40 protein-coding genes (1 of these 40 running past the window's edge) are annotated in these 43,890 nt (G+C 41.3%); 16 read left to right on the forward strand and 24 right to left on the reverse strand.

Annotated features, from left to right (window positions below):
• Together PSF27_RS12685 and PSF27_RS12690 are read left to right on the forward strand one after the other, a co-directional pair.
• On the forward strand, positions 1 to 1,063 hold the 3' end of the coding sequence (locus PSF27_RS12685) for a DNA repair ATPase (RefSeq protein ID WP_272681587.1). Its footprint begins 3,878 nt before the window's first position; only the last 1,063 of its 4,941 coding nucleotides appear in the window; its start codon lies beyond the left edge, outside the window; its stop codon occupies positions 1,061 to 1,063.
• Positions 1,060 to 1,608: a rhomboid family intramembrane serine protease gene (locus tag PSF27_RS12690; protein WP_272681588.1), complete on the forward strand. Its 549-nt coding sequence runs from the start codon at positions 1,060 to 1,062 to the stop codon at positions 1,606 to 1,608. The genes PSF27_RS12685 and PSF27_RS12690 overlap by 4 nt, the downstream gene beginning before the upstream one ends.
• Here the strand turns inward: PSF27_RS12690 and PSF27_RS12695 are convergent.
• The gene (locus PSF27_RS12695) at positions 1,605 to 2,264 is read right to left on the reverse strand and encodes a helix-turn-helix transcriptional regulator (RefSeq protein ID WP_206085565.1); all 660 of its coding nucleotides are present in this window, start codon (positions 2,262 to 2,264) and stop codon (positions 1,605 to 1,607) included. The genes PSF27_RS12690 and PSF27_RS12695 overlap by 4 nt on opposite strands.
• Positions 2,265 to 2,338: 74 nt before the next feature.
• On the opposite strand from PSF27_RS12695, the gene PSF27_RS12700 reads away from it, so the two are divergent.
• Positions 2,339 to 3,748, forward strand: a complete 1,410-nt coding sequence (locus PSF27_RS12700) for an MFS transporter (RefSeq protein ID WP_272574334.1) — start codon at positions 2,339 to 2,341, stop codon at positions 3,746 to 3,748.
• A gap of 34 nt (positions 3,749 to 3,782) precedes the next feature.
• On the opposite strand, the gene PSF27_RS12705 is transcribed toward PSF27_RS12700, so the two are convergent.
• Positions 3,783 to 5,282, reverse strand: a complete 1,500-nt coding sequence (locus tag PSF27_RS12705) for an MFS transporter (RefSeq protein WP_272681589.1) — start codon at positions 5,280 to 5,282, stop codon at positions 3,783 to 3,785.
• A 94-nt stretch (positions 5,283 to 5,376) separates the two neighbouring features.
• On the opposite strand from PSF27_RS12705, the gene PSF27_RS12710 reads away from it, so the two are divergent.
• From PSF27_RS12710 to PSF27_RS12735, 6 genes are all read left to right on the forward strand, one after another.
• Positions 5,377 to 5,916 (forward strand): TetR/AcrR family transcriptional regulator, encoded by a 540-nt coding sequence (locus PSF27_RS12710; protein ID WP_272539767.1) that lies wholly within the window; start codon positions 5,377 to 5,379, stop codon positions 5,914 to 5,916.
• Between the two features lie 81 nt (positions 5,917 to 5,997).
• The gene (locus tag PSF27_RS12715) at positions 5,998 to 6,552 is read left to right on the forward strand and encodes a hypothetical protein (RefSeq protein ID WP_272574335.1); all 555 of its coding nucleotides are present in this window, start codon (positions 5,998 to 6,000) and stop codon (positions 6,550 to 6,552) included.
• Between the two features lie 84 nt (positions 6,553 to 6,636).
• The gene (locus PSF27_RS12720; protein WP_272681590.1) at positions 6,637 to 7,479 is read left to right on the forward strand and encodes a helix-turn-helix domain-containing protein; all 843 of its coding nucleotides are present in this window, start codon (positions 6,637 to 6,639) and stop codon (positions 7,477 to 7,479) included.
• Between the two features lie 135 nt (positions 7,480 to 7,614).
• Positions 7,615 to 9,759 (forward strand): TonB-dependent siderophore receptor, encoded by a 2,145-nt coding sequence (locus PSF27_RS12725; RefSeq protein ID WP_272681591.1) that lies wholly within the window; start codon positions 7,615 to 7,617, stop codon positions 9,757 to 9,759.
• Positions 9,760 to 9,764: 5 nt separating this feature from the next.
• Positions 9,765 to 10,631, forward strand: coding sequence for a PepSY-associated TM helix domain-containing protein (locus PSF27_RS12730; protein ID WP_272681592.1), 867 nt, complete (start codon positions 9,765 to 9,767; stop codon positions 10,629 to 10,631).
• The gene (locus PSF27_RS12735; protein ID WP_272681593.1) at positions 10,631 to 11,734 is read left to right on the forward strand and encodes an ABC transporter substrate-binding protein; all 1,104 of its coding nucleotides are present in this window, start codon (positions 10,631 to 10,633) and stop codon (positions 11,732 to 11,734) included. The genes PSF27_RS12730 and PSF27_RS12735 overlap by 1 nt, the downstream gene beginning before the upstream one ends.
• A 73-nt stretch (positions 11,735 to 11,807) precedes the next feature.
• Here the strand turns inward: PSF27_RS12735 and PSF27_RS12740 are convergent, their stop codons facing one another.
• From PSF27_RS12740 to asnC, 17 genes are all read right to left on the reverse strand, one after another.
• The gene (locus tag PSF27_RS12740; RefSeq protein WP_272681594.1) at positions 11,808 to 12,974 is read right to left on the reverse strand and encodes a hypothetical protein; all 1,167 of its coding nucleotides are present in this window, start codon (positions 12,972 to 12,974) and stop codon (positions 11,808 to 11,810) included.
• Between the two features lie 163 nt (positions 12,975 to 13,137).
• Positions 13,138 to 14,436, reverse strand: coding sequence for an SLC13 family permease (locus tag PSF27_RS12745; protein WP_272539774.1), 1,299 nt, complete (start codon positions 14,434 to 14,436; stop codon positions 13,138 to 13,140).
• A gap of 275 nt (positions 14,437 to 14,711) precedes the next feature.
• Complete coding sequence (gene glmS / locus PSF27_RS12750; protein WP_206085543.1) at positions 14,712 to 16,544, reverse strand: glutamine--fructose-6-phosphate transaminase (isomerizing); 1,833 nt, start codon at positions 16,542 to 16,544, stop codon at positions 14,712 to 14,714.
• Positions 16,545 to 16,739: 195 nt separating this feature from the next.
• Positions 16,740 to 18,110, reverse strand: coding sequence for a bifunctional UDP-N-acetylglucosamine diphosphorylase/glucosamine-1-phosphate N-acetyltransferase GlmU (gene glmU / locus PSF27_RS12755; RefSeq protein ID WP_206085541.1), 1,371 nt, complete (start codon positions 18,108 to 18,110; stop codon positions 16,740 to 16,742).
• Between the two features lie 126 nt (positions 18,111 to 18,236).
• Positions 18,237 to 18,662, reverse strand: coding sequence for a F0F1 ATP synthase subunit epsilon (locus tag PSF27_RS12760; RefSeq protein ID WP_042846797.1), 426 nt, complete (start codon positions 18,660 to 18,662; stop codon positions 18,237 to 18,239).
• 21 nt (positions 18,663 to 18,683) lie between these two features.
• Positions 18,684 to 20,066: a F0F1 ATP synthase subunit beta gene (gene atpD / locus PSF27_RS12765; protein ID WP_206085533.1), complete on the reverse strand. Its 1,383-nt coding sequence runs from the start codon at positions 20,064 to 20,066 to the stop codon at positions 18,684 to 18,686.
• A 34-nt stretch (positions 20,067 to 20,100) separates the two neighbouring features.
• Positions 20,101 to 20,964: a F0F1 ATP synthase subunit gamma gene (gene atpG / locus PSF27_RS12770; protein ID WP_272681595.1), complete on the reverse strand. Its 864-nt coding sequence runs from the start codon at positions 20,962 to 20,964 to the stop codon at positions 20,101 to 20,103.
• Positions 20,965 to 21,016: 52 nt separating this feature from the next.
• A complete protein-coding gene (atpA, locus tag PSF27_RS12775) occupies positions 21,017 to 22,558 on the reverse strand; it encodes a F0F1 ATP synthase subunit alpha (RefSeq protein WP_206085531.1) in 1,542 nt (513 codons plus the stop codon).
• A gap of 14 nt (positions 22,559 to 22,572) precedes the next feature.
• Positions 22,573 to 23,106 (reverse strand): F0F1 ATP synthase subunit delta, encoded by a 534-nt coding sequence (gene atpH, locus PSF27_RS12780; protein WP_206085529.1) that lies wholly within the window; start codon positions 23,104 to 23,106, stop codon positions 22,573 to 22,575.
• Positions 23,107 to 23,118: 12 nt separating this feature from the next.
• Complete coding sequence (atpF, locus tag PSF27_RS12785; RefSeq protein ID WP_004906301.1) at positions 23,119 to 23,589, reverse strand: F0F1 ATP synthase subunit B; 471 nt, start codon at positions 23,587 to 23,589, stop codon at positions 23,119 to 23,121.
• 44 nt (positions 23,590 to 23,633) lie between these two features.
• On the reverse strand, positions 23,634 to 23,873 hold the full coding sequence (gene atpE, locus PSF27_RS12790; protein ID WP_004093904.1) for a F0F1 ATP synthase subunit C: 240 nt from the start codon (positions 23,871 to 23,873) through the stop codon (positions 23,634 to 23,636).
• 47 nt (positions 23,874 to 23,920) lie between these two features.
• Positions 23,921 to 24,739 carry a F0F1 ATP synthase subunit A gene (gene atpB / locus PSF27_RS12795; protein ID WP_042846803.1) on the reverse strand — a complete coding sequence of 273 codons (819 nt, stop codon included), beginning with the start codon at positions 24,737 to 24,739 and terminating at the stop codon, positions 23,921 to 23,923.
• Between the two features lie 33 nt (positions 24,740 to 24,772).
• Positions 24,773 to 25,150 (reverse strand): F0F1 ATP synthase subunit I, encoded by a 378-nt coding sequence (gene atpI, locus PSF27_RS12800; RefSeq protein WP_206085521.1) that lies wholly within the window; start codon positions 25,148 to 25,150, stop codon positions 24,773 to 24,775.
• A 601-nt stretch (positions 25,151 to 25,751) separates the two neighbouring features.
• Entirely contained in the window at positions 25,752 to 26,372 is a 621-nt protein-coding gene (rsmG, locus tag PSF27_RS12805; protein ID WP_206085519.1) for a 16S rRNA (guanine(527)-N(7))-methyltransferase RsmG, read from the reverse strand.
• A 1-nt stretch (position 26,373) separates the two neighbouring features.
• A complete protein-coding gene (gene mnmG / locus PSF27_RS12810) occupies positions 26,374 to 28,263 on the reverse strand; it encodes a tRNA uridine-5-carboxymethylaminomethyl(34) synthesis enzyme MnmG (RefSeq protein WP_206085517.1) in 1,890 nt (629 codons plus the stop codon).
• Positions 28,264 to 28,639: 376 nt separating this feature from the next.
• Positions 28,640 to 29,080 (reverse strand): FMN-binding protein MioC, encoded by a 441-nt coding sequence (gene mioC / locus PSF27_RS12815; protein ID WP_206085515.1) that lies wholly within the window; start codon positions 29,078 to 29,080, stop codon positions 28,640 to 28,642.
• Positions 29,081 to 29,172: 92 nt separating this feature from the next.
• The gene (asnC, locus tag PSF27_RS12820) at positions 29,173 to 29,634 is read right to left on the reverse strand and encodes a transcriptional regulator AsnC (protein WP_206085513.1); all 462 of its coding nucleotides are present in this window, start codon (positions 29,632 to 29,634) and stop codon (positions 29,173 to 29,175) included.
• Positions 29,635 to 29,796: 162 nt separating this feature from the next.
• Between asnC and asnA the strand changes: the two genes are divergently transcribed.
• Positions 29,797 to 30,789 (forward strand): aspartate--ammonia ligase, encoded by a 993-nt coding sequence (asnA, locus tag PSF27_RS12825; protein WP_272681596.1) that lies wholly within the window; start codon positions 29,797 to 29,799, stop codon positions 30,787 to 30,789.
• 13 nt (positions 30,790 to 30,802) lie between these two features.
• Here the strand turns inward: asnA and viaA are convergent, their stop codons facing one another.
• From viaA to PSF27_RS12840, 3 genes are all read right to left on the reverse strand, one after another.
• Positions 30,803 to 32,260: an ATPase RavA stimulator ViaA gene (gene viaA / locus PSF27_RS12830; protein WP_272681597.1), complete on the reverse strand. Its 1,458-nt coding sequence runs from the start codon at positions 32,258 to 32,260 to the stop codon at positions 30,803 to 30,805.
• 2 nt (positions 32,261 to 32,262) lie between these two features.
• Positions 32,263 to 33,780, reverse strand: a complete 1,518-nt coding sequence (gene ravA / locus PSF27_RS12835; protein ID WP_272681598.1) for an ATPase RavA — start codon at positions 33,778 to 33,780, stop codon at positions 32,263 to 32,265.
• A gap of 240 nt (positions 33,781 to 34,020) precedes the next feature.
• A complete protein-coding gene (locus PSF27_RS12840; protein WP_272681599.1) occupies positions 34,021 to 35,415 on the reverse strand; it encodes an NAD-dependent succinate-semialdehyde dehydrogenase in 1,395 nt (464 codons plus the stop codon).
• Between the two features lie 352 nt (positions 35,416 to 35,767).
• Here PSF27_RS12840 and rbsD point away from each other — a divergent pair, with 352 nt between their 5' ends.
• The 6 genes from rbsD to rbsR all read left to right on the forward strand — a co-directional run bounded on the left by rbsD (position 35,768) and on the right by rbsR (position 41,601).
• Positions 35,768 to 36,187 carry a D-ribose pyranase gene (gene rbsD, locus PSF27_RS12845; protein WP_206085496.1) on the forward strand — a complete coding sequence of 140 codons (420 nt, stop codon included), beginning with the start codon at positions 35,768 to 35,770 and terminating at the stop codon, positions 36,185 to 36,187.
• Between the two features lie 7 nt (positions 36,188 to 36,194).
• Positions 36,195 to 37,709, forward strand: a complete 1,515-nt coding sequence (rbsA, locus tag PSF27_RS12850) for a ribose ABC transporter ATP-binding protein RbsA (protein WP_272681600.1) — start codon at positions 36,195 to 36,197, stop codon at positions 37,707 to 37,709.
• A complete protein-coding gene (rbsC, locus tag PSF27_RS12855) occupies positions 37,706 to 38,668 on the forward strand; it encodes a ribose ABC transporter permease (protein WP_047756542.1) in 963 nt (320 codons plus the stop codon). The genes rbsA and rbsC overlap by 4 nt, the downstream gene beginning before the upstream one ends.
• Positions 38,669 to 38,686: 18 nt before the next feature.
• Positions 38,687 to 39,577 (forward strand): ribose ABC transporter substrate-binding protein RbsB, encoded by an 891-nt coding sequence (gene rbsB / locus PSF27_RS12860; protein WP_272681601.1) that lies wholly within the window; start codon positions 38,687 to 38,689, stop codon positions 39,575 to 39,577.
• A gap of 83 nt (positions 39,578 to 39,660) precedes the next feature.
• Positions 39,661 to 40,584 carry a ribokinase gene (rbsK, locus tag PSF27_RS12865; protein WP_206085484.1) on the forward strand — a complete coding sequence of 308 codons (924 nt, stop codon included), beginning with the start codon at positions 39,661 to 39,663 and terminating at the stop codon, positions 40,582 to 40,584.
• A 9-nt stretch (positions 40,585 to 40,593) separates the two neighbouring features.
• A complete protein-coding gene (gene rbsR, locus PSF27_RS12870; RefSeq protein WP_371007462.1) occupies positions 40,594 to 41,601 on the forward strand; it encodes a ribose operon transcriptional repressor RbsR in 1,008 nt (335 codons plus the stop codon).
• Here rbsR and mdtD read toward each other — a convergent pair.
• A complete protein-coding gene (mdtD, locus tag PSF27_RS12875; protein ID WP_272681602.1) occupies positions 41,582 to 42,994 on the reverse strand; it encodes a multidrug transporter subunit MdtD in 1,413 nt (470 codons plus the stop codon). The two genes, rbsR and mdtD, sit on opposite strands and share 20 nt — an antisense overlap.
• 52 nt (positions 42,995 to 43,046) lie before the next feature.
• A complete protein-coding gene (locus tag PSF27_RS12880; RefSeq protein ID WP_206085482.1) occupies positions 43,047 to 43,739 on the reverse strand; it encodes a FadR/GntR family transcriptional regulator in 693 nt (230 codons plus the stop codon).
• Positions 43,740 to 43,890: the final 151 nt, after the last annotated feature.

Raw genomic sequence — 43,890 nt, forward strand, 5'->3', positions numbered from 1 at the left:
GATCTCCCCGCCTGGTTACGGTAAAACTACTTTAATGGAATACGCCGCTGATCGCTTGGGGCTGATTTTCATGAAAGTCAATGGCCCTGCACTTGGTCATGATGTGCTTTCACTTGACCCTGCACAAGCACCGAATGCTACCGCGAGGCAAGAGCTAGAAAAACTCAATTTAGCCCTTGAAATGGGAAATAACGTCATGCTGTATGTGGATGACATCCAGCATACACACCCTGAATTCTTACAGAAATTCATTTCCCTGTGTGATGGAACACGGCGTATTGAAGGGGTTTGGAAAAACAAAACCAAAACCTATGATATGCGCGGCAAAAAATTCTGTGTGGTGATGGCAGGGAACCCCTATACCGAATCTGGCGAAGTATTCCGTATCCCAGATATGTTAGCTAACCGTGCCGATATCTATAACCTCGGGGAAGTATTAGGTGGGATGGATGAGGCTTTCGCATTAAGCTATATCGAAAATAGCTTAACCTCGAACCCCGTTTTAGCCCCTCTGGCACTCAGAGATCTCAATGACTTATATCTCCTTGTAGATAAAGCCATGGGGAAATCGGTTTCAACCAATACACTGAGTTACCCTTACTCTGACGCCGAAATAAACGAAATAGTTTTAGTCATCAAACAATTAGTTAAACTTCGCGACATTGTGTTGAAGGTCAATCAGCAATATATTGCCAGCGCAGCTCAATCGGACAAATACCGCACTGAACCTGCATTTCGTTTGCAAGGCAGTTACCGAAATATGAATAAACTCAGTGAAAAAGTCTCTTCTGTTATGAATGAGGAAGAGCTGGAGCGGTTATTAGATGACCACTACCTCGGTGAAGCGCAATTGCTCACAACGGGTGCAGAGGAAAATTTATTAAAACTCGCAGAGTTACGAGGAACACTAACCGAAAAAGAAGCCGCACGCTGGCAACAAATCAAGAAAGACTTTATGCGTAATAAAGCCCTTGGTGGTGATAATACTGATATTGGTGACCGAGTGGTTGTCCAACTCGCCTCTTTAGTCGAAAGTGTTCAAGCATTAGGTAAAGCCGAATGAAATACCCCCGCGTGACACTATTAGTCGCTTTAGTTGCCATATTAATTGGCATTCAGTTGATTAATAGCCTAACAGCGGGTGAGCTTATTCATTTTGGTATTGTCCCTCGTACTCTCAGTGGGTTGATAGGGATTTTGCTTGCCCCTTTTATTCACGGAAGTTGGGATCACTTATTCAGTAATCTTCCACCGCTGATTATACTCAGTGCCCTATTACTCCATCGCACCATCAAGTTTTATCTCGTTGCTTCACTATTTATTATTGTTGTTGGCGGGCTGATGGTATGGCTAGTAGGCCGTAATGCCGTACATGTTGGCGCGAGCGGTTGGATTTTTGGGTTGTGGGGGTTGTTGATTGCCCAAGGTTTTTTGCGCCGAAAATTCGCGGATATCGCCATCGCATTGTTAGTGTTATTTTATTTTGGTGCAATGGCGAGCGGCTTATTACCCGTTCATCAATATATTTCGACAGAATCCCATATTGCTGGCGCGTTATCGGGTATTTTATTTGCTTGGTTGATCAACAAAAGCGAGAAAAAACGTTAGCGCGCTGAAATACGGTAAACACAGCGCCCAGCGCCCTCTAACAAATACTGTTCACGTTCAATACTTGCCTCGTTGCCTATCACTTCTTGAAAAAGCGCTAACTCTGAGCGGCAAAAATTTTGGCAAGCCGTTGCGGCGGCGCAAATAGGGCAATGGTTCTCAATAAAGAGCCAATCTTCCCCCTCTTGCTCAACTTTTGCCATATAGCCTTCTTCGCTGCGTACTTCAGCTAATGCTGCAAGGCGCTCTGCTAACGGTAAGTTTTGGCAGCGGGCGATATATTTTTCACGGCTTTCAATCTCTCTTTGGTGAATAAGCTTTTCCAAGCCATCATCGCCAAAAATAGTCCGAACAGAATCAATCAGCTGTAACGCAAGCTGTGCATGAGTATCAGGAAAACGCTGATGCCCCAATTCGGTTAATACCCAATTTTGCCGTGGTCGACCAGCGCCTGTTTGTGATAAACACTGAGCCCCTTCAACTAACCCCATCGAAGTCAGTTTTTGAATATGTTGCCTTGCGGCTTCCCCTGTCATATTTAAATCGTTAGCAATCACTGACGTCGAAATCGGCCCTTTGGTTTTAATACAAAAAAGCACTTTATCGACGGCTTGTGTTAGATTTAAATTATCAAAGTAATTACTTGCATTAATCATTATGCGACTCTATTATCCAAGCTATTACTTGGATAATACCTCTTTTTTCCCTATTCCGTCTAGCGGGTCTCTCTATGAGCAATGAAACATCGACCTTACCACAGGCTAAGTGGGCTGATTTACTCAGCGGCACCAATGCATTACTGACTATTGCCCTTACTGGGGGCGTTGCACTACATGCTATCAATATTTATATCGTCACCACAATCTTACCCAGTGTCGTTAATGATATCGGCGGCCTCGAATATTATGCATGGAATACCACGTTATTTGTAGCTACCTCGATTGTCGGATCCGCACTTTCAAGCAAAGTGCTCGACTATTTTGGGCCAAAGATGGCGTATTTAATCGCCCTCACCCTCTTTTCACTGGGCTCCATTTGGTGTGCAGCCTCCCCCTCAATGTTGGTGTTATTGGGAGGACGTGCATTGCAAGGGCTCGGTGGGGGAATTTTATTTGCACTCAGTTATGCCTTAATCCGCATCGTCTTTACCGAAAACTTATGGTCTCGGGCCATGGGGGTGGTCTCTGGGATGTGGGGGATTGCGACATTATGCGGCCCTGCCATTGGCGGAATTTTCGCACAAGGTGGCCACTGGCGCTGGGCATTTTGGGCGTTACTTCCTGTTGCAGTATTCCTTGCTATTATCGTTATTAATCAATTACCTAAAAAACAAACTCAAACACCACAAAATAATAAAATACCCTTCTTGGCAATTTCATTATTAGTCATTTCAGTACTCGCCATTTCCATTGGTAGTCTGTCTGACAAACTATTGATAAACCTTATCGGTTTAGCTGTCGGTATTGCCTTACTAGTCACGATGGCACGTTTAGACGGTAAAAATGGAAAGCGGTTGTTACCAACAGGCGCTTATTCGCTGAAAAATCCACTTGGTGTCATTTTCTTAACCATGTGTTTACTCGTTGGCGGTATGACAACTGAAATTTACGTGCCTTATTTCCTACAAACTATCCATCAGTTCTCACCTTTGTCAGCTGGATATTTAACCGCAATCATGGCGGCAGGCTGGACTATTGGTGCGTTATTTAGCGCCAATAAAACAGGCCCAATTGTTGTGAAGATAATTAGAACGGGTCCAATCATCATATTTATCTCTCTGATTGTGTTAGCTGTTTTAACGCATAATCAGCAACTTATTGAGTCTCTACCGCTATTTATTGTGTATTTAGTCGCAATGGCGGGTGTGGGACTCGGGATTGGTGTGTGTTGGCCTCACCTAGTTCTGCGCGTTTTCAATGCCGCACCAGAAGGTGAGGAAAATTTAGCCTCTTCATCCATCATTACAATCCAGTTGTATGCAACTGCCCTTTCTGCTGCTTTGGTTGGTGTGGTTGTGAATAATAGTGGCTTAATGAACCCTGGAGGAATTGTGGGTGCACAACAAGCATCAATTTGGTTGTTTGCGTTATTCGCTCTTAGCCCTCTTTTAGCTATCTTTTTGATTCGTAAAGTGAAGTAAAAAAGAAGGGAGCCTATTGCTCCCTCTTTACTAATTAATAGGCTGATGACGTCTTTTTTGACCTCAAGAATGCAGGCAAAACGATAATACTGATTAACAAAACAAATATTGTTGCGACCATCACCGCTAAAAATGCATGGTCAAAAGCAATATTTGCCTGACTGACCAATAGACTAGCTTTATCTTGTGGTAATTTTTCTGCGACTAATAATGCCTCATCAATGCTGTCATACACTTTATCACTAACCGCTATACCTTCTGGTAGAGAGAGCTTTAACGTATAAATAGCGCTCATCAGCCCACCCATAAATGTCACGCCAAGTACACTACCTATTTCATAAGCAACCTCTTCAATTGAAGCTGCCATACCTGCTTTTTCATCAGGCGCGTTTAACATCACCGTAGTCGAAGCCGTCGTAAAAATAGCACCTAAACCAAAACCTATCAAAAAGAGGAATGAAAGTAACAGAACACCTGCTGAGGTTTGGTACACCATCGTTAAACCAACAACACCGACTAATGTACAAATAAAACCAAAAAGGGTCAGTTTTACTTCACCAAATTTATGCAGATACATACCCGCCAATGGTGCCGCTATCACAGAAGCCAGTGGAATAGGAATGATATACAACGCGGCGACAAATGGGCTATAACCTAAAACAAGCTGTAAACGCTGGCTAAGTAATAATTCAACCCCAACAATAACCACGATGGATAAAATAGCCATCATGATGCCTGCACTGAATTTCGGTTGTTTTAATAATGCAAAATCAATCATTGGTGATTCTGACGCCATCTGCCGGCGTTTGAATACTACCAAAAAGAAAGCCCCGATCCCCCCTGCAACCACTACATTCACCCAATCAATATAAGGTTTACCAAGCTCTTTTAATGCATAAATTGAACTAATTAAGCCAACCAGCACTAAAACAGAGCCTAAAATATCGATTTTTTTATTACTTTGCCCACCACATTGCGGGATCAAGAAATACGCAAAAGGGATAACTAATAACACAACGGGAACATTAATCAGGAAAACAGACCCCCACCAAAAGTGGTTAAGTAAAATTCCGCCAATTAAAGGGCCTATCGCTGCACCTCCTGATGCTACAGCGGACCATATGCCAATCGCCAATGCCCTTTCTTTTGGGTCTATAAAGACGTGCCTAACAATGGCAAGCGTTGCAGGCATACTGACAGCTGCGCCAACAGCAAGAAAACCACGCGATAAAATTAAGCTGGTTGCTGTGGGTGAAAATGCCGCACACAAAGAGGCAATACCAAATAGTGGCAGCCCTAATAAAAACATCCGCTTATGGCCGACTTTGTCACTCAACATCCCCGCAGCAGGCAATAACCCAGCCACTACCAGCGGGTAAGCATTCATAATCCACAGCTTTTCAGATGATGTCGCCCCTAAATCGTGCGTTAATTTAGGTAATGCGGTATAAAGCACCGTGACATCAATAACGATAAGAAACAACACACTTGAAACTAATAGAAGCACTATCCAGCGCTTATAATCGGTTAACATAACATTCTCTCAATGAGTTTATTTGATCATCATTTATTGGTGATCGTGCTATAATATAAATCCATACGTACGTATTGAAAAGAGGTTTTCCTAAATGGGACGTCAACGAACTATCGACAGAGAAAAGCTACTTGATGCTGCTGAAGATATTGTTATTCATCAAGGTGCTGCGGCTCTGACGATCGATGCGGTTGCGAAAGCGATGGGCATCTCCAAAGGGGGCGTTCAATACTGTTTTGGCAACAAAGATGCTTTAATCGATGCCATGTTTGAGCGATGGGGGCAGTCTTATGATGAAATTTTTAATCAAGCGATAGAGCGAGATAACTCCCCAGAAGGGCAAGTTTTGGCACACATGCAAGCCACCCACCAGCACGATAAAATCGCCATGGCAAAAGGCGCTTCATTGATGGCATCACTACTGCAAACCCCTGAATACCTCGAAAGCACCCGTATTTGGTATCGGGAACGCATTGAAAACCTCGACACATCAACAGAAAAAGGTAAATTAGCTCGCATTGTGTTTCTGGCAACGGAAGGGGCTTTTATGTTGCGCTATATGGGGTTAATGGAAATCGATGATAATGAATGGCAGTCTATATTTAGTGATATGGAAAATTTATTAAAAAGTTAGCCTTAGTCTCTTTTTTTGATATCAAAAATAATCTCTATTTAATAACTTAATAAAAATAGATAATAATGGAGATTATAGAAAATGATAGAAAAAAAACCAAACTCATATATACAAAATAATATATTCAATAGAAATTTTAACTCATACAAATCATTCGCCTACAATATAAAAGAGAAACCTTTTAACACAAACAACACGGCTACATTACTAAATAAATTTGAAAACATTATCAAATCCAATGAGGATAATAAAAATTATCTACAAACAAAAAACAACATAATTAAAAAAGAGAAAACCCTAGAAAAACCAATTGAAAATATCGATATATTCAAAAAAGACTTATTAAATAAAAACCTTTATTTAATTTATAGCTCGCCTAATTCAAAAAAAATAACACTCATCCATAATCATAACGAAAATAGAATCAACACAACAAATGCTATATTTATTAATATGTTTGATTTATTAAAAAATGAACCTGATGGTTCCATTTGCAAAATCAATAATTTTATTATTAAAATTCCTAATAAAAACGTCAACTTATCTAATTGTGATAGCCGATTTACAGACGATGTCACATTAAAAAATGGCAAAAAAATACTCATATCGATAGGTAACACTCTATGCCATCAGTAAACATTAGACGTTTATTTGTAGTGATGATAATAATTATCAGTTAGAATCACTATTCACGACGTCGATATCCCAAAGGTTGGTGGAATGCAAAACAACCAAGTCACAACATTACTTCCCAATAGCAACTCTTTCTTTTTTCGGGGAAAAATGACCCCAGAAGCGGGAAAATGGGTCAGTGAGCCTTTGTGGAAAGGGGTCAAACTCGTCTTAATGATGAATGGTGAGCTTGAATGCCAGCCCGATAATAAAAAAACAGTTTCGTTATCGGGCGCTTCATTATGTATTATCGCCAATCAACACGACCATGAAAGCCAACAGCGCTTTTTACAAGCGGAAGACGTGCGTTATGTCTCTGTGTGCTTATCTGAACACTTACTCGATTCTTTTCACATTAAACAAACCGAGTTGCTACTTGCTGCCAAAAATCAAGGGCCACAATTACTTTCTAAACACGCAGGTAATGTCCTCACTGCGTTAGGAAATCAAATACTGAACAGCCCTCTCAGTGGCGCACTTGGAGACATGTATTTAACAGGCAAAATACTCGAACTTTGTGCTCATTCATTTGAACATATCCAACAAAGCCACCTATCTATTCATCATCCAAAACTTAGCAGCCATGACATAAGCAAACTCAATGAAGCCAAGGCGTTGATTTTATCCGATTTAGCGCAACCGTCAAATTTATACCAACTTAGCCGACTCTCAGGGCTCAACATTCGTAAACTCAATTTTGGATTTAAACAACTGTTTGGCTCTTCCATTGCGCCATTTATTCAAGAACAACGCCTCCAGTTAGCTTACCGCCTATTATCAACTGGCGCAGAACAAGTTTCGACTATTGCATGGAAAGTCGGTTACTCCCCAGCACACCTTTCAACAGCCTTTCGTAAACGATTTGGTTTTTCACCTAAAACATTATGCTGATTATTAATCAATCCAATCAATAGGATATTTATATTCACAAATAAATAGTCTGAATATCCAAAGCGACGCGAATACCAGAAAAGTGTAAATGAGATACATTCTCGTTTTATCTTTCTTGCTAGGGTTTGCGTCTCAATGAAAAATTATCTGTATTCACCTATTTATCTTACTGTTATTTCATTAATTTTTTCGTCTGCTGCCTATTCAAAAGAAAACAATCAAGCCAAAAACGAGAAAATTGTTGTCACCGCATCCCCAGTACAATCCCCAACAGGGGAAGTAGAGGGGTATGTGGCAACACGCAGTACCAGCGCAACAAAAACCAATACTGCGTTAATTGAAACGCCGCAAGCCATCAGCGTCGTCACACGCGACGAAATGAGCGCTCACAACGCGCAATCAGTGGGTGAAGCGTTACGTTATACCTCAGGTGTACTACAAACCAACGGGGCTGCATCATCGCGCTTTGATAGCTTAAATATCCGTGGCTTTAATGCATCCAGTACAGGAATGTTAAGAGATGGTTTACGCAGTACCACTGCACAAGCATGGCCTAAAGTAGAACCTTATGGCTTAGAGCGAGTTGATGTGATTCGGGGCCCTTCGTCCGTTTTATATGGACAAAACTCGCCAGGTGGGATTGTTAACCAAATCACTAAGCGGCCTTTGTACCAGCCACTTCATGAAATTGAAGTACAAGGTGGCAACTTTGACCGCCGCCAGCTACAAGGGGATTTTAGTGGGCCAATTGATGGTAGCGACAAATATTTTTATCGCCTAACAGGTCTTGTACGTAAAAGTGATACGCAAATAAAACACATCAAAGACGATAAAGTCTATATCGCCCCAGCCTTTACTTGGTTACCGAATGACAATACGACATTCACGGTATTAGCCGATTACAGTCATGATAAGTTTGGTGCCCCGCGCCCTTTCTTACCGTTGAATGGCACGCTGCTTCCTAATCCTAATGGTAAGGTGAACCCCAATGTTTTCCTCGATGAGCCTGGGTTAAAAAATGATAGGACACAAGCATCTCTGGGCTATCAATTAGATACTGATTTTAACGAGACTTTTTCGGCTCACTCAGGCGCACGTTTTAGCCATACCGATTTAAATACCAATATCGCACAGGGGATGTATCTTTCCCCCGATATGAAAACGTTAAACCGTGTGGCTTACCATTTTCGCATTAAAGGCAATGTTCTGAGTTTAGACAACAACTTACAGGCTAACTGGTGGATAGATAACATCGAAATGACCTCACTTACTGGTGTGGATTATCGTCATACTCGTGAAGACTATATTTTGCTGACCGGAAAGGCGAGCTCAATCGATATTTACAACCCAAGCTACGGCGGTGATTACGGCCCCGTCAATAATATGATGTCCAATACACTACAAACTAGCGACCAAGTGGGCATTTATGCACAACAGCAAGCGAAATTTGATAACGGCGTGATCTTGGTCTTAAGCGGGAGAGAAGATTGGTCGAATAGCAAAACACACAATCGAAAAAGTGAAGCATCTACCGAGCAGCGGGATAGCAAATTTACCTACCGTACAGCCGCTATGTATGTCACTGACTTTGGGTTAGCCCCTTATGTAAGCTATTCCACTTCATTTAACCCACAACTTGGGGTTAATTTTTATGGCAATAACTATAAGCCGATTACCGCTAAACAAATGGAGGCAGGGCTGAAATATCAGCCAGAAGGCAGCAACACTAACCTCACTTTAGCGGTGTTTGAACTGAAGCAACAAAACATGCTCACCGCCGATCCTGAAAATAATTTAAATAGCTTACAAACTGGAGAAGTTCGCTCCAGAGGCGTTGAATTACAGGGGGTTTACTCACCATTTGATGGGCTAAATTTAACCGCGGCTTACACTTATAACCAATTAGAAAATACCAAAACCAATAATGCCGCAGAAAAAGGTAAGCGCCCAACAGGCTTACCCGAACACACTGCCTCTGCATGGGCCGATTACACCCTACAGAGTGGGCAACTCCAAGGCCTGGGCTTCGGTGCAGGTGTTCGTTATACCGGCTCATCCCCTGTAAATAACGATGACACCATTTCCAATCCATCAAATACCCTCTTCGATGCCGCTGCGCATTATGATTTAGGTGGGATCAATTCCAACCTGAATAACTGGCGAGTGGGGGTGAACGTCAACAATATTACCAATAAACAATATTATACCAGTTGTTCAATGGGTGGATGTTCTGTTGGCTTTGATAGAACCGTGATTGCCTCATTACGGTACCGTTGGTGATCGTGATGGCTAAGCATTCTTCACGTCAATATTGGCTAAAAATCCATTTATGGCTCGGCTTAGTGATCGGTTTTTTCATTGCTATTTTAGGCATTTCTGGGTCGCTACTATTACTGAAGAAATCTATTTTAGAATGGGAAATTGGCCAACATGTGTTGTATGCCACGCCGCATACACAAGGGGCATTGCTGTCGTCAGACATTTGGCGACAGCAAGCGACAAATAGCTATCCACAGCTCAATAAAGTAATGGGAGTTGCACCACCGAACAGTGGCTTTATTCCTGCAACGAATGCGATGGTGTTTGGCTCTGTTACCCCATCGAATAAACTGGGTATCGCCTTTATTGACCCAATCAATGCAGATGCAAAAGGGTTTGTTATTTTTGATGATTTACTCTTTGCCAAAGTAGTTTCATTACACCGTTTGCTGCTATTACCTCCTGACATAGGAAGCTGGTTGGTATTGACTTGTGGCGTGGTGTTGATCGTATCAATAGTGAGTGGTGCCCTATTATGGTGGCCAAGGAAAAACGTATTTTCCATGTTAGTGCATTGGAAAAAAGGCCTAAAAAATGGGGCAAAATGGCGTCAATGGCACTATTTCTTTGCTATCTATTTTGCTCTCCCACTTTTTATTATTGCCTTCAGCGGTATGCTTCTAGCCCGCCCCGATTTATTCACTTCATTAATTTCAGCCCAAGAAATCAAAGGTTTGGTTTCAACTCTCCATAGCGAAATTGGACTGGGTTTCTTTGGGCTGCTTATTGTGTTTTTTTCCGGCTTTTTATTGCCCTTTCTGTATATCAGTGGCGTGGTGATTTGGTGGAAAAAACGGCGCTCTTCTGCGCTATCGGTTAATAGGATAACATAATGAAATTATTACTTTCTTTACTCTCATTCGGTCTCTTTTCATTTTCAATCTACAGCCAAGCAGTAACTGTGACTGATATTACTGGCCGGCAAGTGCAAGTTCCTGATCACGTTCAGCGCATTTTGCTGGGGGAAGGACGGATGATTTACCCCCTTTCCATTTTAGAAAAAGAAGCACCGTTCCAACGAATAATTGGGTGGCAAGGGGATTTTCGCGATTTAGATGTGCAAGGTTATGCCGCTTACAAGGTCGTGTTTAAACAAATTGATGATATTCCGACTGTCGGCGGTGGCTCAGAAGATACATTCAGTATCGAGAAAGCCTTAGCCCTGCAACCTGATTTAGTTATTTTACCGCTAACTGGTGGCCATGGCCCCGGAGCTGGCAGTGAAGCCGCCCGTTTATTAGAATCCGCAGGGATTGCAGTGATCCACGTGGATTTTAGCCAGCACCCTATCAAACACACCCAACTGAGTATGAAAATACTCGGTCAAGCCATTGGAAAAGAAGCTCAAGCGAATCAGTTTAATGCCTATTACCAACAAAAAATGGATGAAATTATTGCACGCATTCCAACCAATATAGAGACAAAAAATAAGCCAACAATTTTTGTGGATTATCTTCCCGGCTTACAAGAATGTTGCGGCTCACCGGGAAAAGGCAGCATGACGGATATGATAAACCTTGCTGGTGGTATCGCAATTGGTGAAAAAATTATTCCTGGGGCAATTGGTAAACTCAACCCAGAGTTTATTTTGGCAAGCCAACCCGATGTATATGTCGCAACTGGCGTTTTCCCTGAAAGTAAAGCAGGAGTCACCGTTGGCTATTCCGCCACAGAACAAGCTGCACAATCGAGTTTAAAAGCCATTTCGATGCGCAAGCCTATTGGGCAATTACGGGCTGTCGAACAAGGGCGAGTACATGGCTTATGGCATATTTTCTATGATTCACCTGAAAATATTATCGCCTTTCAATCATTAGCTAAATGGTTGCACCCAGAGTTGTTTAACGATATTGACCCTGAAGCTACCCGCAAAGAAATGTACCAACAATTTATGCCAATCCCCGCGACTGGGGTATTTTCCTTGACGTTGAAATAACATTTTATTTGGGTGAGTCAGTTATAGAAACTCATAGCCGACTCACCATTTAAAAAGATGCTGTTTGTGCCACTTAAGGCGCTGAAAAAATACCTCTTTTATCCTCAATTATAATTTGATTCAACGGTTTATGAATTCCACCATCATCCGTATGCAAAATAAATACAAATAAAATCTGACAAAGTACTGATTGAGGATAATCTCTAGGCCGGTATTTTGAATATATCTGCCACCCATTTGCAGAGTACCTTTCATACATTCTTTTCATTGCATCAACAACAGAATTAGCCGCTTGCCCCTTATTGATTTTAGTCGATTTTTTTTGGTGATAGATAAAGGCATCAGTAACCGTCTTAGTGATAATATGAAAAACTTGCCCAACAGATATACTTTCTAGTAAATTAACTATGTTTTTCGTTGTTTTTTCACCAATTTGAAAAGAAGTAAATCCGTATTCAGACATTTCATTATTAAGATAAAAAAAACACTCATATAAATTATTTTCTTTGCATAGATTGATTAAAATTTCTTTATTTGTATTTATAAAATAAATATCTGATAATTTATCTTCCAATAAATCAATTATAACTGATAAGTTAGCTGTTTCCGCGACAATAACCTCCCAACACATTGATATTTTATTAAAGTGAATATCATCTTCACTCACCGTTAACCGTTTTAAATTCGTTGCTGAGCTAATAGCCAGTACACCTTCAGCATAGAGTTTTTCAATAATATACCTGTCAAATTCACAACTCGGCGTCAGTTTTTTACACTTCTGACTTTCAATACTTTCTAAATACATTAGGTTTTCATCTGCACTATGGCGTATCAGTGCAAGCAAATAAACACAGTTTTCAAATGAAATATCATTGATACTTATTGCTTTTTCTTTTTTACAAAGCATCATCATATCAATGTACTCTATCTTTTCGAGTCGTTCCTTTTCATTTTCAATACGAATACAATCAATGCATATATGTTCTAAATGACTTAAATGACTAAAGTGGCTTCTATCTTTTAGTGGTTCCATTTCGCCACAGGAAACACATTGTAGTTTTAAACAATAGGCTTTACAGCTTTTAGCAACTATTGCTTTTATTTCTTTCGTTTTTAACTGTGTTTTTTCTTCTAATTTAAGCATTGAATATGAAAAACGACCATTTTCATTAACTTGCCAATATAACTGACAAAAAGATTCATATTCTTTATCAATTACATCAATAAATATAATTTCCATATTTTATTTCCTTATTTTTTATAATTTTATATTAAAAAAAACAAAAAATAGAAGCTATATTTTTAGATAATAAAAAAGGTCCATTACGATAAAATAATGAACCTTTGACTAACGCAATATGGTAAGGCAACAATTGCAAATAAAATCCCCTTTTTGGGTAAAACTAAGAAGGGATCACTCCCAGCAATCTAAACCAAAAATAATCCAGAGGAACTAACAAGAGGAAAGTAAGTATAAATAATATAATACATAATCTAACGCCATCCATTAATGGTACTTTGCCCATCCCCATAGCCACAACAATGGGTGATGCCTGATAAGGCAACAATGGCGTTGAATAACCAATAACTTGTACCATCAGTACGGCAATCATGGGTAACTCAGTTGCAGTGGAGAGAGATTCAGCCAGCGGTGTATATAATGCAGGAACACCATTAGCCGTTACGACAAAGTTTAACCCGCTGGTCAACCCAACTAAGCTACCAAAATCTATAAATGGGCTATTAGGGTCCAATGGCAATAATTTTTGAAGGTAAGTACCTACTACCATTCCGACATTTGAATAACTCACTAAGGTTGCTAGGCTTAAAATCCCCGCTACATAAATACAGGTGCGAATATTTACCGCTTGAACAAATTCATCATTGGTCACAAACCCCACTTTCGGTAGCAAACATAAACATGCCGCCACTAAACCGACCCATGCAGGAGAAACACCATGAGTGGTATCTGTTATCCAGAAAAGTAAGGTTATTGCCAAAAGAAGGCCTAATTTTTTCTCATTACGGCTCATCGGCGGTAATTTTTTTTGTTCAGTCATCGGCTGTAATTTGGCAGGAAATAGAAAATAGATACTCAGAACAACTAAAAGACCTTTGATTAGCCCCAAAATAGGCATATGGAGAAATAGGTAGTTTAGATAAGATAGCTTTATTCCATAGGTGGTTTCTATTGCACCAGCCATCACTAAATTCGGTACGTTAGCAGGTAGTATCGTGGCTGAAAGTTGGAATGTACCAAACCCGACAGCTAACGCTAACCCTATACGGCCTCGGCTACCACTTTCTAATCTGACTTTATCGGCTATCGCCATCACAATCGGCATCAATAGTGCAATCCGCCCCATGTTCGATGGCATGATAAAAGCCAACCCATAAGCAAGGAGCACCACACCTGTAATCAGCTTTAACCATGAACTCGTAAAACGCCCTGAGATATGTTGAGCAATACGCTCTGCCAGTCCAACTTTATTAATCGCAAAGCCAAGGATAAAACCACTTAACACAAGCCAAAAAGCTTCTGAAGTGAACCCTGAAAAAATCACATTGGTCGGGGCTAAATGTAAACATGCTGCTGCGGCTAAAAACAGTAATGCTACCAAGTATTCAGGGAGTTTCCCTGTTGCCCAAAACCCAATTGTAATTGCGATAACAACCGCACTCAGCCATTCTATCTCTGCCATCCACGTCGCCTTCTATTGGTTTTTATTATTGTTCAAAAAGATGATTTGATATGCACTCAATTTTATTTTTAATCCACCAAAAATAAAATATGCAGACCAATGAAATAACAACAGCAAGTGACGAATTTATGAAGTTTTTTTTATGCGTTAGAGTGGAGAAAAACTCGTCGTTTCTAAAAATATTTCCTGAAAATTACGACTTATATTAATAAAAAGCCGATATAACCTAATTAATTATAGTTATACCGGCTGCAATCTAAATGAGTTGATGCTGATTATTCAACCGTCACTGATTTCGCTAGGTTACGTGGTTGGTCAACGTCTGTTCCTTTGATTAATGCAACATGGTAAGACAACAGTTGCAGTGGAACAGTGTAGAAAATCGGTGCGATCAATTCTTCAACATGTGGCAGCGAAACAATTTTCATGTTTTCACTTGCGACAAAACCAGCGTCTTGGTCAGCGAACACATACAGTAGACCGCCACGAGCACGTACTTCTTCAATATTGGATTTCAGTTTTTCCAATAATTCATTGTTAGGTGCGATGATGATAACTGGCATATCTGCATCAATTAACGCTAATGGGCCGTGTTTTAATTCACCCGCGGCATAAGCTTCAGCGTGGATGTATGAAATCTCTTTTAATTTCAATGCCCCTTCAACTGCGATAGGGAATTGATCGCCACGACCTAAAAACAAGGCATGGTGTTTATCAGAGAAATCTTCGGCTAACGCTTCAATGACTTTATCTTGTGACAGCATGCTTTCAATACGCGCAGGGAGCGCATGTAATGCATGAGAAATACTTTCTTCTAACTCAGGGTTTGCGCCTTTTAAACGGCCCATGTACGCCACTAACATCAGTAAAACAGTTAATTGGGTAGTGAACGCTTTGGTTGATGCCACACCAATTTCTGCCCCTGCTTTTGTCATCAGTGCAAATTCAGACTCACGCACCAATGAAGAACCCGCGACGTTACAAACAGCTAACGAGGTCAAGTAGCCTAACTCTTTTGATAAACGCAGCGCAGCCAATGTATCTGCAGTTTCACCTGATTGGGACAACGTTATCATCAAGCTATTTTTGCGATGCGCTGGGTTACGGTAACGATACTCTGAAGCAATCTCCACATCACATGGGATACCCGCTAAGGATTCAAACCAGTAACGTGCAACCATCCCTGCGTTGTAAGAGGTTCCACAAGCAACAATTTGAATGTGCTCAACTTGGGAAAGAATTTCGTTCGCTTTCGGGCCTAACTCGCTTAAATCGATACCGTTGTCTTTATCAAAACGCCCTTCAAGGGTGTTTTTAATGGCCATCGGCTGTTCATAAATTTCTTTCTGCATGTAATGGCGATACACGCCTTTATCGCCTGCATCATATTGAACGTTCGATTCAATTTGTTCGCGCTCAACTGGCGCACCGCTATTATCAAAGATACGAACAGTACGACGAGTGACTTCAGCAACATCCCCTTCTTCAAGGTAGATGAAACGGCGAGTCACGGGTAACAGCGCCAGTTGGTCAGAAGCTAAGAAGTTTTCGCCGACACCCAGACCGATAACCAATGGGCTACCAGAGCGTGCAGCGACTAATAATTCAGGAATACGGCTATCCATAATCACGGTACCGTAAGCGCCGCGTAACTGAGGGATAACACGTTGAACCACTTCCACCAACGTGCCACCTTTTTGTTGTTCATGATGAACAAGGTGTGCAATCACTTCAGTGTCAGTTTCTGAACTGAAAATATAACCCTGTTTTTTCAGTTCTTCTTTCAATTCTAAATAGTTTTCGATAATGCCATTATGAACAACAGCAATATAACCAGACGTATGCGGATGCGCATTACGTTCACTTGGAATACCATGTGTCGCCCAACGGGTATGTGCAATCCCCGTTCCGCCAGATACTGGGTTTTTCTCTGCTTCTTCCGCCAGCATTTGCACTTTGCCCACTTCACGTAAGCGTTGTAAATGACCTTCGTGGTCAACAACAGCCATACCCGCTGAGTCATAACCACGATATTCAAGACGACGAAGACCTTCTAACAGAATTTCTGCAATATCACGTTGTGCAACAGCACCTACAATTCCACACATATTTTATTTATTCCTAGACAAAAGGTTCCTTTCTTTAGAAACCTTCATTTGTCGTAACCTAATTGCTTTTCAGCTTTCGCTGTTCCCCAGCCTTGTAGAAAATGGGGAGATATTTTTATGCCACCTTAGGTAGCTATTTTATAATTTACTACTTTTTATATTCAAAGGGGCAATCGGCCCCTTATCAAAATTCACTTATTTTTTCTTTACTGGACGCTGCCAGTTTTTAATGTGCATTTGCTTAACGCGGCTGACCACTAATTCATCTTCGTTAACATCACGAGTGACTGTCGTGCCAGCACCAATGGTGGCGCCTTTTGCTACCGAAACAGGGGCAACTAATTGAGTATCAGAGCCGACAAACACATCATCACCAATAATGGTTTTATGTTTATTCGCGCCATCATAGTTGCATGTGATGGTTCCTGCGCCGATATTCACGTTATCACCAATTTGCGCATCGCCAAGGTAACTTAAATGCCCCGCTTTTGAGCCTAAACCTAAAGTGGCATTTTTCATTTCAACGAAATTACCCACATGCGCTTTAGCCGCTAATTTAGCACCAGGACGCAAACGAGCAAAAGGACCAACCGTACATTCTGATGATAATTCAGAGTTTTCTATGACTGAATACGGGCTAATCACTGAGTTATCACCAATAACGCAGTTCCTTAAAATACAACCAGATTGAATTTGTACGTTGTTACCAAGCGTCACATTCCCTTCGATAATGACATTGGTATCGATAATAATGTCACGCCCATGGGTCAATGTGCCGCGTATATCAAAACGCTCAGGGTCGATTAGCATCACCCCCGCAAGTAACAATTTTTCTGCTTGTTCTTTCTGGTAAACACGCTCAAGTGCAGCTAGTTGCAGACGGTTATTAACCCCTTCCATTTCACTTAAACGGCTTGGGTGAACGGTCGCTACTTTATTACCTTCTTTATGAGCAAGAGCAATAATATCCGTTATGTAGTATTCGCCTTGCGCATTATCGTTGTTCAATTGAGCCAACCAACGTTTGAAATCTTTACCGCTTGCAACCATGATCCCAGTGTTAATCTCTTGGATTTTACGTTGCTCTTCAGTCGCATCTTTTTGCTCAATGATTCCGACAACTTCATTATTTTCACGGATGATACGGCCATAACCTGTTGGGTTATCTAAAATCACGGTCAATAAGCCAATGCCGCCTTGGGGCTTAACTTCAATCAGGCGATCTAACGTGTCTTTCGCAATCAAAGGCACATCGCCATATAACATGACAATATCTTCATCATCTTGGAAACTTGGTGCAGCCTGTTGCATTGCATGCCCAGTACCGAGCTGTTCTGCTTGCAGAACCCAATTTAAATTCTGCTCACCCAGTTTTTCTTTCAGTAAATCACCGCCATGCCCGTATACCAGATGGATATCTGATGCACCGATTGATTTTGCAGTATCAATTACGTGCTGAACCATTGGTTTGCCCGCAAGTAAATGCAAAACTTTAGGCAAATCTGAATACATCCGTGTGCCTTTACCGGCAGCTAAAATTACGACACTTTTTCTTTGCACAGTCATTTTTCCTGAAACTCCAACTTTGGGATGAAAGTAAACCTATTTCCTATCTAAAATACTACATATTTCGCTCAAATAAAAAAGCCAGTTAGGATTAACCAACTGGCTTTTTTTACTATACCGCTATCATTACATTAGCTTTTTAGTTAACTCGATGACTCGAAGTTTCGCTATTGCTTTTGCAAGTTCTGCCGATGCCTGAGCATAATCAACATCGCCGTGTGCTTTACGGACGTGTTCTTCCGCTTTGCGTTTAGACTCCACTGCACGAGCTTCGTCTAAATCTTTACCACGGATCGCTGTATCAGCGAGTACGATAACACCGTTTGGTTGAACTTCTAAAATACCGCCAGAGAGGTAAATTAGTTCTTCTTCACCAAACTGCTTGGTAATACGTACCATGCCCGGTTTTATGGCAGTCAGCAGCGGGGTATGCTGTGGATAAATCCCCAGCTCACCTTCACTACCTGTCACCTGAATTTTCTGTACTAGGCCTTCAAACATTTGTTTTTCAGCACTCACTACAGTCAGGTGGTATGTCATTGCAGCTACCATATCAACCTCCTGTCAGCTGGATTAAAGCTTTTTCGCTTTTTCCACAGCTTCTTCAATGGTACCAACCATATAGAACGCTTGTTCTGGCAGGTGGTCGTAATCACCGTTCAGGATACCGCCGAAGCCACGAATAGTGTCTTTCAGGGAAACGAACTTACCTGGTGAACCGGTAAATACTTCAGCAACGAAGAATGGTTGAGACAGGAAGCGCTGGATCTTACGAGCACGAGCAACAACCAGTTTGTCTTCTTCAGACAGTTCATCCATACCCAGAATTGCAATGATATCTTTCAGTTCTTGGTAACGTTGCAGAATAGACTGAACGCCACGTGCAACATCATAGTGCTCTTGACCAACGACGAGTGGGTCTAACTGACGGCTAGTAGAATCCAGAGGGTCAACCGCTGGGTAGATACCCAGAGATGCGATTTGACGGCTCAGAACTACCGTTGCGTCTAAGTGAGCAAAGGTTGTTGCTGGTGATGGGTCAGTCAAGTCATCCGCAGGAACGTAAACCGCTTGTACGGAAGTGATAGAACCCGTTTGAGTTGAGGTAATACGTTCTTGCAGAACACCCATCTCTTCCGCCAGCGTTGGCTGATAACCTACCGCTGATGGCATACGACCTAACAGTGCTGATACTTCAGTACCTGCTAAGGTGTAACGATAAATGTTGTCAACGAACAGCAGTACGTCACGACCTTCGTCACGGAATTTCTCAGCCATAGTCAGACCAGTCAACGCAACGCGCAGACGGTTTCCTGGTGGCTCATTCATCTGGCCATAAACCAGTGATACTTTATCCAGAACGTTTGAGTCGGTCATTTCATGATAGAAGTCGTTCCCTTCACGAGTACGCTCACCAACACCCGCGAACACTGAGTAACCTGAGTGCTCAATCGCGATGTTACGGATCAGTTCCATCATGTTTACTGTTTTACCAACACCCGCACCACCGAACAGACCAACTTTACCACCTTTTGCGAATGGACAGATTAAGTCCATTACTTTGATACCGGTTTCCAGCAGTTCTGTTGAGTTAGCTAACTCTTCGTAGCTTGGTGCTGCACGGTGAATTGACCAGCGCTCTTCTTCGCCGATATCACCTTTCATATCAATAGGCTGACCCAGAACGTTCATGATACGTCCTAAAGTTGCTTTACCTACTGGTACTTCGATTGGGTGCTCTAAGTTTACTACTTGTAAACCACGGCTCAGGCCATCAGATGTACCCATTGCGATACAACGGACAACACCACCGCCTAACTGTTGTTGAACTTCCAACACCAGTTTTTCTTTACCGTTAACAACCTCAAGAGCGTCGTACACTTTTGGTACGTCATCTTGAGGGAACTCGACGTCCACAACGGCGCCGATTACCTGGATAATCTTTCCAGTAGCCATCTTGAATCCTCTACGTAATTCGTAAACCTAGCTGTTAAACCGCGGAAGCACCCGAAACGATTTCGGTAAGCTCCTGAGTAATGCTGGCCTGACGAGCTTTGTTGTAAACCAACTGCAACTCTTTGATCAGGTTTCCACCATTATCAGTAGCGGCTTTCATCGCTACCATTCGTGCGGCCTGCTCACTAGCCAGGTTTTCAACGACGCCCTGATAAACCTGCGACTCGATATAACGACGTAGCAGGGTATCCAGCAACGCCTTAGGATCGGGTTCGTATATATAATCCCAAGACTTCTTCTTCAATGTTTCGTCATTGCTTGCAGGCAATGGCAGTAATTGAAGAATAGTTGGCTCCTGAGACATTGTATTGATGAACTTGTTAGTCACCACATACAGTTTATCCAAACGCCCTTCATCATAGGCTTGTAGCATAGTGTTAACTGGACCAATCAAATCCGAAAGCGTTGGGTTATCCCCCATTCCGGTGACTTGTGTTACGACGTTACCGCCCACAGAACCGAAGAATGAAACCGCTTTAGAACCGATTAAAGCCAAATCAACCTGAACGTTTTTCTCAGACCATGACTTCATGTCCGCTAGTAGTTTTTTGAACAAGTTAATGTTCAAGCCACCACACAGACCACGGTCTGTTGAAACAACCAGATACCCAACACGCTTAACTTCACGTTCATCGAGATATGGATGTTTATATTCCAGATTACCTAACGCTAGGTGACCAATCACACTGCGCATGGTTTCTGCATAAGGACGGCTGGCCGCCATGCGTTCCTGCGTTTTACGCATTTTGGACGCAGCGACCATTTCCATCGCTTTAGTGATCTTTTGTGTATTTTGTACACTTCCGATCTTGGAACGTATCTCTTTTGCGCCGGCCATTTCTGCTTCTCCTTATTAACCAGACGGCCCTAAAAATTCGGGCCGAATAGTATTACCAGGACTGAGTTGCTTTAAATGATTCGAGCAGTTTTTTCAACTTGCCTTCGATATCATCGTTATAGCTACCAGCCGGGCCAATTTCGTTCATAAGGTCAGCATGCTCGCGCTGTGCAAAAGAAACTAAAGCAGCTTCAAACGCACCAATTTTCGCTAACTCAACATCATCCAAGAATCCACGTTCTGCCGCGAACAGAGACAGTGCCTGCTCTGCTACTGACATCGGTGCATACTGTTTCTGTTTCAGCAGTTCAGTGACTTTTTGACCATGACTTAACTGTTTACGAGTCGCGTCATCGAGGTCGGAAGCAAACTGAGCAAACGCTGCAAGTTCACGATACTGAGCAAGTGCAGTACGGATACCACCAGACAGTTTCTTAATGATTTTAGTCTGAGCAGCACCACCAACACGAGATACTGAAATACCTGGGTTAACCGCTGGACGAATACCAGAGTTAAACAGGTTAGATTCCAGGAAGATCTGACCATCTGTAATCGAAATTACGTTTGTTGGTACGAATGCAGAAACGTCACCAGCTTGGGTTTCAATGATAGGCAGAGCCGTCAGTGAACCTGTTTGGCCTTTAACTTCACCTTTCGTAAAGTTTTCTACGTATTCAGCGTTAACGCGAGCAGCACGCTCAAGTAAACGTGAGTGCAGATAGAAAACGTCACCAGGGTAAGCTTCACGTCCTGGTGGACGACGTAACAACAGTGAAATTTGACGGTATGCAACAGCCTGTTTAGACAGGTCATCGTATACGATCAGTGCGTCTTCACCGCGGTCACGGAAATATTCACCCATCGCGCAACCAGCATATGGTGCTAAGTATTGCAGAGCAGCTGATTCAGATGCTGTAGCAACAACAACGATAGTGTTTTGCAGTGCGCCGTGCTCTTCCAGTTTACGAACTACGTTAGAAACAGTAGACGCTTTCTGGCCGATAGCCACGTACACACATTTGATACCTGAGTCGCGTTGGTTGATGATCGCATCGATTGCCAAAGCAGTTTTACCTGTTTGACGGTCACCGATGACAAGCTCACGCTGACCACGACCAATTGGAATCATCGCATCGACTGATTTATAACCAGTCTGTACAGGTTGATCAACGGATTGACGATCGATAACGCCTGGTGCAATAACTTCTACAGGTGAGAAGCCATCGTTATCAACAGGACCTTTACCATCAATTGGTTGACCCAGTGTATTCACAACACGTCCTAACAGGCCACGGCCTACTGGAACTTCAAGAATACGACCAGTACATTTAACTTTCATGCCTTCTGCCAAGTCGGCATAAGGACCCATGACAACCGCACCAACAGAGTCACGCTCTAAGTTCAATGCGATAGCGTAACGGTTGCCAGGCAGTGCGATCATCTCACCCTGCATGACTTCGGCTAAACCGTGAATACGAATGATACCGTCGTTAACGGATACAATCGTACCTTCATTGTGAGCTTCACTCACAACATCGAACTGAGCAATACGCTGTTTGATCAGTTCGCTGATTTCGGTGGAATTCAGTTGCATATGCTCCAGTCCCCTTAAGACTGCAAGACGTCAGTTAAACGCTCTAAGCGACCGCGGATACTCCCGTCAATAACGAGGTCTCCAGCACGAATGATCACTCCAGCAATAACAGACTTATCAATTTTGCAATTCAGCTTAACTTTGCGTGACAGACGTTTTTCCATCGCTGCAGAAATTTTAGCTGACTGCTGTTCGCTCAGTTCGTTAGCAGAGATGACATCAACCTCAATGGTTGATTCCAAAGCATCGCGCAATTGAATAAATTGAGCTAATACTTCTGGTAGCGTCGTTAAACGCCCGTTGTCTGCCATCACACGAATCAGATTCTGAACATGCTCGTCAATTTCATCTCCACAAACAGAGATAAACGTTTTAGCTAATGTTTCTGGTGCAATAGAACCAGAAAGCAGCTCACCAACCTGTTCATTGCGCGTCACCAGTGAGGTGAAGGCCAGCATATTCTGCCATTTTTCGACAGCTTGGTTTTCCACAGCAAAGTCAAAAGCTGCTTTGGCGTAGGGGCGAGCTACAGTAGCGATTTCAGACATGCCCCTCCCTCCTTACAGTTCAGCGACTAGTTTATCAACGATGTCGCTGTTAGCAGCTTCATCCACGGAACGTTCGATGATCTTCTCGGCACCTGCGATAGCAAGCATCGCAACCTGTTTACGTAACTCTTCACGTGCACGTTTACGCTCAGCATCAATTTCAGCTTGCGCTTGTGCGACGATTTTTGCACGTTCTGCTTCTGCTTCTGCTTTTGCTTCATCAATCATTTGAACACGCTGTTTGTTCGCTTGTTCAATGATGACTTGAGCTTCAGCTTTCGCTTTTTTCAGTCGGTCGGTTGCGTCGGTTTGCGCCAGTTCCAGGTTCTTTTTAGCACGTTCTGCAGAAGATAAGCCGTCAGCAATTTCTTTTTGACGTTTTTCAATGGCCGCCATAATCGGTGGCCATACATACTTCATACAGAACCAAACAAACAGGACAAACGCGATAGCCTGGCCGAGGATTGTTGCATTTAGATTCACAGACAATACCTCTTATTCATTAGTGAATTAATGTTCTACGTTAATTAGGCAACAGCGAACATTACATACAAGCCCAGACCAACAGCAATCATCGGAATAGCATCGACCAGACCCATTACGATAAAGAACTGTGTACGCAGCAGAGGAATTAAATCTGGCTGACGAGCAGCACCTTCTAAAAATTTACCACCTAGGATGCCGATACCGATCGCAGCACCGATCGCCGCTAAGCCCATCATCACAGCGGCAGCCATGTACAGCAGATCCATACTCAGGTTTTCCATGACAGTCTCCAGTTTGTTTCAGTTAATACAATTATTGATTAATAAAATTAGTGCTCTTCAGATGCCATCGACAGATAGACAACAGTCAGAACCATAAAAATAAAGGCTTGTAGCGTAATAATCAGTATGTGGAAGATAGCCCAAGGTAGGCTTAACAACCACTGTGACCACCACGGAAGCAGAGCCGCGATAAGAATAAAGATCAATTCACCTGCATACATGTTACCAAACAGTCGCAGACCGAGTGATACAGGTTTTGACAGCAGGCTTACCCCTTCAAGAATCAAGTTGACTGGAATAAAGACAGGATGATTAAAAGGCTGCATTGTGAGCTCTTTAGTAAATCCGCCAATTCCTTTCATCTTGATGCTGTAGAAGAGGATTAGGATAAACACACCAATTGCCATCGATAGAGTGACACTAACATCTGCGGTTGGTACTGCACGTAGTGCAGGTAACCCGAGATAATGCTCAGCAATATACGGAAGGAAATCAATTGGGAGTAAATCCATCAGGTTCATTAAGAATACCCAGACGAACACCGTTAATGCTAAAGGAGCAATAACTTTGCTCTTACCGTGATACATATCACGGACTGAGTTATCAACGAAACCAATGATCAGTTCTATTGCAGTCTGTAACTTACCGGGTACGCCACTAGTCGCATTGGCTGCAACTCTTCTAAATAGCCACAGGAACAGAGCCCCGAGAACTACTGAGAAAAAAAGCGAGTCAATGTTCAACGTCCAAAATGTTGGACTAGCGTGGGGATCGACCAACTTAAAGGTACTCAGGTCCAACTGAAGGTTTCTCAGATGGTGGCCTATGTAATCCTCTGTAGTCATCACTTCTCCTGATGCAGACATGATGCCTCTTACCCTTTTGTAGTTTAAAAATACTTACCGTTTAAAAACGGCTGGTGCAACAATCTGAACAATTAGCACCGCTAAATAGGTCAAACCCAGTGGTGTTAATGACGCTTTGAACACACCGAAAGCAACAACTAAAACAACGATAGTTGTAACAACCTTTAGCCCTGCTCCTAATGCTAAGAACCAGGCAATGCGGACAGGTTCATCCTCTTCTTTTGCTTTCTGAAATTGTGCTAGCAGCATAAATACGATATTTGGTAACCAGCATGCTAACCCACCAGCAAGAGCAGAGGCCCCCCATTCTATACTATTTGCACAGAAAGCCCCACTGAGGATCACTAAAGTTATAAACTGAACAGACAACTGCTTTACAGCATGCTTGTTGTCATAAAGGGATACAGACATAACTTTTTGTATACTCCCAGCTCTTCTCAGCCTCAGAAACGCTAAGTGTTGTATAAAACTGCCTTTGCGTAAATGTGTCAAGAGACAAAAACGTGCAAATTATACGGGCAGGCGAAATGAATTCAATCAGTAAGTAGCGAAAAGGTGAATAAATATTTAATTTTTTCGAGTCAGCGCAGAATTGTCGCTGTAATAATTAATAAATAGTTAATGAATTGCTACATTCATTCACTTAATTGTGACATTAATCACATTTGGCTTTATTTGCTTTATTTATTCCTTCAACTTTCTTCACAAAAAAAATTAGATTTAATCTGTAAATCAAATAATTAAGAAATACATTTTTTAAGCTAAATAACGAATCTATAAATCAAATATTTCACTGTTAACTATTTTATTAGCTAAATCGATTAAGTTAAAATAGGCATTTACATTCACTTTTTCCATTCAACGTATTATTTTTGAAACCTATTCGTTATTGCCGTGTAAATAATGCGTAAAATCTGAGTTTTTGTTATTTGCTCAAAACGAAAAATAGCCGTCCGTTTTTCAACATTCGGCTATCGCTCTAAAAGATAAAATAATTTGATAGAAAGCAACTTTATTTCATCGAAATTTTAACTAAATGGCGTTGTTCATCAAGTTCTGGCACTTGAAGTTCAGTGATAGACTCAATAGCAAACCCTTCTGGCAGAACCATTTCATCATCACGAATGATACCTTTAAGTGCGTAAAAACGTCCATCCGATGACGGTAAATGGTGGCACCAGCTTAGCATATCGTTCAGTGATGCAAATGCGCGGCTAATGACTCCATCAAAACCATTTCCAACAGGGTACTCTTCAACTCGCGATTGAACAGGTTCAATGTTAGTTAGTCCTAACTCATGTTGAACCTGTTTTAAAAAGCGTACACGCTTCCCTAAACTGTCCAATAAAACAAAATGGGCGTCAGGTCGAACAATAGCCAAAGGAACGCCTGGTAAACCAGGGCCCGTTCCAACATCAATAAACCGTTGCCCGTTGAGTTGACCGTTCACCACTATGCTATCCATGATATGACGAATTAACATTTGTTGTGGGTCACGCACAGAGGTCAAGTTATAGGCTTTATTCCATTTAACTAATAACCCAACGTAATTAACTAACTGCTGTTTTTGCTTTTCCGTTAAATCGATATCTGTTTTTGCAAGCAATTGATTGAGTTTTGATAATAAATCCATGTTAAGCGCTCCGGCGTAGCATGCCTTGCTTTTTCAACCATACAAGCAAAATAGAGATTGCTGCAGGGGTGATCCCCGAAATACGCGAAGCTTGGCCGATCGATGTTGGTTTGTGATCGTTCAGCTTTGCCATAACTTCGTTAGATAAGCCTTTCACTTGTTTGTAATCAAGATCAACAGGTAACAAAGTGTTTTCATTACGCAGCTGTCTTTCGATCTCTTCTTTCTGACGCGCAATATAACCTTCGTATTTAACTTGAATCTCAACTTGATCAGCGGCTTGTGGATCATCAATTGCAGGCGCAAATAAGTTTAGCGTAGTTAGCATTTGATAAGTCATTTCAGGACGACGTAATAAATCTTCACCGTTAGCTTCTTTGGATAAAGGAACGGTTAAGATGCCATCAATCTCTGTATGGTTATCCGATTTAGGATGAACCCAAATGTCTTTCAAACGTTGACGTTCTTTTTCAATCAGTTCAACTTTGTTGTTGAAATGAGCCCAACGAATATCATCGACTAAGCCTAACTCGCGGCCTTTTTCTGTTAAACGTAAATCTGCGTTATCTTCACGTAACATCAAACGATATTCTGCACGTGAGGTAAACATACGATATGGTTCTTTAGTGCCGAGTGTGCAAAGATCGTCAACCAGAACCCCCATATATGCTTGGTCACGGCGTGGGAACCAGCCTTCTAAGCCAAAGGCATGTTGTGCAGCATTTAAGCCTGCAAGTAACCCTTGTGCACCCGCTTCTTCATAACCTGTAGTCCCATTAATTTGACCAGCGAAGAACAAGCCATTAATAAATTTGCTTTCCAGAGTTTGTTTGAGATCGCGTGGGTCAAAGAAATCATACTCTATTGCATAACCAGGACGAATGATCCTTGCATTTTCCATCCCTTTCATAGAGTGCACGATCTGCATTTGCACATCAAAAGGCAAGCTGGTGGAAATCCCGTTCGGATAGATTTCGTTACTGGTTAAACCTTCTGGCTCTAAGAAAATTTGGTGTGAGTCTTTGTCTGCAAAGCGCATGACTTTGTCTTCGATCGATGGGCAATAGCGAGGGCCGATCCCTTCGATGATCCCTGCATACATTGGGCTACGATCAAGGTTATTTCTGATCACATCATGCGTTTTTTCATTGGTATAAGTGATATGGCAAGGCATCTGTTGTGGATGTTGATCTTGCGAACCTAAGAATGAAAATACGGGCATTGGGTCGTCACCTAGCTGTTGAGCTAACTGACTGAAATCAATAGTTCTTGCATCAATACGCGGTGGTGTTCCCGTTTTTAAACGGTTAACACGTAATGGTAATTCCCTTAAACGCTGAGAAAGGGAAATTGATGGTGGATCACCTGCACGACCACCGCTGTAGTTTTCTAATCCAATATGAATTTTTCCATCCAGGAAAGTCCCAACAGTTAGGACGACTGCTTTGGCTTTAAATTTTAAGCCCATGCGAGTAACCGCTCCTGTGACTTGATTGTTTTCAACAATCAAATCTTCAACAGGTTGTTGGAAAATCATTAGATTAGGTTGGTTTTCTAAAGCTGTTCTAACCGCTTGGCGGTAGAGAACGCGGTCCGCTTGTGCTCGAGTAGCTCGAACAGCAGGGCCTTTGCTGGCATTTAATGTTCTAAATTGAATGCCAGCTTTGTCAGTTGCTGTGGCCATTAAACCACCAAGAGCATCAATTTCTCTGACCAGATGCCCCTTACCGATCCCACCGATGGCTGGGTTGCAAGACATCTGGCCCAATGTATCAATATTGTGAGTCAGTAATAGGGTTTGACGCCCCATACGTGCAGCTGCCATTGCTGCTTCAGTACCGGCATGACCACCACCAATTACGATGACGTCAAATTGCTCTGGATAAAACATGTGTGAACCTTAAACGTTAGAAAATGCTGACTGTGCATTTGAGGAGAGAATTCTACTCAAGTTTGAGGAAGAGACCAAGCTTAGGTTTCTCCCCTATATAATATTAAGATCTTTTTATTTAAAGATCTCTTTATTAGATCTTTTATTAGGATCATCGGTTTCTGTGGATAAGTGGATTTTCACTTTAAAGATCATAAAAATGTAAAGGATCATATACTGTGAATGATCCGTGATCCAATTGCGTATAAGCTGGGATCAAAATGGGTACTTATGCACAGGCCTTGGTGGCCCTAAAACTTATACTCTGGATAACTACGGGTTAATAAAGGGATCTACCCTGAGTTATCCACAGCTGACTGATGCTATTTTGACCAAATTATAGTTCGTTTGCCCAAATTTTAACCCATTCCCCTGCGGGATCTTCTGGGATTTCGTGTTTTTGGATGTCTATTTCAAAACATTCACCGATCCGTTTAGCCCCTTTTTCGCTTAATAGGGTATCTAGTTTGTGGATCGCACCACAAAAAGTGTCATATTCCGAGCTACCGATCCCAACAGCACCAAACATCACTTGGCTGAGATCTGGTGAGCTTTCTTCTATAGCATCAAAGAACGGTTGAATACTTTCAGGTAGATCACCTGCTCCGTGAGTCGAACTCACCACCAGCCAAATGCCTTCAAGTGTTAAATCATCAAGCTCTGGGCCATGTTGAATATCTGTTTCATAACCAAGTTCTTCTAAAATCTCAGCCATGTGCTCAGCAACGTACTCTGCACTGCCCATTGTACTGCCACTTATTAAGGTTACTTTTGTCATGGTGATTCTCTTTCACAATAATAGGGCGCTATTGTACGCTGTGAATGAGCTGGGATCTACCTGTGGATAATGTGGTTATATCATTTTTTTTTCTAAGGGTTGATTGTACGTAAGATCGGGTTCTGTAAGGAGATCAGGGTTTCCGTAGATTGAATCTCATCAATTGTTTGAATTTTGTTGATAAGTACGTCTTGCAGGGCATCAATTGATTTGCACATGACCTTAATAAAAATGCTGTATTGACCAGTTGTGTAATACACCTCGACCACTTCTTCTAAGGCATCCAATTTTTTTAATGCTGTTGGGTAATCCTTTGCACTTTTTAAAATAATGCCAATAAAGCAGCAGACATCAAAACCTAACTGTTTTGGGTTTATATCAATACGGGTGCCTTTAATGATCCCTGCTTGCTTCATTTTTTCGACACGGACATGAATTGTCCCTGGGCTTACTGCAAATTTTTTGGCTAATTCTGCATAAGGTGTACGTGCATTTCTCATTAATTCGTGAAGTATGTCACGATCGAGATTATCGATTTGATAATTTTCTGGCATTATTTTACCTCTATTTTAACGATTATTCATTTTTATACCTGTTTTTTTGATTGAAATAAATAGGAAAGGCTTTTTTTAATGATGGATATTGAATTTATACCTCATTTTGTTGCTTAATCTATACATCAGCTAATACAGCAAACAAATTATGGGTAATAAATTATGGACAAATCATTCATTGAACATCAGCAACAAATTAGTTTTGTAAAATCCTATTTCTCACGTTTACTTGAAAAAGAATTAGGTTTAATTGAAGTTCAAGGACCAATCCTAAGTCGTTTAGGCGATGGTACTCAAGACAACTTATCAGGCAGTGAAAAAGCCGTTCAAGTGAAAGTGAAATCAATTCCAGGTGCAACCTTTGAAGTGGTGCATTCTTTGGCTAAATGGAAACGTAAAACGTTAGGTCGTTTTGGTTTTAGTAAAGGTCAAGGTTTATACACACATATGAAAGCGTTGCGTCCGGACGAGGATCGCTTAACTCCAATCCACTCCGTCTATGTCGATCAGTGGGATTGGGAAAAAGTGATGGCAGATGAGGAACGTACACTTCCTTATCTGAAGCAGACAGTGGGTAAAATCTATAAGGCAATAAAAGAAACAGAAGCTGCCGTAAGTAAAGAATTTGGATTGGCACCGTTCCTGCCAGACCAAATCCACTTTATTCACAGTGAAGAATTGTTACAACGCTACCCTGATTTAGATGCGAAAGGGCGTGAACGTGCAATTGCAAAAGAATTAGGTGCGGTATTCTTAATTGGTATCGGTGGTAAGTTATCCAGTGGTGAATCACATGATGTTCGCGCGCCAGACTATGACGACTGGACAACAAAAAACGAAGACGGTTTTTGTGGTTTGAACGGCGACATCATTGTGTGGAACCCTGTTTTACAGGATGCATTTGAGCTTTCTTCAATGGGAATTCGCGTCAGCCCTGAGTGTTTGATTCGTCAATTAAAGCTAACTGACGATGAAAAACGTATGGAATTAGAGTGGCATCAAGCGTTAGTTAAAGGTGAAATGCCACAAACTATCGGTGGTGGTATTGGTCAATCACGTTTAGTGATGCTGCTTTTACAACGTCAACACATTGGCCAAGTGCAATGTGGTGTGTGGGGCGCTGAAATGCAAGAGTCAGTTGAAGGTATGCTGTAGTTAATGAATGTAGTTAGCGACTAAAGCGGCGTAAAAGCCTGCTTTTTAACCCGGTGTCAAAGCGCCAAATATGGTCGAAGATTTTCATGATGCCGGGTTTCCCATAGTTTGACACAGATACCGCATGGAAGCGGTATTTCCCTTTCTTCTGCATGGTTTTTATTTTTTGAATGAGTTCATCGGGCAAACGTTGAGCTACAAAATCAGAAATGACCACAGCATCAGCATCCATCCATTGCTTAGACTCTAGTTTAACGGTTGTCTCTTGCAAACATGCTGCAAGGTCTGTTCCGCCTTTAAATGTTTGATGTAAAAACCGAATGCATTGTTCCAGCCCATCTGCAGATAATAAATCGTAATGCACAATATCCGTAGAAAACAGCATCACATGGCACGCGCGGTTATCGGCTAACGCAATTTTCATTAGCGCAAGGCAAAATGCCTTTGCACAACGCTCATTTAACCCGCCCATTGAGCCTGATGTATCAATACACACCACAAATGGTCCTCTAGGTTGCTCTTCATCATGGTGATGTGTAATAGGGCGTAGTACTTTTCTTTCTTGCCAGCTATCCCCTTGCAATCGATAAGTTAATAGCTGCTTTTCCAGTAATTTTCGATAAAACTCAAATTCAATTTCTTCGATACCCAACATCGCAAGTTCAGCGGGTAATAAACGCAAAATATCATCGCTTTGGTTTAAGCCATTAACTTGTTCAGGCACTGTCTCTGGTACTTTCTCCATGATGGTCATCGGTTCTAAAACCACGCTATCATCAGGAATAGCTTGCGCTGTTTGGCTGCGCCCTAATAATTGAGCTATTTTTTCGAGTTCAGGCTGCTGACGTAAAAATTCACTGTAGCGATTTAACAACTGGTCATTATAAGTAGAGGTCATATTCACCCCTTTGCTTAAATCCCACAAACGTCCTGCTGCCCGCTCATTTTCACCCAAAATATCTTCTAAATTTCCACTCAAGGCTAACCTGCGTTGCAATTCCGCCAGCAATTGCTCTTTTTCTTGCTCTAATAACTCTTTATGCAGGGTGGTGACTTGTAAAATTAAGCTGACTCGCCACTTTTGTACAAACAAAGCTTGCCTTGCACTGCGATTTTCAATTTTACCACTTTGTAATTGATTTGCTTCTCGGTAAAACGGCGAGTCAATTTGGTTAAGCCTTTCTATTACAGAAGGAAGCCGCGTAAAAAAAGCATCCGTTGAGATACCAAGGGATTGTCGATACAACTCAAACTCTTCAGAAAGTTGCGCGGGAACTAACGCATCTTGTAAGCGCTGTTTCAGGTCTGTTTTCCAACTGGATAAGTCTTTTAACAATGCTTTTTTTAAACGAGGGTGTTTTTCAAAAAATACCGCTAATTGCGGTGTAGCAAGGAGCGAGATAATAATCTCTTCAATTAGTTGGCTTTCATTAACCGAAAGCAGCATCTCCAGAGTGGCTAAACTCATCATAATTATTCAGCCACTTTCCCTGTGATCTGATTACGTAATTGCGTTAATTTTTCTGAAAGTTGTAGAAAACTTTGCTCAATATCTGCCAACCAATGGGGTTCAATAAAAAGATTGGGTTGCTGCTTTTCAAATTGATAGCGAGCGCCTTGAATATCAGATTGAATGTTATCCAGCTTATCTAACCATTCTTGGTTATTTGATGTGGAGGTTTGTGTCACTGTTTTATCTTGGATATATAATGTTGATGATTGATGGCTTATATCTAATAACTGTATCTGATTTAAATTATTCACTTCAGCGGCAATTTCTTGTGCAAAACCAATACCGTTTAAATGTGCGGATAACGTCGTACCTTTATTTAAAAATAAAGTGAGTGCTTTTTTGTCTGTGGTAACAAATGTCACTTTCATATTATGCAATTGCAATGGACGATGTAAAAACAGCGTGATCCGTCCTTCCTGAACATACTCAGGCAGCACATATGAGGCCTTGCGGGCAAACATCGCATTGTTTTTATTCACTTTAAAGGCATCTTGACTGTTTTGATCTTGCGTAGATGACATCCACTGTTGGTAAATTTGCTCAATTTCACGGGTGAATTTACGCTGCTGCCAACCTTCTTCTTGTAAAAGTGATTGAATTAACTGCGGTAATGCATTCATAGATTGCATATCGTGCCACAGGCAATCTTTTAAAAGCACAATATCAAGGGGAGAAACACTGCTACGGCCATTAAAAAATGCACTTGCTTGTAATAAATAAATGGCTTTTTTCCAACGTCTATCCGAGACATAAACTTGCTTGTCAGTGGCGTCCAATTGCTGGCGTAGCTGGTAGACCAGCTCAAAACAGTGATCGGGCAGCGTAATTTTAGGGATTTCTTGTTGCCACTGTTGGTATTCTTCATCACTGATTTTTAAATGCTCAGGGATTTGAGATTCTTCTAATGATGATTTTCCTGTTAATAATGCCCGAAAGTTTTGTTTTTCCTGTACTTTATCAAGCCAGATACGCACTAACATGCGGTCAAAAAGGGCTTCTAAACTATTATCTGCATCAGGCAATTCGTTCGAAGCCGTGACGAGCAAACGCATGGGGATAGCTTTTTCTTCATCACCATTACGGAATTTACGTTCATTGATAGCCGTTAATAGTGTATTAAGAATAGCTGGACCCGCTTTCCAGATTTCATCCAAGAAAACCACTTCAGCATCAGGTAAATAACCTTTGGTTAGGCGTTCATAGCGCCCTTCGTCTTTTAAAGCTTGAATAGATAACGGCCCAAAAATTTCTTCAGGCGTCGAAAAGCGCGTCATTAAATACTCAAATGCATGGGCATGACGGAAGGCATATTTCATTCTTCGTGCAATTAAGCTTTTAGCAATCCCTGGAGGGCCTAATAGAAATACGCTTTCACCACTGAGTGTGGCTAATAAGCACAAACGAATAGCTTGCTGGCGTTCATATAAACCACTTTCAAGGTAATTGCTTAATTGAGCTATTCGTTCAGATAATTGCATCGATATTCCTTTTCATTGAATAACAAAATTCAATAATGTTTAAGTTACGCTTAATTTTTAGGTTATCTGCCCTTTTATAAACAGCGCAATCAATTTTGTCATTTTTCTTTTGTGTTATTTGATTTAAATCGTGTGTAGCTGTATTAAGGCGAGAAAATCTGAGTAGGAATAAGGCTGATTTGAATAGGCTAGGGCTCATGTCTATAAAAAACATGAGCCCTAACTGAAGATTAAAAATGATTAATAAGGTGCATCTGGCGTGGTAACCCGAATTAATTTTTCATTCACAAACTCACGAATTCCCGCAAGTGATTGTTCTCGACCATAACCAGAAAGCTTAGTTCCACCGAAGGGGAGTTCCGGGGCAATTCCTGTCGGATGATTGATATAAATCATCCCTGAAACTATTTGGCGAGCCACTTTTATCGCTTCAGCTTCATTTTTACCAAAGACAGTTCCACCTAAACCAAATTCAGTCGCGTTAGCTAATTGAATGGCTTCATCTATATTTTTTACAGCATAAATACAAAGTACTGGGCCAAATATTTCTTCATAATACGCTTTCATATTCGGTTTTATATCTGTCAGTATTGTGGGTTGCATAAATGCCCCTTCACGATCTAATCGCTTACCTCCAAATACCAGTGTTGCTCCCTCTTTTACGGCTACTTCAACTTGATGAACAACTTCATTCACCGCTTTTTCACTACTTAATGGAGCAAGTTGCGTGGCTGGGTCCATTGGATCACCCACAATAATTTTTTCATAGATTGCTTTTGCTTTTGCGATAAATTCTTTCGCAACGTTTTCTAATACAAGAATACGTTTTGGTGAAACACAAACCTGCCCTGCATTCCATAGACGGCCAGCAGTCGCTGACGCAACCGCGCTATCAATATCTGCGTCAGCTAGTACAATAAAAGCATCACTTCCCCCTAGCTCAAGGGTTGATTTTTTTATTGCTTTACTGGCTTCAGAGGCAAAATTGGAACCTGCAGGTTTACTACCTGTTAAAGATACGGCTTTGACTCGTTCATCTGAAACAAGAGCAGAAACTTTTGAGCCAGGAATGAATAAATTATTGTAAACCCCATCCGGTAGTCCTGCTTCAATAAATATTTTTTCCATCATTTCAGCACATTGAGGAATATTTGAAGCATGTTTTAAAACAATGGTATTTCCTGCCATTAAATTAGCGGCAGCTGTTCGAGTTATTTGGTAAAACGGGAAATTCCATGGTTGAACCGTCAGGAGTACTCCGATTGGTTCATAAGTTAAGAAGGCTTTTCCGTGTTTAACATCAATTTCTTTATCCGCTAATAAACGGCTTCCTTCATTTGCATAATAGTCAAAAATATTTGCGCATAATTCCACTTCGCTTATTGACTCACTTAATAGCTTTCCCATTTCTGTTGTACATATTTTTCCGAGAAGTTCTTTTTTATCTCGCATAACTTTTGCTATGTTATGTAAAATTGCCGCTCGCTCTGTAAATGAGGTTTTTTTCCAAGTCAGGTAGGCGGTATCTGCTTTGGTGAGAATTGTATCGACTTGCTCCGCACTCATTTCTTCATAAATCTTTTCTACTTTGTTTGTTGCTGGATTAACTGATTTTATTGACGATGTCATATTCATTTTTTATTCCTTGTTGCAACTATTAAAGATAAATAATTCAACTTATCTTAAATTACAGTTGCCATACCAACATAAATTAGGGTAAAAATGAAATTCAATGGCATTTATTATCAATAATTGTGTTTAAGGGTTTTTGATTGTTTGTGAATGTTTTTTTGTGTGTTTATTTATAAATCAATAGAAACGATTCAGCTATAAACTATTCAATTAGTTATCCTTTTTTATTTCTTTAACGCCAACGAAACGTTTCGATACCGATCACAAATATCAATCATCAATATTGAGTTGTGACTCATCTAAACTATGATTAGGTGAGCGAAACGTTTCGCTTATCAGGAATGGCGGTGAAAAAATGAAAAAAGGTGTTCTGCTTAATGCCAATATTACCTCAGTGATTGCTAAATTAGGTCATACAGATCAAATCACACTGGCAGATGCAGGTTTGCCCATTTCAACAGGGCCTGAGCGGATTGATTTAGCAATAACGCAAGGATTACCCGATTTCATGGCTGTTTTGCGGGTCGTTACGCAAGAAATGCAGGTAGAAAAAGCCATTATTGCTGAAGAAATTAGCGCGATGAATCCCACCATGGAAACGGCAATTTTAACGCATTTGAATGACCTACAAACTGTGCAAGGCAATCAAATCGAAATTATCTATTGTAGTCATGAGCGCTTTAAACAGCTGACGCATGACAGCAAAGCGGTCATTAGAACAGGGGAATGTTCGCCATTTGCTAATATAATCCTTTGTTCTGGTGTGACTTTCTGAGGTGACTATGCAACCTTTATTAGAACTTATCGGTATCGATAAATCATTTCCAGGTGTGAAAGCGCTCAGTGGTGCGACATTAAATGTCTATCCTGGAAAAGTCATGGCGCTGGTGGGGGAAAATGGGGCTGGTAAATCAACCATGATGAAAGTGCTTACGGGGATCTATCAAAAAGACGCAGGTAAAATTCGCTTTCTTGGCAAAGAAGTGGCGTTTAATGGGCCTAAAAGTTCCCAAGAAGCGGGTATTGGTATTATTCACCAAGAATTAAACCTGATCCCTGAGCTGACTATTGCAGAAAATATTTTCCTTGGACGCGAGTTTGTCAGTGCGTTTGGCAAAATAGACTGGAAAAAAATGTTCAGTGAATCGGACAAACTGCTAAAACGTCTTAACCTTGATTATGATAGCCACCAAACCATTGCAGAGCTTTCTATTGGTGAGCAACAAATGGTGGAAATTGCCAAGGTTCTCAGCTTTCAATCCCAAGTGATCATCATGGATGAGCCGACAGATGCGCTCACTGATACGGAAACTGAATCATTATTTCGCGTTATTGAAGACTTAAAAGCACAAGGCTGCGGTATTGTTTATATCTCTCACCGTTTAAAAGAAATTTTTGAAATTTGCGATGATGTGACTGTTTTTCGCGATGGCCAGTTTATTGGCGAAAAACCCGTTAGCGAATTAGAAGAAGAAAAACTGATTGAAATGATGGTGGGAAGAAAACTTGAAGACCAATACCCACGCGTAGATGTTCAAGCAGGCGATACCCGTTTACAGCTCGAAAGTGTTTCAGGCCCTGGAGTAACAAGCGCCAGTTTTATTTTGAAAGGTGGTGAAATTTTAGGCGTTTCAGGCTTAATGGGCGCAGGGCGAACCGAACTGATGAAAATTATTTATGGCGCCGCACCAAAGAAAGCAGGCACTATCAGCCTTGATGGTAAACCTATCACGTTAAAAACCCCGCAAGATGGCCTTAATAATGGCATTGTTTATATTTCTGAAGACCGTAAACGGGACGGTTTAGTCCTAGGCATGTCAGTTAAGGAAAATATGTCATTAACGGCATTACGATATTTCAGCCGTGCAGGTGGAAGCCTGAAACATGGTGAAGAGCAACAAACTGTCAGTGATTTCATTAGGTTATTCAATATAAAAACCCCATCAATGGACCAAATCATTGGCAACCTTTCTGGCGGAAATCAACAAAAAGTGGCTATCGCCCGAGGATTGATGACTAGACCAAAGGTGTTGATCCTTGATGAACCAACGCGTGGTGTTGATGTGGGGGCAAAAAAAGAAATTTATCAGCTAATTAACCAATTTAAGAAAGAAGGGCTGAGCATCATTTTAGTGTCTTCAGAAATGCCTGAAGTGATTGGAATGAGTGACCGCATATTGGTGATGCACGAAGGTCATATCAGCGGTGAGTTCACAGCCAAAGACGCGACTCAGGAAGCCTTAATGGCTGCCGCAGTGGGTAAAAATTACGGCTCAGTTCAGGAGTTATCAGTATGAGTTCAACAACTGCATCATCAAAACGCTGGTTCAGCAAAGCTTGGCTAATGGAGCAAAAATCGTTAATTGCGCTATTAGTCTTAATTGCTATCGTATCAACATTAAGCCCTAATTTTTTTACGGTGAATAACCTATTCAATATTTTGCAGCAAACGTCAGTGAACGCCATCATGGCGGTAGGCATGACGTTGGTTATCTTAACGTCAGGGATTGACCTGTCGGTGGGCTCACTACTTGCACTGACTGGCGCAGTCGCCGCATCAATGGTGGGCGCTGAAGTTAATGCTTTAGTTGCTGTTGCTGGCGCTCTAGCACTTGGCGCGGCTATTGGTGCATGCACTGGGGTCATTGTCGCGAAAGGGAAAGTTCAAGCCTTTATTGCAACATTAGTGATGATGCTTTTATTGCGCGGTGTTACTCGTGTGTATACCGATGGAAGCCCAATTAATACAGGTTTTAGTGATAATGCAGATTTATTTGGTTGGTTTGGTATTGGTCGTCCATTAGGTATTCCTACCCCAGTTTGGTTAATGATCATTGTTTTTGCTGCGGCATGGTACATGTTGCATCACACTCGATTAGGTCGTTATATCTATGCGCTAGGTGGCAATGAAGCAGCAACTCGCTTATCAGGCATTAACGTCGATCGCATCAAAATTATTGTGTATGCCTTATGTGGTTTACTGGCGGCACTGGCAAGTGTGATTGAAGTTGCACGTTTGTCATCGGCTCAACCCATGGCAGGTAATGGGTATGAATTGGATGCTATCGCAGCGGTTGTACTCGGTGGTACAAGCCTTGCAGGCGGAAAAGGGCGTATTGTCGGCACGTTGATTGGTGCATTGATCCTAGGTTTCTTAAACAATGGCTTAAACTTATTAGGTATTTCGTCTAACTATCAGATGATTGTCAAAGCGGTCGTCATCTTACTTGCGGTACTTGTTGATAATAAAAAATAACCCTACAGGAAAACGATTATGAAACTGAATAAATTAGCTACATTGTTATCAGCTGTTGCACTGAGTGCAACCGTTAGTGTTAATGCGATGGCAAAAGACAGTATTGCGTTAGTGATTTCAACATTGAACAACCCTTTCTTTGTCACAATGAAAGATAGTGCACAAAAAGAAGCGGACAGACTGGGCTATGAACTGATTGTCTTAGATTCACAAGATAATCCTGCCAAAGAATTGGCAAACGTTCAGGACTTAACGGTTCGTGGAACTAAATTGATGCTAATCAACCCAACAGATTCTGATGCAGTGGGTAACTCTATCTTAATGGCAAACAAAGCAAAAATCCCTGTCATTACCTTAGATAGAGCTGCGAATAAAGGTGAGGTAGTCAGTCACGTTGCTTCAGATAACCGTATGGGCGGTAAAATGGCGGCGGATTATATTGCACAAAAAACAGGTAGCGAAGCCAAAGTTATTCAACTAGAAGGAATTTCAGGTACTTCAGCCGCGCGTGAACGTGGTGAAGGCTTTAATATGGGTGCGAAAGAGCACAAATTTAATTTACTGGCGAGTCAGCCTGCGGACTTCGACAGAACCAAAGGCCTTAACGTCATGCAAAACCTGCTTACTGCACACCCAGCGGTTCAAGCCGTCTTTGCTCAAAATGACGAAATGGCACTGGGAGCATTAAGAGCACTGCAAACTGCGGGTCGTACTGATGTTTTAGTTGTAGGATTCGATGGCACGAATGATGGCATTAAAGCCGTAGAAGGCGGTAAATTAGGCGCAACAATCGCACAGCGTCCTGATCAAATTGGTATTGTCGGCGTGCAGATTGCCGATAAAGTCTTAAAAGGCGAAAAAGTTGAAGCAACTGTTCCTGTTGAATTGGAATTAGTGGTAAAACAATAAGATAAAGTAACCGCCGCGACAGCATTTGCGGCGGTTTATTGGTTTTGTGGTTATAAAGTCACAATAAAAAGGATATAAATGTTATGGGTACAGCAAAACTGGTAGTTCTAGGTAGTATTAATGCTGATCATATTTTGAATGTTAAGCAATTCCCACAGCCAGGTGAAACTGTTCGTGGCGACAGTTACCAAGTTGCCTTTGGTGGAAAAGGTGCAAACCAAGCTGTAGCTGCTGGTCGTAGTGGTGCTGACATAACCTTTATAGCCTGTGTGGGTGATGACGATATTGGTGCAAGTATAAAAAAACAGCTTCATCTCGATAATATTAAAACGGAATGCATTGATGCGATTAAAGAGGAAACGACAGGTGTTGCTCTGATTTATGTCAATCAACAAGGGGAAAACATCATTGGTATCAATGCGGGTGCCAATGCGCAACTAACAACGCAGAGACTCGCGCAATATCAGCAAAAAATTATTGAGGCAGATGCCGTCTTAATGCAGCTTGAATCACCGATTGAAACTGTTCAGATGGCTGCTGAAATTGCAAAGAAAAACAATACTCAAGTCATTTTAAACCCAGCTCCAGCGCAATCATTACCAGACTCATTACTAACGCTGGTGGATATTATCACCCCGAATGAAACGGAAGCGGAACATTTAACGGGGATTGCCGTTAATGATGACCAAGGTGCCCAAGCAGCGGCAGAAGTATTACACCAAAAAGGGATCAGTAAAGTGATGATTACTTTGGGGGCTCGCGGGGTTTGGTATAGTGAAAAAGGCGTACAAGGTAAAATAATTGCGGGGTTTCGCGTAAAAGCAGTGGATACTATTGCGGCAGGTGATACATTCAATGGGGCATACGTTACCGCTTTACTAGAAGGTAAGGCTGATGAAGATGCTATTATTTTTGCCCATGCGGCGGCGGCGATAGCAGTAACGCGCCCAGGTGCTCAGCCTTCAGTTCCATGGCGCAAAGAAATTGACCAATTTTTAGCTCAATAGGATTAACTTGTGGCAACAATGAAAGATGTGGCTCGCCTTGCGGGTGTGTCGACATCCACCGTCTCTCACGTTATCAATCAAAATCGCTACGTTAGTGAGAGTATTACTCTGCGCGTTAAAAATGCAATTGAAGAGCTAAATTACGCCCCTTCGGCATTGGCGAGAAGCTTAAAAATGAATCGCACGAATACAATTGGAATGTTGCTAACAACCAGTAACAACCCATTTTATGCGGAAGTGGTGCGAGGTGTAGAACGGAGTTGCTACGAGCGTGGTTATAGCTTGATTTTGTGCAACACAGAAGGTGACCTTCAACGGATGAATCATAGTTTAGAGACCCTATTACAAAAGCGGGTAGATGGGTTATTGATCATGTGTACTGAAGTTCAAGGGCCATCAAAAGAGGTACTGGCTCGTTATCCTGCGGTACCGACGGTAATGATGGACTGGTCGCCATTTGAATCTGGCGGTGATGTTATCCAAGATAACTCATTTTTAGGGGGCGAAATGGCTACTCGCTACTTAATTAATGCAGGGTTCACTCGTATTGCTTGCATTGCAGGGCCGCAAGATAAATCACCAGCAAGAGCCCGTCACCAAGGTTTTATTCAAGCAATGAATGACGCCGGCATTAAAATTGATGAAGATTATCTGATTTTCAGTGATTTTGAATTCGCTGGTGGTTTTGAATCAATGAATGCATTACTTGAATTACCTATCCCACCTCAAGCTATTTTTGCGGGTAATGATGCCATGGCAGTTGGGGCTTATCAGGCAATATTCCAAAAGGGGATGAAAGTGCCTGATGATATTTCGATTGTCGGTTATGATGATATCGATCTTTCTTCTTATATGATCCCACCATTAACAACCATTCATCAACCAAAAGATGAGTTAGGGCAACAAGCGGTTAATCAACTGATTTATCGAATGGATAACCCAGAGGCAGAGACCAGTGTGTTAGTACTCACCCCTGAGCTTATCGAGCGCCAGTCTGTTAAGAAGGTGAATTCTTAGCTTTTTTGGTTTTTCCTTTAATTAAGTTATCACCATCGGTTTTACTTAATAATAAGAAGACAAAAGCGGAAACCAGTGTAACCACACCAATAGTAATAAAGGTATAGTGGAAATTATCCACGGTATTACTATTAGGTTGGCCATCATAGAAATTCAATATCGCGGCACTCACGGCAATGCCAAAACTAATGGATAGTTGTTGGGTGACGGCTAACATACTATTTCCTGCGCTTGCATTATTGTCTGTTAAATCCGCTAAGCAAATGGTATTCATCGCAGTAAACTGAACTGACATGACCATTCCTAATATGAATAATGGCACAACTAATAAATAAATAGACATACTCGGGGATTGCAATGAGAACTGGGCAATCATTAACCCAATAATTACAGTGATCACAAATAACGTATTACGGTATCCATATTTAGTGAGGATTTTTGTGACCCCTGATTTTGCTATTATTGAGCCAATAGCCAATGGTGCCATCATCATTCCAGCGACAACCGCTTCATAACCAAATCCAACTTGTAGCATTAATGGCATTAAAAATGGAATACTGCCTGTACCTAGACGCGTAGCAATATTACCGCTGATACCAATCGAAAATGTTCGAGTTTTAAATAAATTTAATGGGATGATTGCATGCTTAATACGTCTTGCATGGAAAACATACAACAATAAGAAAAGAAAACCGCCAACAGTAATCGCTGCAGGAATAGATGCAGGTAGCGCTTTATCGCCAAATAAATCCAAGCTAACGGAAAGCATGACTAAACCAAAACCAAATAATAAAAATCCGAGCGTATCAAATTTTCGTTTTGGCATTTTAAAATCAGGCATGTGTTTTAGAGCATAAAAAATACCTAAAACACCAATAGGAATATTAATAATGAATATCCAATGCCATGTGGCATAAGTAACCAATATACCACCTAACAGTGGACCTAATATTGGTCCGACTAATCCTGGGATGGTCACAAAGTTTAATATCGGTAATAACTCACTACGTGGATACGCCCTTATTAATGCTAATCGAGCAACGGGCATCATCATTGCACCACCAATTCCTTGAATAACTCGGGAAGTCACTAAAAAATTCAATGATGGGGAAAGGGCGCAAAGTAAAGAACCGAAAGAAAATAATGAAACGGCTAAAATAAAGATACGGCGAGTACCAAACCGATCAGCAAACCATCCACTAATAGGAATTAGCAATGCAACCGTCAATGTATAGCTAACAACGGCAGATTGCATTGCAAGGGGTGAATGATGAAGGCTTTTCGCAATATCAGGTAAAGCCGTATTCAAAATAGTGGCATCAAGCGCCTGCATGAAAAAGGCCATTGCCGCAATCCATGGAAGGCCAGACATATTTTTGGCTGTTTTGAACATCGAGTACCTATCTAAAAAGTTAAAGCCCGCTGGGATAAGTTATCTTGTTAGGTTATTTTTCGTTCACTGTTAATAGCTTATAGCAAAAATCGAGAGCTTTGGTACTTTGACCTTGGATAATGGCATTCGCTAATTGCTGGTGGATATCAACTTCGATAACTTCATTGTCAGTAATGACATCAAAATAACGTTGATAAATAGAACGAAATAAATTAGCAAAAGAGATTAGAAAAGGGTTTGCACAGGCTTTATAAATTGTTAAATGAAAATAGTAATCCACTTTTACCCAACGTTCTCTATCGAACTCTTTTGCGAGTAACAACATTTCATTCGCTAAAAGCTGTAAAGATTGCTTCTGTTCGGGTGTTGCATGTATAGCTGCAAGATAACAAGCTTGGGGTTCAATTGCGAGGCGAACAATTTTGAAATGTTTAATCACAACGGATTGTTCTTCGCTATTTGCCCACCAAGTTAATAAATCTTGATCCAAAAAATTCCAATTTGATGAGGGCATAACACGAGTTCCTATTTTAGGACGTGCTAATACCATGCCTTTAGCAGCTAATATTTTGATGGCTTCTCTTATTGCAGTTCGGCTGGCTTGGTACTTTTCTGATAACTCTAATTCACTTGGTAAAATGGAATCAGGCAAATAGGCACTTGTTAAAATCTGTTGGCCCAGATTTTCTGCAATAATATAAGAACGATTTTTTTGCGAAGCCGTTTGTTGCTTACTTAATTCCATAATTCATCTCAAATCTTATTTCTTGGATATCTATATTACGTGAGTAAAGGACAAATTGCTGCTGAAATAGTCAATCATCGGGTGCAATTTAGCTTATAACTTCTTTTTTGGCTAAAAAAAACGCGAACGAAAAAAAAATGCAAAAAAGGGG

Source organism: Providencia sp. PROV129 (genome assembly GCF_028482245.1).
GTDB classification, from domain to species: Bacteria; Pseudomonadota; Gammaproteobacteria; order Enterobacterales; family Enterobacteriaceae; genus Providencia; species Providencia vermicola.

Coding starts and splice junctions, on each gene's coding strand:
- PSF27_RS12690 (WP_272681588.1), top strand. CDS start 1,060: ATGAAATACCCCCGCGTGACACTATTAGTCGCTTTAGTTGCCATATTA.
- PSF27_RS12695 (WP_206085565.1), bottom strand. CDS start 2,264: ATGATTAATGCAAGTAATTACTTTGATAATTTAAATCTAACACAAGCC.
- PSF27_RS12700 (WP_272574334.1), top strand. CDS start 2,339: ATGAGCAATGAAACATCGACCTTACCACAGGCTAAGTGGGCTGATTTA.
- PSF27_RS12705 (WP_272681589.1), bottom strand. CDS start 5,282: ATGTTAACCGATTATAAGCGCTGGATAGTGCTTCTATTAGTTTCAAGT.
- PSF27_RS12710 (WP_272539767.1), top strand. CDS start 5,377: ATGGGACGTCAACGAACTATCGACAGAGAAAAGCTACTTGATGCTGCT.
- PSF27_RS12715 (WP_272574335.1), top strand. CDS start 5,998: ATGATAGAAAAAAAACCAAACTCATATATACAAAATAATATATTCAAT.
- PSF27_RS12720 (WP_272681590.1), top strand. CDS start 6,637: ATGCAAAACAACCAAGTCACAACATTACTTCCCAATAGCAACTCTTTC.
- PSF27_RS12725 (WP_272681591.1), top strand. CDS start 7,615: ATGAAAAATTATCTGTATTCACCTATTTATCTTACTGTTATTTCATTA.
- PSF27_RS12730 (WP_272681592.1), top strand. CDS start 9,765: ATGGCTAAGCATTCTTCACGTCAATATTGGCTAAAAATCCATTTATGG.
- PSF27_RS12735 (WP_272681593.1), top strand. CDS start 10,631: ATGAAATTATTACTTTCTTTACTCTCATTCGGTCTCTTTTCATTTTCA.
- PSF27_RS12740 (WP_272681594.1), bottom strand. CDS start 12,974: ATGGAAATTATATTTATTGATGTAATTGATAAAGAATATGAATCTTTT.
- PSF27_RS12745 (WP_272539774.1), bottom strand. CDS start 14,436: ATGGCAGAGATAGAATGGCTGAGTGCGGTTGTTATCGCAATTACAATT.
- glmS (WP_206085543.1), bottom strand. CDS start 16,544: ATGTGTGGAATTGTAGGTGCTGTTGCACAACGTGATATTGCAGAAATT.
- glmU (WP_206085541.1), bottom strand. CDS start 18,110: ATGACTGTGCAAAGAAAAAGTGTCGTAATTTTAGCTGCCGGTAAAGGC.
- PSF27_RS12760 (WP_042846797.1), bottom strand. CDS start 18,662: ATGGTAGCTGCAATGACATACCACCTGACTGTAGTGAGTGCTGAAAAA.
- atpD (WP_206085533.1), bottom strand. CDS start 20,066: ATGGCTACTGGAAAGATTATCCAGGTAATCGGCGCCGTTGTGGACGTC.
- atpG (WP_272681595.1), bottom strand. CDS start 20,964: ATGGCCGGCGCAAAAGAGATACGTTCCAAGATCGGAAGTGTACAAAAT.
- atpA (WP_206085531.1), bottom strand. CDS start 22,558: ATGCAACTGAATTCCACCGAAATCAGCGAACTGATCAAACAGCGTATT.
- atpH (WP_206085529.1), bottom strand. CDS start 23,106: ATGTCTGAAATCGCTACTGTAGCTCGCCCCTACGCCAAAGCAGCTTTT.
- atpE (WP_004093904.1), bottom strand. CDS start 23,873: ATGGAAAACCTGAGTATGGATCTGCTGTACATGGCTGCCGCTGTGATG.
- atpB (WP_042846803.1), bottom strand. CDS start 24,739: ATGTCTGCATCAGGAGAAGTGATGACTACAGAGGATTACATAGGCCAC.
- atpI (WP_206085521.1), bottom strand. CDS start 25,150: ATGTCTGTATCCCTTTATGACAACAAGCATGCTGTAAAGCAGTTGTCT.
- rsmG (WP_206085519.1), bottom strand. CDS start 26,372: ATGGATTTATTATCAAAACTCAATCAATTGCTTGCAAAAACAGATATC.
- mnmG (WP_206085517.1), bottom strand. CDS start 28,263: ATGTTTTATCCAGAGCAATTTGACGTCATCGTAATTGGTGGTGGTCAT.
- mioC (WP_206085515.1), bottom strand. CDS start 29,080: ATGACAAAAGTAACCTTAATAAGTGGCAGTACAATGGGCAGTGCAGAG.
- asnC (WP_206085513.1), bottom strand. CDS start 29,634: ATGCCAGAAAATTATCAAATCGATAATCTCGATCGTGACATACTTCAC.
- asnA (WP_272681596.1), top strand. CDS start 29,797: ATGGACAAATCATTCATTGAACATCAGCAACAAATTAGTTTTGTAAAA.
- viaA (WP_272681597.1), bottom strand. CDS start 32,260: ATGATGAGTTTAGCCACTCTGGAGATGCTGCTTTCGGTTAATGAAAGC.
- ravA (WP_272681598.1), bottom strand. CDS start 33,780: ATGCAATTATCTGAACGAATAGCTCAATTAAGCAATTACCTTGAAAGT.
- PSF27_RS12840 (WP_272681599.1), bottom strand. CDS start 35,415: ATGAATATGACATCGTCAATAAAATCAGTTAATCCAGCAACAAACAAA.
- rbsD (WP_206085496.1), top strand. CDS start 35,768: ATGAAAAAAGGTGTTCTGCTTAATGCCAATATTACCTCAGTGATTGCT.
- rbsA (WP_272681600.1), top strand. CDS start 36,195: ATGCAACCTTTATTAGAACTTATCGGTATCGATAAATCATTTCCAGGT.
- rbsC (WP_047756542.1), top strand. CDS start 37,706: ATGAGTTCAACAACTGCATCATCAAAACGCTGGTTCAGCAAAGCTTGG.
- rbsB (WP_272681601.1), top strand. CDS start 38,687: ATGAAACTGAATAAATTAGCTACATTGTTATCAGCTGTTGCACTGAGT.
- rbsK (WP_206085484.1), top strand. CDS start 39,661: ATGGGTACAGCAAAACTGGTAGTTCTAGGTAGTATTAATGCTGATCAT.
- mdtD (WP_272681602.1), bottom strand. CDS start 42,994: ATGTTCAAAACAGCCAAAAATATGTCTGGCCTTCCATGGATTGCGGCA.
- PSF27_RS12880 (WP_206085482.1), bottom strand. CDS start 43,739: ATGGAATTAAGTAAGCAACAAACGGCTTCGCAAAAAAATCGTTCTTAT.